Source organism: Streptomyces sp. NPDC097640, from assembly GCF_040302705.1.
Classification (GTDB): domain Bacteria; phylum Actinomycetota; class Actinomycetes; order Streptomycetales; family Streptomycetaceae; genus Streptomyces.
Genome location: NZ_JBEOSB010000016.1, coordinates 182,784 through 239,179, shown reverse-complemented (window position 1 = coordinate 239,179; position 56,396 = coordinate 182,784). Strand labels below are relative to the sequence as shown.

Genomic DNA, 56,396 nt, shown 5'->3' with positions numbered 1-56,396 from the left:
GGCTGCCCGGCTTCCAGCCGGGCGTGGTGACGATCAGGTCCGTGCCCTGGGGCAACGTGTCCCCGTCGCCGAGCCGGACCGTGACGCCCAGCGCCTCCAGTTCGGCGGCCTCGGCGCGCTGCCGCTCGCCGTCGACGCCGTTGACCACGGTCACCGTGGCCCCGAGGCCCCGCAGCGCACGCGCTGCGGGGACCCCGGAGACGCCGAGTCCGGCGACGGTGACATGCCGCCCGGCGAGGTCGGAGACGTCCAGTGTCACTGGGCTCGCCATCCCCCGTAGAAGAGGCCGAGTCCGACGATCACGCACATGCCCTGGATGATCCAGAACCGGACCACCACAAGGACCTCGCTCCACCCCTTGAGTTCGAAGTGGTGCTGTAGTGGCGCCATCCTGAACACGCGCCGGCCGGTGAGCCGGAACGAGCCGACCTGGATGACCACGGACATGGTGATCAGGACGAACAGGCCGCCGAGGATGGCGATCAGCAACTCGGTGCGGGAGCAGATGGCCAGACCCGCGAGCGCGCCGCCGAGCGCGAGGGAGCCGGTGTCACCCATGAAGATCTTCGCGGGCGAGGTGTTCCACCACAGGAAGCCGAAGCAGGCACCCATCAGCGCGGAGGCGACGACCGCGAGGTCGAGCGGGTCGCGGACCTCGAAACAGGACGCGGGGTTGGTGAGGGTCTGCGCGTTGGCGCAGGACTCCTGGTACTGCCAGACGCCGATGAAGGTGTAGGCGCCGAAGACCATCACGGAGGCGCCGGTGGCCAGGCCGTCGAGGCCATCGGTGAGGTTCACGCCGTTCGACATCGCCAGGATCATGAACAGCGCCCAGATCGCGAAGATCACCGGGCCGAAGGACCAGCCGAAGTCCTGGACGAAGGAGAGCCGGTCGGAGGCGGGGGTCTGCTGCCGGGAGTCGGCGAAGTTCAGCGAGAGGATCGCGAAGGCGACACCGACGATCAGCTGACCGAGCATCTTGGCCTTGGCGCGCAGCCCCAGGCTCCGCTGCTTGACGATCTTGATGTAGTCGTCCAGGAAGCCGACCAGGCCCATGCCCGCGAACAGGAACAGCACCAGCACACCGGAGAAGGTGGGCTCGCTGCCGGTGATCACCTTCGTCAGGGCGTAGGCGATCAGCGTGGCCAGGATGAAGGAGATACCGCCCATGGTGGGCGTGCCCTTCTTGCTGCCGTGGCTGCGCGGGCCGTCGTCCCGGATGAACTGGCCGTAGCCCTTGCGCGCCAACAGCTTGATCAGCAGCGGGGTGCCGATCAGGGTCAGAAAGAGCCCGATGGCTCCCGAGAAGAGGATCTGCCTCATGCCACCCATCAGCGGACGCCCTCACCCTCGCCCTCGAGCAGAGCCTGCGCGACCCGCTCCAGCCCCACCGACCTGGATGCCTTCACCAGCACGACGTCCCCCGGTCGCAGCTCGCTGCGCAACAGATCGACCGCCGCCCGCACGTCGGACACGTGCACCGACTCCTCACCCCACGAACCCTCGTTCTTGGCGCCCATGTCGAGCCAGGCGGCCTCCTGGCCACCGACCGCCACGAGCTTGCTGACGTTGAGCCTGACGGCCAGCCGCCCGACAGCGTCATGCTCGGCCAGTGACTCCTCGCCGAGCTCGGCCATCGGACCCAGCACCGCCCACGTGCGCCGCCCTTCCGCCTCCCCGGCCTTGCCCATCGCGACCAGCGCGCGCAGCGCGGCTCGCATGGACTCGGGGTTCGCGTTGTAGGCGTCGTTGACGACCGTCACGCCGTCCGGGCGCTCGGTGACCTCCATCCGCCAGCGGGAGAGCTGCCCCGCCTCGGAGAGCGCTGTGGCGATCTCGTCGACGGACATGCCCAACTCATGGGCGACGGCGGCCGCGGCAAGCGCGTTCGGCACGTGGTGCTCACCGTACAGGCGCATGGTCACTTCGCTGCACCCGGTGGGGGTGTGAAGGGTGAAGGCGGGCCGACCGCCGCCCGCGAGCCGGACATTCTCGGCACGGACGTCGGCGTCGGCGGCCTCCCCGAACAGCACCGTACGGGCCTTGGTGCGCGTCGCCATGGCGCGGACCAGGGGGTCGTCGGCGTTGAGCACCGCGACCCCGCCCTCCGCGGCGGCGGGCAGCGCCTCGACCAGCTCGCCCTTGGCCTCGGCGATCGCCTCGCGGCCGCCGAACTCGCCGATGTGAGCCGTGCCGACGTTGAGGACCAGGCCGACCCGGGGTGGGGTGAGGTCGGTCAGATACCGGATGTGGCCCTTGCCGCGGGCGCCCATCTCCAGCACCAGATGGCGGGTCGTCTCGTCGGCGGTCATCGCGGTCAGCGGCAGGCCGAGCTCGTTGTTGAGCGAGCCCGGTGTCCACACGGTGGGGCCGTGCCGCCGCAGCAGCTGCGCGATCAGGTCCTTGGTGCTGGTCTTGCCCGCCGAGCCGGTGAGCGCGACCACGGTGGCGTCCAGCCGCTGCACGACGGCACGGGCCAGCGTCCCCAGGGCGGCCTGGACGTCGGGTACGACGATCGCCGGTACGGGCGCGTCCGCGTCGCCGACCGGGCGGGCGGCCAGCACCGCCACCGCGCCCGCCTCGACGGCGCCGCGCGCGAAGTCGTGCCCGTCCACGCGCTCACCGGGGAGCGCCACGAAGAGGCTGCCGGGGCGCACCTCGCGGGAGTCGATCACGACGGGGCCGGTGACCTTCCGGTCCGTGTCCGGTATGTCGTGCGGCTGTCCGCCGACGATGCCGATGATCTCGGCGAGGGACAGAGCGATCACTGATCACCTCCGGCCGTGCGGGGAAGCTGCCGGGAGGGGGCTGGTGCGCGCATGGCGATCTGTCATCCCTGGTTGTCTTGGCGTTTGATGGCGAGCTCGATGGCTTCGCGCAGTACCTGGCGGTCGTCGAAGGGGCGGACCACCCCGGCGATGTCCTGGCCCAGCTCATGGCCCTTGCCCGCGACCAGAACGGTGTCGCCGGGCTCGGCGCGGGCCACGGCGGCGGCGATGGCGCGCGCCCGGTCGGCGTCGACCAGCACGTCGCCGCGTTCGTGGGCGGGCACCTCGGCGGCGCCCGCGAGCATGGTGGCCAGGATCGCCAGCGGGTCCTCGGAGCGGGGGTTGTCGGAGGTCAGTACGGCGGTGTCGGCGTAGCGGGCGACGGCGGCGCCCATAGGGCCGCGCTTTTGCTGGTCGCGGTCGCCGCCGCAGCCGAGGACGGCGTGGAGCCTGCCCTGGGTGACCTTGCGCAGCGCGCGCAGCACCGACTCGACGGCGTCGGTCTTGTGGGCGTAGTCGACGACCGCGAGATAGGGCTGCCCGGCGTCCACGCGCTCGAGCCGGCCGGGCACCCCGGGGACGGCCGCGACGCCGTCGGCGGCGGTCTGCGGGTCGATCCCGGCGACGGCGAGCGTCACGACGGCGGCGAGCGCGTTGGCGACGTTGAAGGGGCCCGGGAGGGGCGCGGCGGCGGCCACGGACTCGCCGTTCGGGCCGAGGACGGTGAACTCGGAGCCGAGCGGGCCCACGGTCACGTCGGCCGCGCGCCAGTGGGCGTCGGGGTGGCCCTCGGCGGAGAAGGTGGTGACCGGGACCTCGGACAGGTCCGCCAGGCGTTTGCCGTACTCGTCGTCGTAGTTGATCACCGCGGCGCGGCTGCGCGCCCTGGTGAACAGCTGGGCCTTGGCCTGGAAGTAGTCCTCCATGTCGGAGTGGAACTCCATGTGCTCCGGGCTGAGGTTGTTGAAGACGGCGACGTCGAAGACGCAGCCGTCGACCCGGCCGAGCACCAGGGCGTGGCTGGAGACCTCCATGGCCAGCGAGCGGACGCCGCGTTCGCGCATCACCGCGAAGAGGGCCTGGAGATCGGTGGCCTCGGGGGTGGTGCGCTCGGACTTGATCCGCTCGTCGCCGATCCGCGTCTCGACGGTGCCGATGAGGCCGGTGAGCGAGCCGTCGCCCTTGGCCGCGGCCGCCTTCAGCCCGCCCTCGATGAGATACGCGGTCGTGGTCTTGCCCGAGGTGCCGGTGATGCCGATCTGGAGCAGGTCCCGGCCCGGCTCGCCGTAGATCGTGGCGGCCAGCGCGCCCATCCGGCCGCGCGGGTTCTCGACGGCCAGCACGGGCAGCCCGGTGGCCGCGGCGCGGTCGGCGCCGGCCGGGTCGGTGAGCACCGCGACCGCGCCGAGGTCGGCGGCCTGGGCGGCGAAGTCGGCGCCGTGGAGACGGGCGCCGGGCAGGGCCGCGTAGACGTCGCCGGGGCGCACGGCCCGCGAGTCATGAGTGATGCCCGTGACGACGGCCTCCTCCGGGACCTTCGGGGCGTCGATGCCCAGCTGACCGACCAGCTCCCCGAGCGGGGTGGGATCGACCTTGAGAGGCCGGGGCGCTCCCGGGTAGGTCGAAGGAGCACCCTTCTGAGAGAGCTGCGAGGGCTGAGAGGTTTGAGACTGATCAGCGTGGGGCACGGCGTGAGCGTACCCGCCGCACCCGCTCCCCCGCTAAATGAGGGGGGTCCGTGCGCGGATGCGGAGTGATCGGTGTCACGGCTTGACGATCACGGGCTGGGGTCGTAGCTGACCGGCAGCCGCGCCGCCCGCTTCCCGGACGGGGCCACCTGGAGCGTCTTCAGCGAAAACTCCATGACCTGCTTGAAGACCGGCCCGCAGACCTGGCCGCCGAAATAGCTGCCCTTGGTCGGATTCTGAACGGCGCAGTACACGGTCACGCGCGGCTGGTCGGCGGGCGCGAAGCCCGCGAAGGAGGCGGTGTAGCCGCGGTAGCGGCCGGTCTTGGGGTCCACCCGGTTGGACGTGCCGGTCTTGCCCGCGACGCGGTAGCCGGGGATCTTCGCCCTCGTCCCGGTGCCCTGCTGGTTGTCGACGACCGATTCGAGCATGGCGGCGAGCGTCTTCGCGGTCTTCTCGCTGACCACCCGGGTCCGCTTGGGGTCCGGCGTGGCCGTGAAGCGCCCTCCGGAGTCCTTGGTGCCGCGCACCAGGGAGGGCTGGACGCGCTCGCCGCCGTTGGCGATGGTGGAGTACACGGAGGCCGCCTGGACGGCGTTGAGCGACAGCCCCTGGCCGAAGGGGATCGTGTACTGCTGCGAGGCGCTCCACTTCTCCGGCCGGGCGAGGATGCCCCGGGTCTCGCCGGGGAAGCCGAGCCCGGTGTAGCTGCCGAGCCCGAACTTCCGCAGATAGGAGTAGAGGATCCGGTCGGCTTCCTTCTGGTTCTTCCCCAGCTGCTCGGTGGCGAGGATGGTGCCGATGTTGCTGGACTTGGCGAGCACCCCGTTGAGGGTGAGATACCAGGTGGGGTGGTCGATGTCGTCCGCGAAGGCGCGGTCGGCGCGCGGCAGCCGGTTGGGGACCACCACATGGGTGTCCCAGGTGGCGGCGCCCTCCTCCAGGACGGCGGCCATCGACATCAGCTTGCTGACGCTGCCCGGCTCGTACGCGTCCGAGAGCGCGGCGTTGCCCAGGACGTCCGCGCTGGCCTCCGAGATGTCGTTCGGGTCGAACCCCGGGGCGTTGGCCAGGGCCAGGATCTCACCGGTGCGGGTGTCCTGGACGATCACATAGCCGCGGTCCGCCCTGGACTTCTTCACCTGCTCGCTGATGGCGCTCTGGGCGGCCCACTGGATGTCGCGGTCTATGGTCAGCTCGACGTCGCTGCCGGGCACCGCGGGCTGCTCCTTGACGTCGCCGGTGGGCACCTGGCGGCCGCCGGACTGGGCGTAGACCCGCTTTCCGTCCTTGCCCGCGAGCCGCTTGTTCAGCTCCCGCTCGACGCCGGCGGCGCCATGGCCCTCGGCGTCCACGAAGCCGAGCACCCCGGCGGCGAGGTCCCCGTTCGGGTAGACGCGCTTGCTGTGCGCCTCACGGTTGACCCCGGCCAGGACGTTGACGCCCTTGCCCTTGGCCGCCGCGTCGCTCAGGGCGCTCTTGAGGTCCTTGATCTGATTCCACACCTGCGGGGTCTGCTGGCGGGCCAGGACCACGTACTGCGACTTCGGGTTGGCCGTGAGCTTGCGCTCCAGGGCCGCCTGGTCCTCGCCGAGGATCGGCGCGAGCAGCGCGGCGGCCTGGCGCGGGGCGTCGTCGACCTTGGCCGTCTTGGGGGTGAGCAGGTCGGGGGCGGCGGTGATGTCGTACGCGTCCACGGTGGTGGCCAGGTCGACGCCGTCGCGGTCGGTGATCGAGCCGCGCTCGGCGGCCAGGGTGACCGGGATGTAGCGGTTCACATTGGCCTTGGCCGCGTAGGCGTCGGCGTCGACGGCCTGCACCTGGAGCAGCCGTACGACGAAGATCAGCATGACCAGGGTGAGGCCGAGGCTGATCAGCCGCAGCCGGGGGCGCGGGCTGCCCAGCCGCAGCGGCTGGGCGGCGTTGCCCGGGCGGCGGGGCTGCCCCGGGCGGGCGGCCGCGGACCGGCGCGGGGCGGGGCGCGCGTCGCCCGGGCGGCGCGGGGCGCCCTGGCGCGGGCGGCCGTCGCCCCGCGGGCCCGCGGGGCCGGGCAGCCGGCGGGGGTCGCGGTCGCGCGGGGCGGTCACGCGGCCGTCCCCAGTGGACCGGGGACGGGCTGGGTGCGGGCAGAGGGTCGCGTCACCGTGTCACCTACCGGGGGGCGGGGTGGAGTTCGCGGAAGCGGAGGGAGCGGCGCCGGGCGCGGCGGCGGACGGCGCCGCCGAGGCGGAGGCCCTCGGGCCGGGCGCGGGCGACGACGGCGGCGTGGCCGTGGGGGCGGGGGTCGCGGCGGGCAGCGACCGCAGGGGCGGCGCGGGGGCCCGGGCCACCGAGGGCGCGCCGGACTCGGAGCCGGGCACGCCGCTGACGCTGCCGTCCGGGTTCAGGAAGGCGGGGCTGCCGCCGGGCACCATGCCCAGCCTCCGGGCCTGCCGCTCCAGCGCGTCCGGGGCCGAGAGCCGGTCGACCTCCTGCTGGAGGGCCTGGCGCTCGTCGGAGAGCTCGGTGGTCTGCTTCTCGAGCCTGCTGAGCTCGAACGATCCCTGGTTGAGGGAGGAGTTGAGCAGCAGCAGCGCGATCAGGCCGGAGCCCAGCAGCACGACGACCAGCAGCACGAACGGCGTCCGCCGTGCCGCCCGCGGCCCGGCGGCCATCATGGGGCGACCTCCTCGCGGATGCGCTCCGCGCCCCGCAGCCGCGCGGGGGCGGCACGGCGGTTCTCGGCGATCTCCTCTTCCGTGGGGAGCTCGGCGCCGCGGGTCAGAAGCTTCAGGCGGGGCTGGTAGCGCTCGGGGACGACCGGCAGGCCGGGCGGCGCGGTGGTCTCGGCGCCGGCCGCGAGCACGTGCTTGACCAGGCGGTCCTCGAGCGAGTGGTAGGAGAGGACGGCGATCCGGCCGCCGACCGCGAGGGCCGCCACGGCCGCCGGGATCGCGCGCTCCAGGACCGCGAGCTCGCCGTTGACCTCGATCCGCAGCGCCTGGAAGGTGCGCTTGGCGGGGTTGCCGCCGGTGCGCTTGGCCGCCTGCGGCAGGGCCTCGCGGATCAGCTCCACCAGCCGGGCGCTGTTGCGGAACGGCTCCTTCGCGCGCTCGCGCACCACCGCGTCCACGATCTTCCGGGCGAACTTCTCCTCGCCGTACGTCCGCAGGATCCGCACCAGGTCGCCCGGCGGATAGGTGTTGAGCACCTCGGCCGCGCTGATCCCGGTGGTCTGGTCCATCCGCATGTCCAGCGGCGCGTCCTGCGCGTACGCGAAGCCGCGCTCGGCCTCGTCCAGCTGCATGGAGGACACGCCGAGGTCGAAGAGGATCCCCTGGACGCGGGGGACGCCGAGCCGGGCGAGGACCTCGGGGAGCTCGTCGTAGACGGCGTGCACGAGCGTCGCCCGATCGCCGTAAGGGGCCAGCCGTTCGCCGGAGAGCTTGAGCGCCGCCGGGTCGCGGTCCAGCGCGACCAGCCTGGCCTCGGGGAAGGTGCGCAGCAAGGCCTCGCTGTGCCCGCCGAGGCCGAGGGTGCAGTCGACCACGACCGCTCCGGGCCGCGCGAGGGCGGGGGCGAGCATGTCCAGGCAGCGCTGGAGCATGACGGGGACGTGGAGAGCGTTGCTGCTCATGCGCTGCTCGTGCGCCCTTCTGAGGGTCGGGCGAGGAGGGCACGCACCGCCGGGTCCCCGCCCGCTCTGAAGGGGAAGTGGCCTACTGGCGCCGGGGAAGTGACGTCAGGCGGCCGGAGCGGGAGGAGGCCGAGTGGTACGTACGCACCGCGCTCACGCGAAAATCCGGGATCCTAGGGGAGCGTCGGGCCTCCCACTTCGCGTCACTTTAGTCCACTCGTCCCTTCGGTCAATCAACCGGCCAACATGCCCTGCGCGGGTGTCGAACACCCCGAACGGGCGCAAGGTAGAGGAAGCGTCACCCGTGTGGACTCCCTCACACCGAGTGTCGCGCGCCTGCCGATGCCCCTCTATGCCCTATCTAAAGAAAAGACAAAATCCGCTGGTGGAAGGTAGTGTCCTAGCCATGTCGATAGCCGCGCCGCAGCCGCTGCCCCCGTCCGCCGACAGCGCCGCCCGCACGGGAGGTACGGTCACCGATCGCCTCGTGGAGGCCAACCGCAGTTACGCCGCCGAGTTCCAGGACCCCGGCATGGACGCCCGCCCCGTGCTGCGCGTCGCCGTGGTCGCGTGCATGGACGCGCGTCTGGACCTGCACAAGGCGCTCGGCCTCGAGCTCGGCGACTGCCACACCATCCGGAACGCGGGCGGTGTGGTCACCGACGACGTCATCCGCTCCCTGACGATCAGCCAGCGCGCGCTGGGCACCCGCAGCGTCGTGCTCATCCACCACACCGGCTGCGGCCTGCTGAACGTGACCGAGGACTTCCGGCACGAGCTGGAGGACGAGGTCGGCCAGCGGCCGTCGTGGGCGGTCGAGGCGTTCAAGGACCTCGACGCCGACGTACGCCAGTCGATGCAGCGGGTGCGCACCTCTCCGTTCCTGCTCCACACGGATGATGTGCGTGGCTTCGTCTTCGACGTGACGACGGGTCTGCTCCGCGAGGTCACGCCCCGCGGGTGAGCCCGTTTTAAGTCCCCAAAGCCCTCCACTCCCGACAAATCACTCCGGGTTATCCACAGCCGAGTGACGAGATGAGGCAGGGACCGCAAGAATGCGTATGTGACATCGCCTCCCGCGGCTTGCGGGGGGCGGATGTCAGCGTGTTGCGGTGGGCCGGTCCGTTCCGAGGGCAGCGGCCCGAGATCGGGCCGAGGAGGGCCGGGTGACGACCTATGACGAGCGAGCGAGCCTCAGCGATCTGACCACCACAGCGGAGCGTGTCCGCAGGTCGGTGGAGGGTGTGATCGAGGGCAAGCCCGAGGTCGTGCGGCTTTCGCTGACCGTGCTGCTCGCTGAGGGACATCTGTTGCTGGAGGATGTCCCGGGCGTGGGGAAGACCATGCTCGCCAAGGCGCTGGCGAAGTCCATCGACTGCTCCGTGCGCCGTATCCAGTTCACTCCCGACCTGCTGCCGTCGGACATCACCGGTGTGAGCGTCTACGACCAGCAGCAGAAGGACTTCGAGTTCAAGCCGGGCGCGATCTTTTCCCAGATCGTGATCGGTGACGAGATCAACCGGGCCTCGCCCAAGACCCAGTCGGCGCTGCTGGAGTCGATGGAGGAGCGGCAGGTCACCATCGACGGGCAGACGTACGAGCTGCCGACCCCGTTCATGGTGGTGGCCACGCAGAACCCGATCGAGATGGAGGGCACGTACCCGCTGCCCGAGGCGCAGCGCGACCGCTTCATGGCGCGCGTCTCGATCGGCTATCCGAGCCCGCAGGCCGAGCTCCAGATGCTGGATGTCCACGGCGGTGTCTCCCCGCTGGACGATCTCCAGCCGGTGGCCCACGCCCATGAGATCGCCAAGCTCGTCGAGACGGTCCGCGAGGTCCATGTGGCCGAGGCGGTCCGGCGGTACACGGTCGACCTGGTCGCCGCCACCCGCAACCACCCCGATCTGCGGCTGGGCGCGTCCCCCCGGGCGACGCTGCATCTGCTGCGGGCGGCCAAGGCGTCCGCGGCGCTGGCCGGCCGGGACTTCTGCCTGCCCGACGATGTGCAGTCGCTGGCCGTCGCGGTGCTGGCCCACCGGCTGCTGCCCACCGCGCAGGCCCAGCTGAACCGGCGCACCTCGGAGCAGGTGATCACGGAGATCCTTCAGCGCACCCCGGTGCCCAGCGCGGCGCCCCGCGGCGCGGGCCCGGTGCCGGCGGGCCCGGTGCCGCCCGGCGCGGCCCCGATGCCGCCCCATGGGGCCCCGATGCCACCCGGCGCCGGTCCGATGCCGCCCGTACCGCCCGCGCCCCCGGTTGAGTACGGCCAGCAGCCGCCGGGCGCGCGGAGGCTGTGATGACGGCAGGGGGGGCACCCATGGCCCCCGGCTACGACGACGGATACCGCGAGGGCGATCGTGAGGGCAAAGAGGACCAGCGGGGGGTGCGCTCGGCGCTGGCCGGCCTGACCACCCGCGGCCGCTCGTTCCTGGCCGCCGGTGTGGCGGCCGCGGTGTGCAGCTATGTCCTGGGGCAGGCCGATCTGCTGCGGGTCGGGCTGCTGCTCGCGGTGCTGCCGCTGGTGTGCGTGGCCGTGGTCTACCGCACCCGCTACCGGGTGGCGGGCAGCAGACGGCTCGCGCCCGCGCGGGTCCCGGCGGGCTCCGAGGCCCGGGTGCATCTGCGGATCGACAATGTCTCGCGGCTGCCCACCGGTCTGCTGATGCTCCAGGACCGCGTGCCGTATGTGCTCGGGCCCCGCCCCCGCTTCGTGCTGGACCGGGTGGAGCCGGGCGGCCGGCGCGAGGTGTCCTACCGGGTCCGCTCCGATCTGCGCGGCCGCTATCCGCTCGGTCCGCTACAGCTGCGGCTGAACGACCCGTTCGGGATGTGCGAGCTCACCCGCTCCTTCAGCGCGTACGACACGCTGACGGTGGTGCCGCGGGTCGAGCCGCTGCCGCTGGTGCGCTTCGCGGGTGAGGCCGTGGGGTACGGCGACGGGCGGCATCGCTCGCTTGCGCTCGCCGGCGAGGACGACGTGATTCCGCGCGGCTACCGCCACGGCGACGACCTGCGCCGGATCCACTGGCGGTCCACCGCCCGCTACGGCGAGCTGATGGTCCGCCGGGAGGAGCAGCCGCAGCGCGCCAGTTGCACGGTGCTGCTGGACACCCGGCTGGTGGCCCACCAGGGCTCGGGTCCCGACTCGGCCTTCGAGTGGGCGGTCTCCGGCGCCGCCTCGGCCGCGCTGCACCTGCTGGAGCGGGGCTACGGGGTCCGGCTGCTGACCGACACCGGCACCTCGGTGCCGGGCCCGGACAGCGGCGGCGGCTTCACCGGCACCGGCCATGACTCGGCCGACACGGCAGGGCTGATGCTGGACACCCTCGCGGTGGTGGACCACTCCGAGGAGGAGGGGCTCTCCCGGGCCTATGAGGCGCTGCGCGGGGGCAACGAGGGACTGCTGGTGGCGTTCCTCGGCGATCTGGACGAGGAGCAGGCGACGATGGTCGGGCGGATGCGGCACCGCACGGGGACGGCGGTGGCGTTCGTCCTGGACGGCGCCGCCTGGTCCCGGGGCGCATGGGCCGCGGACCCGCGGGAGCTGGAGGACCGGCTGCGGATGCTGCGCGAGTCGGGGTGGACGGCGCTGCCGGTCGCCCCGGGCGCCACGCTGGCACAGCTGTGGCGGCAGGCCGACGCCCAGGGCGGCATCGGGGCCGACGCCGGCTCGCCCATGGCGGGCGGCGGCATGACAGGGGGCTGGGCATGAGCGGAAGCGTGCGACTGGCGATATGCGCCGCGCTGGCGACGGTGGCGGCGGGCTGCGCGCTGCTGCCACTGGTCGACAAGCCCGGCTGGCTCGTGCAGGCCGGGCTGCTGCTGGTGATCCAGAGCGCGGTGGGCGCGCTGACCCGCCGGGTGCCGCTGGCCCGCCCGCTGACGGTGGCGGCGCAGGCCCTGGCGGGCCTGCTGCTGCTCACGTTCACCTTCGCGCGCCATGAGGCGTTCGCCGGGGTGCTCCCGAGCCCGCAGGCCTTCCAGGAACTCGGCGATCTGCTGCGGCAGGGCACCGTCGACGTGGGGCAGTACGCGATCCCGGCACCGGTCACCGACGGCATCCGGCTGCTGCTGGTGGGCGGGGTGCTGGTGATAGGGCTGGTGGTGGACGCGCTCGCGGTGACCTTCCGCAGCGCGGCGCCCGCTGGGCTGCCGCTGCTCGCGCTGTACTCGGTCGCGGCGGGCCTGTCCGACGGCAGCGACGACTGGCTGTGGTTCCTGCTGGCGGCGGCCGGCTATCTGCTGTTGCTGCTGGCCGAGGGGCGGGACCGGCTGTCCCAGTGGGGCCGGGTGTTCAGCGGCGGCGCCCCGCGCCCGTACGGGATGGCTCCCGGCCTTGCCGGGGCGGGCGGCGGCCAGCCGCTGGCCCCGGTCCGCACCGGCCGCCGGATCGGCGCGCTCGCGCTGGGCATCGCCGTGGCGGTGCCGGCGGTGCTGCCGTCCCTGGACGGCGGGCTGCTGGACCAGCGGAACGGCGGCAGTGGCGGGGGCGGCGGAAACGGCACGATCTCGGCGGTGAATCCGCTGGTGTCGCTCCAGGACAGCCTGAACCAGCCGGAGAACCGGGAGGTGCTGCGGTATCGCACCAGCTCCCAGTCCACCCAGGACATGTACCTGCGGATCGTCGCGCTGGACAAGTTCGACGGGACGACGTGGAAGTCCTCGGAGAGGCATGTCCAGGACGTGCCGGACGATCTGCCGACCCCGACAGGTCTGGGCACCTCCGTCCGCGTCTCCTCGGTCGACACCACGATCGAGGCCGCCGACTGGTACGCGCAGAACTGGCTGCCCCTCCCCTACCCCGCGATGAAGGTCGACATCGACGGCCGCTGGCGCTACGAGCCGGAGGGCCGGACCCTGGTCGGCGACCGCGGGCAGACCACCCGTGGCGCGCGGTACAAGGTCAACAGCCTGGTCGTGGAGCCGACGGCGGCGCAGCTGGCCGCCGCGCCGCCGGCTCCGGCGCAGCTGCTGCGGGAGTACACCGAGGTTCCGGAGTCGCTGCCGGCCGTGGTCGCCCGCACGGCGCGCCAGGTGACCGCGGGCGCCTCGAACGCGTATGAGCAGGCGGTGAAGCTCCAGGACTGGTTCGCGGTGAACGGCGGATTCCGCTACGACACGCGGGTGGAGTCGGGCAGCGGCTCGGCCGCCATCGTCAAGTTCCTGCGGCAGAAGGAGGGCTTCTGCGTCCACTTCTCCTTCTCCATGGCGGCCATGGCCCGGACGCTGGGCATCCCGGCCCGGGTGGCCGTCGGGTTCACCCCCGGCTCGGCGAATGCGGACGGCTCGGTGTCGGTCGGGCTCAAGGACGCCCACGCCTGGCCCGAGCTGTACTTCGAGGGCGTCGGCTGGACCCGCTTCGAGCCCACCCCCAGCCGCGGCAGCCAGCCCGACTACACGATGGAGCAGACGCCTACCGGCGACTCCACCGATGAACCGACGTCGGCGCCCACCACGTCCGACGAGCCGTCGGCGGCGCCCTCGGCGTCGGACAGCTGCGCGCAGGACCGGAGGAAGGCCGGCGACTGCGGAGGGGCCGTGGGCGAGCAGCCCGACAACACCTCCTCGAGCGGCGGCTGGTCGATGAGCACGCAGGTCGGCTGGAGTTCGTTCGCGGCGCTGCTGATCGTGATCCCCCTACTGCCGATGCTCTGGCGGCAGCGCGTCCGGTCCCGCAGACTGAGCGGCTCCGGCGGGCGCACCGAGCAGGACGCGGCCGACCGGGTGCTGGCGGCCTGGCGGGAACTGCTGGACACCGCCTGGGACTTCGGCATCGTGCCCGACGACTCCCAGACCTCGCGCAACGCGGTGGCCCGCATCGTGCGGATGGGCGAGCTCGACCCGGAGGCGGCCGAGGCGGCGCGCCGGGTGGCGGCAGCCGTCGAGCAGGTGCTGTACGCGCCGCAGCCGCGTCCGGTTCCGGGCCTCGGTGACGAGGTGCGGCTGGTGCTGGCCGGATTCCGGGCCAAGGCCGGGCGCTGGGCCCGGCTGCGGGCGCTGCTGGCCCCGCGGTCGGGGGTCCGGGTGGTGTGGGCCGCGTCGGCGCGCTGGTCCGCTCTGGTCGAGCGGTGGGGCGCGCCCCGGTGGGCCCAGTGGGTGTCCGGGCTGCGGCGCCCGAGCCGCCCGCGGGGCTGACGGCAGCCGGGAACAACCGGCACAGGGAAGCGTGAGGGGCGGTCGCCATCCGGCGGCCGCCCCTCACGTCTCACGTATGGCGCGCTGTCGTCCCTTGTGCCGTGAATGCCTTGGTGTCACAGGCGCCTGCTGTCACAGGCGCCCGGTATCAGCGGCGCGTGACGCATCGATATGCGCGTTTGCACGCGCGGCGGGCACAAACCGCCGCGCGTGCTCGCCGATGTCGGCTCAGTGGCCCTGCTCGTCGCGGCGGCGCTGCCACCGCTCCTCGATCCGGCTCATCATGGACCGGCGCGAACGGCTCTGGCCACGGGCTGCGGGCCCGCCCGCCTGAGGCCGCTCGCCGGGCTTGGGCGCCTTGCGCCAGCCGGTCACCGCCAGCCCGGCGCACCCCAGCATGACGAGGAAGCCCACCACGCTGATCCAGATCTGCTGCGGGATGATCACGCCGACCATCAGGAGCGCAACGCCTACCAGAAAGCCCGCGATCGCCTGATAGACCCGTCGCCGGGTGTACGTGCGCAGGCCGCTGCCCTCAAGCGCTGTCGCGAACTTGGGGTCTTCGGCGTACAGCGCTCGCTCCATTTGCTCGAGCATGCGCTGCTCGTGCTCCGAGAGCGGCACGGAGTCCTCCTACTCGTCGGTCGCGGGGGGCGACCGGGGTGCGACCCTTTCAGGATAGGCAGGGAATCGCCCCCGTGAAACCCGCCCCTCTGCGCCAATTCGCCACCAGTACGCGCGCGGCGCTTGTTGACGCTGAGACGTGCATTCCCCTCCCGCCGATCCGCCATGCCGGACGGTGTACCTCGATCATACGGGGCCAGGCGGCCGATCGGGGGGCCTGTGGCCTACTCCACCTGCGCGGACCGCTCAGACGGTCACCCAGGCCGGACGGCCGGTAGCGCTCAGTCGCGCTCGGCGAGAACGTGCAGCTGGGTGGCCACGGCGTGGAAGGCGGGCAGCTCGGCGGCCGCGGCCTCCAGCTGAAGCAGGGCCTCCAGGGCGTCGGGCTCGGTGTCGACCAGCACGCCGGGCACCAGATCGGCGAAGACCCGCACACCGTGCACCGCGCCGACCTCCAGCCCCGCCTCCGTGACCAGCTCGGTCAGCTGCTCGGGGGTGAAGCGGCGGGGCATCGGGTCACCGGCGCCCCAGCGGCCCGCCGGGTCGGCAAGCGCTTGCCGGGCCTCGGTGAAGTGGCCGGCCAGCGCCCGGGCGAGCACGGCGCCGCCGAGGCCCGCGGCGAGCACGCTGAGGGTGCCCGCCGGGCGCAGGGCCGCCACCGCGTTCCGCAGGCCCTCGGCCGGGTCGTCCACGTACTCCAGCACGCCATGGCACAGCACCACGTCATAGCCGCCGCGCTCGGCCACGTCGAACAGGTCGGCGGCGTCGCCCTGGACCCCGCGCACCCGGTCGGCGACCCCGGCCTCGGCGACCCGCCGCTCCAGCGCGAACAGCGCGTTGGGGCTCGGGTCGACCACCGTGACACGGTGGCCGAGGCGGGCGACCGGCACCGCGAAGTTGCCGCTGCCGCCTCCGGTGTCGAGCACCTCGAGCACACCGGGCACGCGCTCGCCGGCGTCGGGGCGCTGGCCCGCCGCCTTGACCCGGCGGTCCAGGGCGTCTTTGAGGACCTCCCACACCACGGCGGTACGGAGGGACGCACGGGGGCGCAGCGGATCTGACACAGCGGGTGGCTCCTCGGCGCGATGCCGCCACCGCCTCCGGCGGTGACGACGAGTTACTGACGTCGACGCTCCCAGCCTATTGCCTCCGCCGCCCCGCGCCGCGCGCCGGTCCGGGGGCCGCGCCCCCGGACCGGCTCCCGCGCCCCCGGAACCTGCCTCCCGGGCGCCGGGAGCGGGGCCTACGCGCCTTCCTTCCCGCCGGGCACGGCCGACTGTGGCTGCTGGGGCAGGACGGGCTGGAGGGACAGCATCCGCTCGACCAGGCGCAGGAACATCGCGACGGCGCGCAGCAGATCGTCTGCCTCCCGGCAGGTCGCCGCGCCCGGTATGCCCGCCTCGGCGCGGGCCCTGCGATCGGCGCCCGCGGCGAACAGTGCGCTCCACTCGCTCAGTTCGGGGGCGACTTCGGGCAGCACTTCCCAGGCGCTGCGGATCCGCGCGCGGCGGCGCGCGGTGGGCTCGGGGCGGCCGCGCACGGCGAGCACGGCTGCCGCCGTGCGCAGGGCGGCCAGATGGGCGGTGGCGAAGCGCTCGTTGGCGGTCTCCAGGCCTCCGGCCTCCTCCAGGCCCTGGTGTGCCTGGGACAGCAGGTCGAGCGCGGCGGGCGGCGCGGACGCGCGGCGCAGCACGGGGTGGACATCGCTCGCGGGACCGGTCAACGAAGGGGCAGGGGCGGCGGCGGCACGGTGCCGGCGCGCTGCGGCGGTACTGGCCATGACGAACCTCCTGTCGTCGCGTGGCGGCCGGCTGTGTGGTATAGCGACCGCCGTATGGACCCATCGTGGGGCACACCACTGACAATCCCCTCTGACCTGCGCGAACGCCTCGCAGCACCACGGCGGCCCGCGCCCGCCGCCCGGTCCGCGCGGCGGGGGCGGACCGGGGGCGCGCCGGGTCGGTGAAGCGGCCCGCCCGGAACCGGACATGTGATCGTCTTGGGTAACGGACCTGTGAGCGGGGCCACTTCGGCAGCGTGCACAATCAGCGCCATGGACAGCAGCAGCACGCGACGCCAGGCCACCCGGCAGAAGCTTTTCGAGGCAGCGGTCACCCTCATCGCGGAGCAGGGGTTCTCCTCCACCACGGTGGACGAGATCGCCGAGCGGGCCGGAGTGGCCAAGGGCACGGTCTACTACAACTTCGCGAGCAAGACCGTGCTCTTCGAGGAGCTGCTGCGGCACGGCATCGGGCTGTTGACCGCCTCGCTTCAGAGCGCCGCCGACGAGACGGCCGAGCGCGGCGGCAGCCATGCCGACGCGCTGGACGCCATGGTCCGCGCGGGCCTGCACTTCATCGCGCGCCACCCGGCGCTGACCCAGCTGTACGTGGCCGAGCTGTGGCGCACCAACCGCGCCTGGCAGTCGACGCTGATGGTGGTGCGGCGGCAGGCCACGGCGGTGATCGAGTCGGTGCTGCGGGAGGGCGTGGCCGCGCGGGAGCTGGGCGAGGACGTCGACATCCCGCTGACGGCCTCGGCGCTGTTCGGGATGGTGCTGGTGGCGGCGCTGGACTGGCAGTCGTACCAGCCGGAGCGGCCGCTGGACGATGTGCACGCCGCGCTGTCGCGGCTGCTCCAGGGCCGAGTGGGCGGAGCCCCGGTCAAGGGTGTCGGAGCCCCGGCCGAGAGCGTCGGAGCCCTGGCCAAGGGTGTCGGAGCCCCGGTCAAGAGTGTCGGGGCCCCGGCCGAGGGCGCCCGGACCTCGGGGTGAGCCCGGGCCGACGGGCCGGACAGGGCCCCGGCCACCACCGGGCCCCCTGTTCTGGCGCGGTTCGAACCCCGATCGAACCGCGCCGGAAGAGGGGCACTCCCGGCAGAGCCGGGGGAGCCTCGCCCCCCCGTAATCCCCCACGGTTCCCGTGGGGGACCCCGTCCGGGTCGCCGCGCCGTTCCGCCGCCCCGTGTCGGCGGTCCGGCGCCGCGCCCCTTCCGCGCTCACCACTCTCCCGTCCATGCAGGTCATACCCCATCCGCGCGGCTACTCATCTGACCGCCTAGGTACACGTACTCAAGCCCTGGGCACTCGTCCCCAGGCCGCGGTGCCCGGTTGTCGGTGGCGGCGGATAAAGTCGCGGTCATGGCACGGATTGCGGTGATCGGCGCTGGGATGGGCGCCATGGCGGCCGCCGCCCGGCTGGCCGTCGCGGGCCACCAGGTGGCGGTGTACGAGCGCGGGCGGACCTATGGCGGCGGGGTCGGGCGCTTCGAGCGGGACGGCTTCGCCTTCGACACCGGCCCCGGCCTGCTCCATCTGCCCGCGGTCTATCGCGATCTGTTCGTGAAGACCGGCAAGGAGACCCTGGAGCAGTCTGTCGAGCTGACCCAGGTCGACCCCGCGAGCAGACATGTCTTCGCCGACGGCACCAAGGTCACGCTGCCCAACGCCTCGCGGGCGGGGGTCGTCCGGGCGCTGGACGACGCCTTCGGCGCGGGCGCGGGCGAGCGCTGGAGCGACCTGGTCAACCGGGCGCGCGAGGCGTGGGACGCCACCCGCAGACCGCTGCTGGAGGAGCCGCTGCGCGCGGACTGGCGGACCCTGGGCCGCGACCCGTATCCGGCGCCGGTCCGCCGCGGGATCTCCGGGTGGCTGCGGCGGGACGGCGGGCAGCCGGCCACCCTCGCCGACGTGGCGCGCCGCGAGCTGAAGGACCCCAGGGCCGTCGCCCTGTTGGAGAGCCACGCCGTCGCGCACAGCCTGGACCCGCGCACCGCTCCGGCCGCCGCCGCGGTGCTGCCCTATCTGGAGCAGACCTTCGGCAGCTGGTACGTGCGCGGCGGGATGCGGGCGCTGGCCGACGCGCTGTACGAGCGCTGCCGGGCGCGGAGGGTGCGGTTCAGCTTCGATGCCGAGGTCGTCGGCATCCTCGAGAAGGACGGCCGCGCGGCGGGCGTGGAGCTGGCGGACGGCTCGGTGGCGGAGGCGGACGCGGTGGTGGCCGCCGTCGACCCGGCGCTGCTGCCCGCGCTGCTGGGCGGGGCCGAGCCGTGGCGCGAGGGCGATGTACGGCCCGGCGGCGGGCCGGGCAGCGAACCGGGCGGGGCGGCGGGGCGGCTCACCGTCCTCGTCGCGCTGCGCGGCGCCCGCCCCCAGGGCACGGCACACCGCACCGTGGTCCACGCCCCGGATCGCGCCGCGGAGCTGGCCGCCGTCTTCGGCGCGGCGGGTGACGACCAGGACGGGCTGCGCGAGCCCTGCCCCCACCCCACGGTGACCGTGCTGCGCCCGGACGACCCCACGACCCGCCCCGACGAGGACCACGAGGCCGTCACGCTCACCGCCACCGTCGCCCCGCACGGCCCGGTGGACTGGATGGACGGCACGGCGGCCGAGGAGGACGCGGAGCGGCTCGTGGCGGCCGCGGAGGCGGCCATACCGGGGCTGCGCGACCGGCTGCTGTGGCGCGAGGTGCGCACCCCCGCCGACACCGCCGCGGACACCGGCGCCACGGGCGGCGCGGTGCCCGGGCCCGCCCTGGCCGGCGCGGAGGGCCGCTTTCTGCGGCCCGCGAATCTGACCCGGATGCCGGGCCTGTATCTGGCGGGCGGCTGGGCGCATCCGGGCGGCGGGCTGGCCCATGCGGGGATGTCCGGCGCGATGGTGGCCGGGCTGATCGTCGACGGCGCGGAGTGGCGCGGCTCGCAGTGACGGGGTGACGCGACGGGGCAGTGACGCGACGGGGGCGGCGCGGGAAGCCCCGCACCGCCCCGTCAAGAGCCGTCAGCCGTCAGCCGTCAGTAGCGGTACCGCTCGTCGTAGCCGCCGTTGTTGTAGTCCTGCTGCTGGTACGGGTACGGCGGCTGGTCCTGCGGGAGTCCCGTGTCGCCATCGCGCTGCTGGGGGACCCACCCCCCGCCGGGCTGCATCCCCGCGTCGGGGGCGTACTGCTGCTGCCCGCCGTACGAGGGCTCCGCTGCGTAGTGGTCGCCGTGGCCCCCGCCGCCGTACTGGTCCTGCCCGTAGGCGGTGTACTGCCCGGCGTACTGCTGGTGCTGGTCGGCGTACTGCTGACCGCCCTGCTGCTGCTCGTACCCCTGCTGCTGGGAGCCGGCGTACGGGTCGGTGTAGCCCGCGTACGCCCCGGCGTCGTACCCGTACTGCCCGGCGTCCGCGTAGACGTCCTGGCCGTTGCTGTGGCCCTGGGCCGCGGCGTAGTCCTGGCCGTCCTGGGTGCCGTAGCCGCCGTAGCTCTCATAACCGCCGTAGCCGCCACCGGCCCCGGCGGCGCCCGGCGCCGCCTGCGCGGCGGCCTGCGTGGCGGAGCCGCCGTAGACGCCGTACTCGCCCGTGTCGTCGGGCAGCGGCTCCGGCCGGTACGCGGGCGGCTCCTGCTCGGCCACCGGGACCGCCTCCAGGTCGGAGACCTGGAGCGTCGGCTCGGCATCCATCGCGGGCGGGACATCCCTGTCGTCGTCGTCATCGCCGCGGCTCAGGCCCGGCACCCCGCGCAGCGCCCACCCGGCGGCGAAGCCGCGCCGGAAGGACAGCGTGACGTACGTCTGGCCGATCGCGAAGGTGATCGCGCCCGCGCCGATCACCAGCACGGACGGGATGAGTACGCCGACCACCACCCCGAGGAAGCCGGTGAAGGCGAGGAGCCGCCAGCGCAGCCGCGCCTTGTATTGCAGCAGCACCTCTCCCAGCAGCCACAGCGCGACGACGCCAAACGCGATGTAGAGGACCGTCCAGCCCATGCCCGCCCCTCTCGTGCGGCCGCCCGTCGGCTGCCGTCTTCAGGACCGCTGATGCAGTCCCAGATTCTCGTAGATCTCCAGTGTCGCCGGGGAGTGGTTCAGCGTAATGAAGTGAAGTCCGGGAATCTCCTCGGCCATCAACCGCGCGCACAACTCCGTGGCGTAGTCGATTCCGATCGAGCGTACAGCCGCCGCGTCGTCCTTCACCGCCAGGATCCGCTCCGCGAGGTCCGGCGGGAAGGCGGCGTTGCTCAGCTGCGCGAACCGTTCGATCTGCCGCACGTTCGTGACGGGCATGATCTCAGGGATGATCGGCGTCGTACAGCCCGCTGCGGCGACCCGGTCACGCAGCCGCAGATAGTCCTCCGCGTAGAAGAACATCTGGGTGATCGCGAAGTCGGCGCCCGCGCGGCACTTGTCCACGAAGTGGCGGATGTCGGTGTCCCAGTCCGTGGAGCGGGGGTGCATCTCGGGGAAGGCCGCGACGCCGACACAGAAGTCCCCCGATTCCTTGATCAGCTGGACCAGTTCGGCGGCGTAGGTGACACCGTCGGTGTTGCGGACCCACTCGCCCATCGGGTCGCCGGGCGGATCGCCGCGCAGCGCCAGCATGTTGCGGATCCCGGCGTCCGCGTACTGTCCGATGACGTTGCGGAGCTCGGCGCGGGAGTGGTTGACGGCGGTGAGGTGGGCGACCGGGGTGAGCGTGGTGTCGGTCGCGATGCGCTCGGTGACGCGCACGGTCCCCTCACGGGAGGAGCCGCCCGCGCCGTAGGTCACGGAGACGAAGGTCGGAGAGACGGCTTCGAGCCGACGGATGGCGTTCCACAGTGTCTGCTCGCCCTTCTCCGTCTTCGGGGCGAAGAACTCGAAGGAGTACGACTGCTCGCCTGACGCGAGCAGATCACGCACCGTCCGTGCGCGATCCGTCCTGGTGGAAGCTGTACCAAGGGCCATACGGGAAGGTTAGCCAGCGCAGGGGCGCACGCCCAGTGGACCGTGACGTTATGCCCTTTTCGCCGGGTCCTGGTCCGCACTGCGGACACCCTGCCGCCGACGGGCGGGCCGAGGCACCCCGCAGCGGCACCCCGCAGCGGCGGCGCTCACAGGCCGTGGGCGCGCACCCGCTTGGCCAGCTCGGCGGCGGCCGCGCCGGGGTCGTCGGCCTCGGTGATCGCCCGCACCACGACGACCCGCCGGGCCCCCGCCTCCAGCACCTCGTCCAGATTCGAGGCGTCGATGCCGCCGATGGCGAACCAGGGCCGCGCGGGCTTCAGGGCGGCGGTGTGGCGCACCAGCGACAGCCCGGGGGCGGACCGCCCCGGCTTGGTGGGGGTGGGCCAGCAGGGCCCGGTGCAGAAGTAGTCGACGCCGGGCTCGGCGGCCGCGGCCTCCGCCTCGGCCGGCGCGTGAGTGGACCGCCCGATCAGCACATCCTCGCCGAGGATCGCGCGCGCCGCCGGGACCGGCAGATCGCCCTGGCCCAGATGCAGCACATCGGAGCCGATGGCATGGGCGACGTCCGCCCGGTCGTTGACCGCCAGCAGCCTGCCGTGGCGGCGGCAGGCGTCGGCGAACACCGCGAGGTGGTCCAGCTCCTCGCGGGCCTCCATGCCCTTGTCGCGCAGTTGGACGATGTCCACCCCCGATCCCAGCACGGCGTCCAGGAACTCCGGCAGATCGCCCTGGCGCCGGCGCGCGTCGGTGCACAGATAGAGCCGGGCGTCGGCGAGCTGCCGACGGGCGGTGGTGGCGGCGGTGGCCATCGGGACGGCTTTCCCCCAGGGTCGGCGGCGTACGGGCCGGAGCGGCCGGCCCGTACGCCGCGGGTGGTGATTCGGCGGGTGGTGATTCAGACGGTGCGGGTGGTGATTCAGACGGTAGGGACGGTACGGATGGTGCGAACGGTGCGGATGGGTGCGGCGGGTCGGCCGTGGCTTCGGCTCATACGGCGAGCGCCTGGGCGCGGCGCTTCACCTCGGTGCCGCGGTTCTCGCGCAGGGCCTGGGCCGGGGTGCCGGGGAGGCTCGGGTCCGGGGTGAAGAGCCACTCCAGCATCTCCTCGTCGCTGAAGCCGTCGTCCTTCAGCAGTGTCAGGGTGCCCACCAGGCCCTTGACGACCTTTTCGTCACCGATGAACTCGGCGGGCACTTGAAGCACCCGGTTCTCGCCACGGCGCACCGCGATCAGCTGACCCTCCTTGACCAGCTGCCGCACGCGCGTCACCTCGACGCCCAGCCGTTCGGCGACGTCGGGGAGGGTGAGCCAGGCGGGGACGAGAGCATCGATCTTTGCGTCAATCTCGGTCACGGGACAAGCCTGCCATCTGGGACTGACAGTGGGTAGTCGGGCACCCGGTACAGCCTCGGCCCGGCCGCCGTCCGCCGGCCCGCGGCCGGGGGCGCCGCCGGGGCGCGGCGAGGGTCACAGGACCGCCGACTTCAGCGGCACCGACGGGTCCACGGCGCGGGCGCGGTCCAGCCGGGAGCCCTGTTCGATCAGCTTGCGGCCCTGGGCCAGATCGCGCGGACGGCCGACCGCCAGCAGGGCGACCAGCGCCCCCTCGCGCAGCCAGCACACCGACCAGGCCGCGCCCGCCGGGTCGCCGCGCCAGACGAGTTCGTCGGCGGCGGCGTGGTGGCCCGCGTACTGCACGAAGCGGCCGAACTGCTCGGACCAGAAGTACGGCACCGGGTCGTAGACCGAACCGGTGAAGTGCGCGGTCCCGCTGCCGACCACATTGGTGGCGACGGTGCGCGGCCCCTGGAGGGCGTTGTCCCAGTGGTGCACCAGCAGCCGCTCGCCGTAGCGGGCGGAGGGGAACGACGCGCAGTCCCCGACGGCGTAGACGTCCGGCACGGTGGTGCGCAGCTGTTCGTCGGCGACGACGGACCGGTCCGCGGCCAGCTCGACGCCCGAGCCGGCCAGCCAGCCCGTGGCGGGCCGCGCCCCGATGCCGACGACCACCGCGTCGGCCGGCAGCCGGGTGCCGTCGCCGAGCAGCAGCCCCCGCTCGTCCACGGCGGCCACCGCCGCGCCGGTGATCAGCTCGACGCCGTAGTCGGCGTACCAGCCGGCCATGGGGGCGGCGACCTCGGCGGGGAGGGCGCTCGCCAGCGGGCGGTCGGCGGCCTCCACCACGGTCACGGCGCAGCCCGCCTCGCGCGCCGCCGTGGCGAACTCCGCGCCGATCCAGCCCGCCCCGACCACCACGATCTCGCGCTGCCCGGCGAGCACCGGGCGCAGCCGCTCCGCGTCGTCGAGCGTGCGCAGCAGATGCACCCCCGGCACGCCCTCGGAGCCGGGCAGGGTGATCGGCTCGGCGCCGGTGGCGATCACCAGGACGTCGTACGGCACCGGCCCCGACTCGGTCTCCAGCCGCCGCGCGCCGGTGTCCAGGCCCGTGACGGACACGCCGAGCCGCAACTCGACGCCGAGCGCCTCGAAGTCCACGTCGAAGGCGGAGCCCTCGGCCTTGCCGAGCAGCACGGCCTTGGACAGCGGCGGCCGGTCGTACGGCTGGTGCGCCTCGGCGCCGAGCAGCAGGATGGAGCCGGTCCAGCCCTGGTCGCGCAGCGCGACGGCGGTCTGGACTCCGGCCATTCCCGCGCCGACGATCACCACCTGCCGGCCGTTGCCCTCCGGGGATGCCGACTTCGTCGTCGTCTCATCGCTCACACGATCACTCTAAGACGGTGTGCGGTGCCGACCGGAGAACCGACGGACGAGATCTCCGGCACAGCGGGCACTGGCACACCCCGTGGCCGGGGACTCGCCCTTCCGGGCGGTTCCGGCCTCGTACTAGGGTGGCGGGACGAAGCTCTCGCGGGAGCCCGGACGCACCGGGCTGAGAGGGAGGCTGAAGCGGCCTCCGACCGTACGAACCTGATCCGGGTCATGCCGGCGAAGGGAGGGGCGTCACGCCCATGCACGCATCATCACGTACGCCGTCACGCACATCCTCGGGTACGCGGCCATCCTCAGGCACGCGGCCATCCTCAGGTACGCGGCCGGACGGGTCGTACGACGCGCTGGTCATCGGAGGCGGCGTCATCGGCCTGGTCACCGCGTGGCGGGCGGCCCTGCGGGGCCTGCGCACCGCCGTCGCCGACCCGGCGCCCGGCGGCGGCGCGGCGCAGGTCGCGGCGGGGATGCTCGCGGCCGTCACCGAGCTCCACTACGGCGAGCAGACGCTGCTCGCGCTCAACCTGGCCTCCGCGCGCCGCTATCCGGACTTCGTGGCCGAGCTGGAGGAGGCGAGCGGCCAGGACGTCGGCTATCGCGCCTGCGGCACGCTCGCCGTGGCCTTCGACCCCGACGACCGCGCCCAGCTCCGCGAACTCCATGACTTCCAGCGGCGGCTCGGGCTGGAGTCGCAGTGGCTGACGGGGCGCGAATGCCGCCGCCTGGAGCCGATGCTCGCGCCGGGCGTGCGCGGGGGCCTGCGGGTGGACGGCGACCACCAGGTCGACCCGCGGCGCCTGGCGGCGGCGCTGCTGACGGCGTGCGAGCGCGCCGGGGTGGCCTTCCACCGGTCCCGCGCGGAGCGGCTGACGCTCGCGGCGGACCGCGCGACCGGCGCCGAACTCGCCGACGGCACACGGCTGGCGGCCGAGCGGACCGTGCTGGCCGCGGGCAGCCTCAGCGGGCGGCTCGCGGGCGTCCCCGAGGACGTGCTGCCCCCCGTGCGCCCGGTCAAGGGCCAGGTGCTGCGGCTGCGCGTGCCGCCCGCGTACGCGCCGTTCCTGTCCAGGACCGTACGGGCCGAGGTGCGCGGCGGGCATGTCTATCTGGTGCCGCGCGAGAACGGCGAGCTGGTCGTCGGCGCCACCTCGGAAGAGCTCGGCTGGGACACCACGGTCACCGCGGGCGGCGTCTACGAACTGCTGCGCGACGCCCATGAGCTGGTGCCCGGCCTCACCGAGCTGCCGCTCGTCGAGACCTGCGCCGGGCTGCGCCCCGGCTCCCCCGACAACGCGCCGCTGCTGGGCCCGAGCGCGCTGCCCGGGCTGTCCGTGGCCACCGGCCACTACCGCAACGGCGTTCTCCTCACCCCCGTCACGGGCGATGTCATGGCCGAGGTGCTGACGCGCGGTGAGCTCCCGGACGAGGCCCGGCCGTTCTCCCCGCGGCGCTTCCCCGCCGCCCACCCCACCCCACCCGTACCGCAGGAGCAGCCCGCATGAGCGCCTCCATGACCGTCTCCGTGAACGGCGAGCCCCGCGAGCTCCCCGGCGGCACGACCCTCGACCTGCTGGTCGCGGAGCTGACCCGGGCGCGCTCGGGGGTCGCCGCGGCCGTCAACGAACAGGTCGTCCCGCGCGGCCAGTGGCCCGCCACCCCGCTCGGCGACGGGGACCGGGTCGAGGTCCTCACCGCGGTCCAAGGAGGCTGAACCCCGGATGGCCGAAACCATGCACGAGACCATGGACGACACCACGTACGCCGCCGCCCACCCCGCCCCGGCGCCGGACCCGCTCACCATCGCGGGGACCGCCTTCTCCTCCCGTCTGATCATGGGCACCGGCGGGGCGCCCAGCCTGGAGATCCTGGAGCGCTCGCTGCTGGCCTCCGGCACGCAGCTCACCACCGTCGCCATGCGCCGTCTGGACCCCACCGTGCAGGGCTCGGTCCTGTCGGTGCTCGACCGGCACGGCATCCGCGTGCTGCCCAACACCGCCGGGTGTTTCACGGCCGGGGAGGCGGTGCTGACCGCCCGGCTCGCGCGGGAAGCCCTCGGCACCGACTGGGTGAAGCTGGAGGTGGTGGCCGATGAGCGCACCCTGCTCCCCGACCCGGTCGAGCTGCTGGACGCCGCCGAGACGCTGGTGGACGACGGCTTCACCGTCCTGCCGTACACCAACGACGACCCGGTGCTGGCCCGCAGGCTGGAGGAGGTGGGCTGTGCCGCGATCATGCCGCTGGGCTCCCCCATCGGCTCCGGTCTCGGCATCCGCAACCCGCACAACTTCCAGCTGATCGTCGAGCGCGCCACGGTCCCGGTGATCCTGGACGCGGGCGCGGGCACCGCCTCGGACGCGGCGCTCGCCATGGAGCTGGGCTGCGCGGCGGTGATGCTGGCGTCCGCCGTCACCCGGGCGCAGGAACCCGTCCTGATGGCCGAGGCCATGCGGCACGCGGTCCGGGCCGGACGGCTGGCCCACCGGGCCGGCCGCATCCCGCGCCGCCACTTCGCCCACGCGTCCTCACCCGCCGAGGGGCTCGCCGCGTTCGACCCGGAGCGCCCGGCCTTCGGGTAGGCCGGTGAGCGGCTAGCGTGGGTGACATGGTGGCCGACCGGATCGAGCGCGAGGTGTACATCCCCGCGCCCGTCGACCGCGTATGGCGGGTGCTGACGACCCCGGAGCACATCCGCGCCTGGTACGCGTTCGGGGGCTGCGAGATCGACCCGCGCTCCGGCGGGACGCTCCGCTTCCGCTGGGACGAGCAGGGCGAGTTCCACGGCCGGGTGGAGCGGGCGGTGCCGGACGCGCTGTTCCGCTTCCGGCTGGCGAGCGAGCCGGACCAGCCCCTGGGCGCGGCACCGGGCGACTCGACCCTGGTGGAGTTCGCCCTCTCCCCCGAGGGCCCCGGCACCCGGCTCCGCCTGGCCGAGAGCGGCATCCGGGCACTCGCGGTCCCGGACGCCGCGAAGGCCAAGCACGCGGAGTACGCGGCGGCGACCTGGACCACCGCGCTGGAGGAACTGGCCGCGCTGGCCGCGGCGTCGCACAACTAGGCCCTGTCCGGCGACCGCGCGCCGTCGTGGGCTGCGGCGGCACAGCTCCCCCACCCGCCCCTTCCCACAACTGGGGCTCCCGCCCCAGCCCCCGGGCCTCAGGTGTGGCCCCACGGGCCGGGGTGGGGCCGTGGTGCGGAGCCGAGCCGTGCCGCCGCGGCCTACGGCGCCGCCCGCGGGGCGCGCCTCACAGCACAAGAGCCGGGCCGCCCCGGGCCCGCCGCCGGGGTCCAGGAGCCCGTGGAGCGGAACAGGCGGCGCATAAAGCTCCGCCGCGATCCGCTCACGCGACCGGGGCCCCCGCCGAGGTCCAGGAGCCCCTGGGGCGGAACGGGCGGCGCGTGGCTCCGCCGCGACCGACTCGCTCGCCACCGGGGCCCGCCGGCGGGGTCCGAGGGCCGGGCCGGCGGGAGATCCGCCGGAACACGCCTTCGTGGCAAGGCCAGACGCGGCGAAAGCCGCACCCCCGCGGCGCCCGGTGTCACCGTTCGGCACCAGTCCCGCGGCCGGGCCGCGCTGGTGTCCTGGCGTGTCGGATCGGGCTCGTAGACTCCTCTCTCGTGGATACGACCCTGCATGACCCCCTGGTCGGACAGCTGCTCGACGGCCGCTACCGCGTCGACGCGCGCATCGCGGTGGGCGGCATGGCGACGGTCTACCGGGCCGTCGACACCCGGCTCGACCGGGTGCTGGCCCTGAAGGTGATGCATCAGTCGCTCGCCACCGACGACGCCTTCGTCGAGCGCTTCATCCGCGAGGCGAAGTCCGTGGCCAGGCTCGCCCACCCCAATGTGGTCGGCGTCTTCGACCAGGGCACCGACGGCTCCCACGTCTATCTCGCGATGGAGTACGTCGCCGGGTGCACGCTGCGCGATGTGCTGCGCGAGCGCGGGGCGCTTCAGCCGCGGGCCGCGCTGGACATCCTGGAGCCGGTGCTGGCCGCGCTCGGGGCGGCGCACCGCGCGGGGTTCGTCCACCGCGACATGAAGCCGGAGAACGTGCTGATCGGCGACGACGGCCGGGTGAAGGTCGCCGACTTCGGGCTGGTCCGGGCCGTGGATTCCAACACCAGCGCCTCCACCGGCACCGTGCTGGGCACCGTGTCCTATCTCGCGCCCGAGCAGATCGAGCACGGCACGGCCGACACCCGCAGCGATGTCTACGCCTGCGGCGTGGTGCTCTACGAGATGCTGACCGGCGCCAAGCCGCACACCGGCACCACCCCGGCGCAGGTCCTCTTCCAGCACCTCAACGAGGACGTGCCCGCGCCGTCGGCGACCGCGCCCGGGGTCGCGCCCGAGCTGGACGGCCTGGTCGCCAAGGCCACCGCGCGCGAGGTCGCCCAGCGCCCCGCCGACGCGGTCGAGCTGCTCGGCCTCGCGCGGGCCGCGCGGGCCGCGCTGACCGAGGAGCAGCTCGACGCCGTACCCCCGCAGGCCAGGGCGGACGCGCACGACGGCTCCGAGGACCGTACGAGCGTGATCCCGCGCCCCGTCGGCGGCATCGGGGGGCCGGTGCCCGCCGATGATCAGCAGCTCAATCTCACCAGCAGGCTGGAGCTCCCGCCGGAGCCACCGCAGACCGGTCGTCCCCGGCAGTCCGCCGGCCGCGGCCGGCTGCCGCGCCGCGGGATCGTGACGATCGTCGTCGGTGTGCTGCTCGCGCTCGGCATCGGGGTGGGCGTCTGGTACATCAATTCCGGCCAGTTCACCAAGGTGCCCTATGTGCTGGGCAAGTCCGAGGCGGACGCCCGGAAGAAGCTGAAGGACGCCGGGCTCGAGGTGAAGGTCACCCGGGAGTTCAGCGATGTCGTGGACAAGGGCAAGGTCATCAAGACCGACCCGGGCGGCGGCAAGCAGATTCGCAACACCGGCACGGTGACGATCCACATCTCCGACGGGCCGCCGCGCACCCAGGTCCCCAATGTCGTGGGCATGCCGCTCACGGAGGCGAAGCAGCAGATCTCGGACGCGAATCTGTCCATCGGCGAGGTGACCAAGACCTTCAGCTCCGAGACGCCGCAGGGCTCGGTGCTCAGCACCGACCCGAAGGCCGGCACCACTCGCCGGCCGAACACCACCGTGGGGATCGTGGTCAGCAGGGGCCCCGAGATCGAGATCCCCGATGTGGTCGGCGAGGACGAGGACGACGCCCGGTCCGACCTCGAGGACGCGGGCTTCAAGGTGAAGATCGCGGAGGAGCGGGTGTTCTCGGACGAGGACGCGGGCTCGGTCGCGGAGCAGTCCTCCTCGGACGGGGACACCAAGGGTGCCAAGGGCGACACCATCACCCTGACCCTGTCCAAGGGCCAGGAGATGATCGAGGTGCCGGACGTCACGGGCGAGTCCGTGGACGACGCCACGGCGGCCCTGGAGGCGGCGGGCTTCGAGGTCGACGTGGACAAGCCGCTGCTGTTCCCCGGCGACACGGTCACCGACCAGTCGGTGGACGGCGGGGACGAGGCGCCCAAGGGCAGCACGATCACGATCAAGGTCAAGGGAGTCCTCTAGGGGGTGTCCGGCGGATCTTTCCCCACCCCGCCCCTTCCCTCAGTGTCGAGCCCCTGCCGATGTGCGGCTCCGCCGCGCGGGGCTCCGCCGCGCGGCAAGGGCCTCGCCCCTGGACCTCAGGGTCTGGGGCAGAGCCTCGGTTGAGGGAAGGGGCGGGGTGGGGGCGCCGCGTCGATTTGCTGCTCCGCAGCGTGGCCGCCGCAGGCGTCAAGATCCGCCGGACAGGGCTGGGCGCCGGCCCCTCCGGGTCGGCGGCCCGGGCCCGGCGCACGGGGGCCGGGCCGGGGCTGGCACTCTGGGCTCGTGAGTACGTCCAAGAAGCGCGCCCGCGACCGCAATCCGGTCGGCGGCCATATCCGGGTGGCTGGCGGCCTGGCCACCATCGGCCTGCCGTACACCCGCGACATCGGCGCCGAGGTCGTCCAGGTCTTCGTCGCCAATCCGCGCGGCTGGGCGACCCCGCGCGGGGTGGCGGCGCAGGACGAGAAGTTCCGTGCGGCGTGTGCCGACCAGTCCATCCAGGCGTATGTGCACGCCCCCTACCTGATCAACTTCGGCTCGCACACGGCCGAGACGGCCGAGCGGTCGGTCGATTCGCTGCGCCACTCGCTGCGGCGGGGCCGCGCCATCGGCGCGCCGGGCGTCGTGGTGCACACGGGCTCGGCCACCGGCGGCCGGGCGCGGCCCAAGGCGCTCGCCCAGGTACGGGAACGGATGCTGCCCCTGCTCGACGAGCTCCACGACGACGACCCCTGGCTGCTGCTCGAGCCGACCGCCGGACAGGGCTCCTCGCTGTGTTCGCTGGTCGAGGATCTCGGACCGTACTTCGACGCGCTGGACCGCCATCCGAAGCTGGGGGTCTGCCTGGACACCTGCCATGTCTTCGCCGCCGGTCATGATCTGGCAGCCCCGGGCGGGATGAAGAAGACGCTGGACGAGCTGGTCTCGGTCACGGGCAAGGAGCGGCTGAAACTGATCCACGCCAATGACTCCAAGGACGTCGCCGGGGCCCACAAGGACCGGCACGAGAACATCGGCGCGGGCCATATCGGCGCCGATCCGTTCCGGGAGCTGTTCCGGCATCCGGCGACCAAGGGGGTGCCGCTGGTGATCGAGACCCCGGGCGGCAAGGAGGGGCACGCGGCGGACGTGGCGCGGCTCAAGAGGCTCCGCGACGGCTGACAGGACCCGGGAATACCCCAGGGGGGTATGGTGTTTCCGCCAGGCGACGGACACGCCACTACCCTCCGGGGGGATCCGATGGAGCACCACGGCCACGCCACCCATGACGGCCACGCCGACCACAGCGAACACGCCGGCGACGCAGATCACGGCGGCCACGCAGGTCACGGCGGCCACAGCGGTCACGCCCCGGCGAGCTGGGCCATGGCCATGCAGGCCACGCTGCACTGCCTCACCGGCTGCGCCATCGGCGAGGTCCTGGGCATGGCCATCGGCACCGCGCTCGGCTGGCACAACGTCCCGACCATGGTCCTGGCGATCGTGCTCGCCTTCGTCTTCGGCTACTCGCTCACCATCCGCGGCGTCCTGCGCGCCGGGCTGGACCTGCGGGCCGCCCTTCGGGTCGCGCTCGCCGCGGACACCGTCTCGATCGCCGTGATGGAGCTCGCCGACAACGCGACCATCCTGGTCTTCCCGGGGGCGATGGACGCAACGCTGGCCGACGCACTGTTCTGGCTCAGCCTGGCGCTGTCCTTCGTGGTCGCCTTCGCCGTGACCACCCCCGTCAACCGGTGGATGATCGGCCGCGGCAAGGGCCACGCCGTGGTGCACCAGTACCACTGACGCCGCCGGCACCGCCGACCGCCGACGCCTGGAGCTCCGGGCCGACCCCTAGAGCTCCGGGCCGTCCCCCGGCTGCTCCTGGTAGGAGTAGCGCTGCTCGCTCCACGGGTCGCCGATGTTGTGGTAGCCGCGCTCCTCCCAGAAGCCGCGGCGGTCGGCGGTCATGTACTCCACACCCCGGACCCATTTGGGCCCCTTCCAGGCGTAGAGATGGGGAACGACCAGCCGGACCGGAAAACCGTGCTCGGCGGTGAGCAGTTCGCCGTCCTTGTGCGTGGCGAAGATGGTCTTCTCCGCGGTGAAATCCGAGAGCCGCAGATTCGAGCTGAAGCCGTACTCCGCCCACACCATCACATGCGTGACCCCGGGAGCGGGCGGCGCGAGTTCCGCGATCCGGCGCGCCGTCACGCCGCCCCATTCCGCGCCCAGCATGCTGAATTTCGTCACGCAGTGCAGATCGGCCATGACGGTGGAGTACGGAAGCGCCGAGAACTCGTCATGCGTCCAGGCGTGCTTTTCCCCGTCGGCCGTGGCGCCGAAGACCCGGAACTCCCAGCGGTCCGGCTTGAACTTGGGCACCGGCCCATAGTGCGTAACCGGCCAACCGCGTTGCAGCCGCTGCCCCGGAGGCAGCGATCCGAGCTCCCCCTCGCGGCTTTCCGACTGACCCATGGGCTCCATGGTGTCAGACCTTCGGGGGTGGTCGTGACCAGGGCGGTAGCTATCCGGGCAACTCGTACTAAGCGTGCACTTACTGGACGCTCCGGATGGGCGGTGCGACGATGCGCACAACCGGCCGTCCCCGTTCGGATTGGAAGGAGCCCCTTCGATGCAGGGCGACCCCGAGGTCCTCGAGTTTCTCAACGAGCAGCTGACCGGCGAGCTGACCGCGATCAATCAGTACTTCCTGCATTCGAAGATGCAGGAGAACTTCGGCTGGACGAAGCTCGCGACGTATACCCGGGCGGAATCGTTCGACGAGATGAAGCACGCCGAGGTGATCACCGACCGGATCCTTCTCCTGGACGGGCTGCCCAATTACCAGCGGCTGTTCCATGTGCGCGTGGGCCAGTCGGTCACCGAGATGTTCCAGGCGGACCGCCAGGTGGAAATCGAGGCCATCGACCGCCTCAAGCGCGGGATCGAGGTCATGCGGACCAAGGGCGACATCACCTCGGCCAATATCTTCGAGGACATCCTCGCCGACGAGGAGCAGCACATCGACTATCTCGAAACCCAGCTCGCGCTGATCGAGAAGCTCGGCGAGGGGCTGTACATCGCCCAGCAGATCGAACAGCCGGACACCTGAGCGGAGACCTGACCGCAGACCCGACCGCAGACCAGATCGGGGCGTTACGCGGCTTCCGCGACCTGGGGCCCGGACGCCGACGCGACGGCGGGCATACCGGCCGGGCCGAGCGTGTCCAGCGACTCGCGCCGGGGGCACGCCCCGCGGCCGAGCAGCGCCTGGATGCGCCGCACACAGGAGCCGCAGTCCGTGCCGGCCTTGCAGGCGCCGGCGATCTGGCGCGGGGTGCAGGCGCCGGACTCGGCGTGCTCGCGCACCTGCTTCTCGGTGATGCCGAAGCATGAGCAGACGTACACGCGGCTCTCCAGATCGATCAGTGAGGTAACCCTTACCTTACCGTCCCCTCGGGAGGGCGGACAACGCCGATGGGGCACGGATCGTTGTGATCCGCGCCCCATCGCACCGTTCAGTCCCGGTATGTCACCGGCCTCGGCATGTCACTGGTCGCGGTACATCTCCGCGACCAGGAACGCCAGGTCCAGCGACTGGCTGCGGTTGAGCCGCGGGTCGCAGGCCGTCTCGTAGCGCTGGTGCAGATCGTCGACGAAGATCTCGTCGCCGCCGCCCACGCACTCGGTCACATCGTCGCCGGTCAGCTCCATGTGGATGCCGCCCGGGTGGGTGCCGAGACCCTTGTGGACCTCGAAGAAGCCCTTGACCTCGTCCAGCACATCGTCGAAGCGCCGCGTCTTGTGCCCGGACGCCGCCTCGAAGGTGTTGCCGTGCATCGGGTCGCAGACCCAGACCACCTGGGCGCCGGAGGCCGTGACCTTCTCCACCAGGTCGGGCAGCTTGTCGCGGACCTTGTCCGCGCCCATCCGGGTGATGAAGGTGAGCCGGCCGGGCTCGCGGTTCGGGTCGATCCGCTCGATCAGCGCCAGCGCGTCTTCCGGCGTCGTCGACGGGCCGAGCTTCACCCCGACGGGGTTGCGGATCCGCGATGCGAACTCGATATGCGCCCCGTCCAGCTGGCGGGTGCGCTCGCCGATCCACACCATGTGGCCGGACACGTCGTACAGCTCGCCCGTACGGGAGTCCGTGCGGGTCAGCGCCGACTCGTAGTCCAGGATCAGCGCCTCGTGCGAGGCGAAGAACTCGACGGTCCTGAACTCCTCCGGGTCCACCCCGCAGGCGTTCATGAAGTTCATCGCCCGGTCGATCTCGCGCGCCAGCGCCTCGTAGCGCTGCCCCGCGGGGGACGACTTCACGAAGTCCTGGTTCCAGGCGTGCACCTGGCGCAGGTCCGCGTAGCCGCCGGTGGTGAAGGCGCGCACGAGGTTCAGCGTCGAGGCGGAGGCCTGGTACATCCGCTTGAGCCGCTGCGGGTCCGGGATCCGGGCCTTCTCGGTGAACTCGAAGCCGTTGACCGAGTCGCCGCGGTAGGTCGGCAGGGTCACCCCGTCACGGGTCTCGGTCGGCTTGGAGCGCGGCTTGCTGTACTGGCCGGCGATCCGCCCGACCTTCACCACCGGGATCTGCCCGGCGTAGGTCAGCACGGCGCCCATCTGCAACAGCGTCTTCAGCTTGTTGCGGATCTGGTCCGCGCCCACGGCGTCGAACGCCTCGGCGCAGTCGCCGCCCTGGAGCAGAAACGCCTCACCCCGGGCCACGGCTCCCAGACGCTCCCGCAGCTGGTCGCACTCGCCCGCGAAAACGAGCGGCGGATAGGACTCGAGCTCGGCGATCACCTCGCGCAGAGCCGCTTGGTCCGGCCAGTCGGGCTGCTGCGCCGCGGGAAGAGACTTCCAGGTGTGGCCACCGGTGTGGGTTTCAGCGTTCACGGTCACGCCAGCAAGGTTACGGGGTCCCCCCGCGCGTCCAGCCCCCTGCCCACAGGTTGAGACACCTTCCGCCGCCCCGGCCGCGGGCCGCACGGCTCCCGTCCGGCGAGCGAGGTTTCCGCGGGGCTCCTCGGCGCTACAAAGAACTCATGGGGGATGACATCAGAAACGAGTTCTCGGGGACGGCTCACACGGTCGTCCAGGCGGGCTTGATCGAACGGCTCACGATGGCCGGGCCGCCCGCCCCACCGCCGGAGGCGCTCGCCGGGCTGCCACCCGCCCCGGGCGCGTTCGCCGGGCGGCGGGAACCGCTCCAGGAGCTGCTCGCCGAGCTGAAGCCGAGGGTCGGCCCGCGCGGCAGGCCCGGCCACAGGCCGAGAAGGTCCGTGGTGTGGGCCTGGGCCGGCCGGCAGAACGTCGTCGCCGTCTCCGGACCCGCGGGCGTCGGCAAGACCGCGCTCGTGCTGCACGCCGGGCACACCGCCAGGGCCCGCCGCTGGTACGGCGCCGAGCTGTACCTGGACCTGCGCGGTTATGAGCGCGAGCCCGACGACCGGGTCTCGGCGTACGACGCGCTCGGCTCGTTCCTGCGGGCGCTGCGCGTGGCCCAGCGCGATATCGAGGGCCGGAGCCTGGAGGAGCGCCATCGCCTGTATCGCAGCGAGATGAGCGCCCTGGCCGAGCGGGGGCGCCCGGTGCTCGTCGTGCTCGACAACGCCGCCTCCGTAGAGCAGGTGGCACTGTTGCTGCCGCCGCACCCCAGGAACTGCTGCGTGATCGTCGGACGGCACATCCTGGCCGGTGGTGCGCTGAGCGGTGCGCGCCAGCACCACGTGGACGTCCTGCCCGAGGACGAGGCGGTCGCGTTCCTCGCCGCCGCGCTGAAGGCCGCCTCCGTGGCGGACCGGCGGGTGAGCGGGCATGGGCGGGACGCGCGCCGGCTCGCCGAGCTGTGCGACCGGCTGCCGCTCGCCCTGGACCTGGTCGCGGCCAGGCTCGTCACCACGCCGGGCCTGCCGGTGGGCGAGCTCGCCGACCGGCTGCGCGACGAGGCCCGCCGCCTCGACGCCCTGCGCGCCCCCGACGCGGGTCCCGACACCGGTCCGGCTTCAGCGGCGGTGCGCTCGGCGTTCACCCTCTCGTACGAGCGGCTGCCTGCCGCCGAGGCACGGCTGTTCCGGCTGCTCTCACTCCACCCGGGCCCGCACCTCTTCGCCGACACCGCCGCGGCCCTGGTGGGCGAGCCCGTTCCCGAGGTCGAACCACGGCTGGAGGAGCTGCGCCGCGCGCACATGATCACGGGAAGGTACCGCGGCCCCTACCGCCTCCACAGCCTGGTGCGGCTGTACGCGGCTGAGCGCGCCGCGGCACAGGAGCCGGCGGTGGCCCGGCACGACGCGGTCGGACGGCTGGTCACCCACTACGCCGACCGGGCGGGCGAGGCCGACGCCTGGCTGCGGCCGTCCTCGGAGCGCGGACGGCGACTGCACAGCCGTGCCGAGCGGGGCCTGCTCACCAACCGTCCGATGGCCCTGTACTGGCTGGCCACCGAGCGCCTGTGTCTGATCGCGGCCGTGCGGCTGGCCCACGCGAGCGGGCACGACGCCGCGGCCATCGCTCTGGCGCTGCGCCTGACCGCGTTCTTCGACCTGTACAAGTTCTGGGACGACTGGCTGGACACCCATCGGCTGGCGGCGGAGGCCGCGCACCGCTCGGGGGACCGGGCGGCCGAGGCGGAGGCGCTGTGGCGGATCGGCACCGCGCACCGCCAGCAGGCCCGTCGCGAGCCGGCGCTGGAGGCTTACGCGCATGCGCGGCGGCTGTGGACGGAGCTCGGCGACGAGCGGCGCGTCGCCGAGGTGTGGGGGGAGGCGCTGCGCGTCCTCCAGCAGTGCGAGGACGAGCTGGCCTCCCGGGGCCGTCCCGTCGCCCGGGCGGCCGTCGAAGCGTACGAAAGGACGGTCGACAGCTTCGCGGGCGAAACGGATGAGGCGGGGGGCTTCGACGGCGCCGCCCGCGCCGCCGTGCTGAGCAACCTCGGCGACCTCTACGCGGGCGACGGCGTGGCCGACTACAGTGCCGCGCTCCGCTGCCACCAGCGGGCCCTCGCACTGCGCGAGCGCTGCGGGGACCTCCGCGGCCAGGCCCAGTCCCTGACCAATCTGGGCCATGCCCATTACCAGCGCGGCGAGCGGCGGGACGGTGAGGACGACCTGGCGGCGGCCACCCGCAGCTACGAGCGGGCGCTCGGCCTCTTCCGGGAGGCCGACGACGCCCACGGCGAGGCTTGGACCGCGTACAACCTGGGCCTGGTGGCCCTCAGGGCCCGGTCCGCGCGCCGGGGCGACCTGCGCGCGGTGGGGCGGGCCAGGCGCCACTGGCGCGCAGCGGTCCGGCTGCTGGAGAGCCGTGGCCTGCGGGCGGAGGCGGACCGGATCCAGGACGCCCTCGGCGGCCTCCGGCCCGGCCGGGGCCGCGGATCGCGGATCGCCTCGCTCGCCCGGAGCGCGGGCCACACGTTCGGCGTCGCCCTGTCGGCCGTGGTGGTGGGCGGGGAGCTGCTCCCGGACGCGGCGGACCACTCCGCCGTCGAGCACCACCCGACGGACTTCCTGACCGGCCTGGGCCTCCCCGCCGACTCCGGCGTCGGAGGCGGCGATGCCGCCGGTGACGTCGCCGGGCTCGTCGCGGACGTGATCGAGGACTTCGGGGACCCGGTCCCCGATTTCGGAGTGGGCTACGTGAACGACGACGACGCGTCGCCCGACCACTCGGGCGACGGCGGTGGTGGCGGAGGAGGCGGGGGAGGCGACCACCACAGCGGCGGAGGCGGAGGCGGCGACCACCACGACAGTGGCGGAGGCGGAGGCGGCGGTCACCACAGCGGAGGCGGAGGCGGCGGAGGCGGAGGCGGAGGCGGAGGCGGCGGGCGCGACCACGACGACCACGACCACCGCTGGGACTGAGGCCGACACATGCGGTAGGGTCCGGCCCATGTTCGCGCGACTGACCATGACCTGGTGGTGGACCGCTCATCCGGCGGCCCACTGATCGCGCGTGCGCACCGACACCGCGAAGGCCGCCCGAGGGGCGGCCTTCGGCGTTTCCGCGGGCCGTTCCTCCCTCCCGGAAGGAACCACCGCAATGCACAGTGATCCGCACCACGACCCCCGCGCGATCATCCGGCGGCTGCTCTCCGCCGACTGCCCGCCCTTCGCCCTGCTGCACCGCCGCACGCCCGGCCACGCGCCCGACACCGTCGAGGTGCTGCTGGGCCCCGTCACCGAGGTGGAGCGGCTGACCGACATCCCGCTGCCGACCGGGGCACCGGGCGCCGGTGCGGGTGCGGGTGCGGGTGCGCACGACGCGCTGGCCCTGGTGCCGTTCCGGCAGATCCGCGAGCGCGGGTTCGACGTGCGCGACGACGGGACGCCGCTGGCCGTGCTGCGCCCCGAGGAGACGTACGAACTGCCGCTGGGCGAGGTGCTGGACGCGCTGCCCGCGCACGAGGTACGGGTCGAGGGCGGGGCCTTCGACGTGGCCGACGACGCGTACGCGGAGATCGTACGGCGGGTCGTCGAGGACGAGATCGGCACCGGCGAGGGCGCGAACTTCGTGATCCGCAGGACCTTCCGGGGCGAGATCCCCGGCTTCGGCCGCGCCGACGCCCTCGCGCTGTTCCGGCGGCTGCTGGCCGGGGAGCGCGGCGCGTACTGGACGTATGTCGTCCGCCTGGCCGACGGCCGGACGCTGGTGGGCGCCAGCCCCGAGGTGCATGTGCGGATGTCGGGCGGGACGGTCGTGATGAACCCCATCAGCGGGACCTACCGCTATCCCAGCGACGGGGCCCGGCTCGACGGGCTGCTGGAGTTTCTGCACGACCGCAAGGAGGTGGAGGAGCTGTCCATGGTCGTGGACGAGGAGCTGAAGATGATGTGCACCGTCGGCGACATGGGCGGCGTCGTGGTCGGCCCCCGGCTCAAGGAGATGGCTCACCTCGCGCACACCGAGTACGAACTGCGCGGCCGCTCCTCGCTCGATGTGCGGGAGGTGCTGCGGGAGACGATGTTCGCGGCGACGGTGACCGGCTCGCCGGTGCAGAACGCCTGCCGGGTGATCGAGCGGTACGAGCCCGCCGGGCCGGACGGCGCGGGGCGCGGCTACTACGCGGGGGCGCTCGCGCTCATCGGGCGGGACGCCGGCGGCGCGCAGACCCTGGACTCGCCGATCCTCATCCGCACCGCGGATATTGACTCCGACGGCTCCCTGCGGGTGCCGGTCGGGGCCACGCTGGTACGCCACTCCGACCCGCACGGCGAGGTCGCCGAGACCCACGCCAAGGCGGCCGGGGTCCTCACCGCCCTCGGGGTGCGCCCTTCCCTCGCGGGGCGGGCCGACGGGCCCGCACTCCCCCGGCTCGCCGACGACCCGCGGGTGCGGGCGGCCCTGGACGCCCGCCGGGCCGACCTCGCCCCGTTCTGGCTGCGCATGCACACGCCCGAGGACGCCCCGCGGGCCGGTGCGCGGCCAACCGGGCACGCCCTGGTGGTCGACGGCGAGGACACCTTCACCGCGATGCTGGCGCACCTCCTGCGGACCACCGGGCTCACGGTGACCGTGCGGCGGTTCGACGAGCCGGGCGTGCGGGAGGCCGCGCTGGCGCACGAGGGCCCCGTGATCCTCGGCCCGGGCCCGGGCGACCCGTCCGACACGGCCGACCCGAAGATGCGGTTCCTGCGCGGGCTGACGGCGGACCTGGTGCGCGGGCACCGGCACGGGCTGCTGGGGGTGTGCCTGGGGCACGAGCTGCTGGCGGCCGAGCTGGGGCTGGAGATCGTACGGAAGGACGTGCCGTTCCAGGGTGCGCAGGAGCGGATCCGGCTCTTCGGGCGCGAGGAGACCGTCGGCTTCTACAACACGTTCACCGCGCGGTGCGACGGGGCGGCGGCGGGTGAGCTGGCGATGCACCGGGTGGAGGTCAGCCGCGACCCGGTGAGCGGCGACGTACACGCGCTGCGCGGGCCGAACTTCGCGGGTGTGCAGTTCCATCCCGAGTCCGTGCTGACGCTCAATGGCGCGACGATTGTCGCTGAGCTCCTGGCGGCCGTCCTGGTGTGACGCCCGCCCCCGGCCGCCTGCGGCGCCTGTCCCCTACCCGCCCCTTCCCGCAACTGGGGGCAAGCCCCCAGCCCCCCGGTGGATCTGCGGCTCCGCCGCATGGGGAGGGGCGGAGCCCCACCGGAGGCCAGGCCGCAGCCCCCGGCCGAAGTCCGGCGGGGCCAGGGCGTAGTCCCGGCCGCACCCCGTCGGGGACAGGGGCGCGGCCCCCGCGGCAGCCCTCTCGGGCCGGGCGGGGGTCAGGGGGCGGAGGCCCATGGAGCGGGGAGGGGTGGGGAGGGGCGGCGGCGCAGGCTGCCGGCCCTCCCCGGGCGGGCGGGGTGGGTCAGCCGAAGAAGACCTCGGCTTCGGCGTACAGCGAGAGGTCCACCGTCTTGAGCCGCGCGGTGGCCTCCGTGAGCGGGACGCGGACGATGTCGGTGCCGCGCAGGGCGACCATCTTGCCGTAGTCCTCGTCCCGGACGGCGTCGATGGCGTGCAGCCCGAAGCGGGTGGCGAGCCAGCGGTCGAACGCGCTGGGGGTGCCGCCGCGCTGGACGTGGCCGAGCACCGTCGTGCGGGCCTCCTTGCCGGTGCGCCTCTCGATCTCCTTGGCCAGCCACTCCCCGATCCCGGAGAGCCGGACATGGCCGAAGGAGTCGAGCGACCCGTCCTTGAGGACCGCGTCACCGCCCTTGGGCATCGCTCCCTCCGCGACGACGACGATCGGGGCGTAGCGGATCTTGAAGCGGGACTCGACCCAGGCGCAGATCTGGTCGACGTCGAAGCGCTGTTCGGGGATGAGGATGACGTTGGCGCCGCCGGCCAGGCCCGAGTGGAGGGCGATCCAGCCCGCGTGACGGCCCATCACCTCGACGACGAGGACGCGCATATGCGATTCGGCCGTGGTGTGGAGGCGGTCGATGGCCTCGGTGGCGATGTTGACGGCGGTGTCGAAGCCGAAGGTGTAGTCGGTGGCGGACAGGTCGTTGTCGATGGTCTTGGGGACGCCGACGCAGCGGATCCCGTACTCGCTGGAGAGCCGCGCGGCCACCCCGAGCGTGTCCTCGCCGCCGATCGCGATGAGCGCGTCGACCTCCTGCTTGGCGAGGTTGTCCTTGACCCGGCGGATGCCGTCCTGGCTCTTGAGGGGGTTGGTGCGGGACGACCCGAGGATGGTGCCGCCGCGCGGCAGGATGCCGCGCACCGCGTGGATGTCGAGGGGTACCGTGTCGCCTTCGAGCGGACCCCGCCAGCCGTCCCGGAAGCCGACGAAGTCGTAGCCGTATTCCTGTACGCCCTTGCGGACGACGGCGCGGATGACCGCGTTGAGCCCGGGGCAGTCACCGCCACCGGTCAGCACTCCGACCCGCATCGTTTTTCCCTTCTCCCATGTTTTCCCGTGAATGCCCGATACGAGAATCCACGCTAACGGTGATCCAGGTCACACGGGATAGGGCGGGAAGTGAATCCCCTGACTACAGGGGCAGTTGGGTTCAGGGTTCACCCGATCGTGCGGCGGCGGCCGCTGACCGGTCTCAGACGCCGGTGTCCAGGCCGCGCTCGATCGCGTACCGCACCAGCTCGACGCGGTTGTGCAACTGAAGCTTGCCGAGGGTGTTCTGGACATGGTTCTGCACGGTGCGGTGCGAGATGACCAGCCGCTCGGCGATCTGCTTGTACGACAGCCCCTTGGCCACCAGCCGCAGCACCTCCGTCTCCCGCTCGGTGAGCCGGGGGGCGACGGGGCGGTCGGGCGCGGCGGGGGCGGGGTCGCTCGCCAGCCGGCGGTACTCGCCGAGCACCAGGCCCGCGAGGCCCGGGGTGAACACCGGCTCCCCGGCGGCCGTCCGGCGCACCGCGTCCTGAAGCTCCTGGGTGCTGGCCGACTTCAGCAGATAGCCGGTCGCGCCGGACTTCACCGCCTCCAGCACATCCGCGTGCTCCCCGCTCGCGGAGAGCACCAGCACGCGCGGGCCGGGCGGGCCGGGTTCGGCGCCCACGAGCTGCTTGCAGACCTCGACCCCGGGCAGCCCGGGGAGGTTGAGGTCGAGGACCAGGACGTCGGGGTTCGCGGCCTTGGCGCGGCGCACCGCCTGCGGGCCGTCCCCCGCCGTGGCCACCACGTCGAACCCGGCCTCGGACAGATCGCGGGCGACGGCGTCGCGCCACATCGGGTGGTCGTCGACCACCATCACCGTGACCACCGTGACCGGCCGCCCCTCCCGCCCGCCGTCGCCCCGCACACCGCTGTCCTGCCGCTCGGTCATCGTCCGGTCTTCCCCTGTCGCGGAACCTTCAACTCCACCTCGGTGCCCTGGCCGGGGGCCGAGATCCACTCGGCGCTGCCGCCCAGGTCGCGCAGGCGCCCCCGGATGGACAGCGCCACGCCGAGGCGCCCCTCGCGCTCGGCGTCGGCCAGCCGCCCCTCGGGGATGCCGGGGCCGTCGTCGCGTACGGTCACCGTCACCTCGTCCGGCTCGTCCTCGACCAGGATCCAGGCGTTCGCGCCGTCCCCGGCGTGTACCCGCACATTGTCCAGGGCGGCACCGACAGCGGCCGCGAGTTCGGTGGCGGCCTCGTCGGGGAGCGGTACGGGGGTGCCCGGGCCGGAGAGGGTGACGCGGGATCCGGCGTGCGGGGCCAACAGAGCCAGCAGATCGCGCCGTTCGGGTCCGCCGTCGGCGGCGGGCGCCTCGGCCTCGGCCTCGGCCGTGAGGAGCGCGACCCCGGCCGGGGCCACCGGCTCCGGCCGGTCCGCCCGGTCCGCCTCGTGCGCCGCGTCCCGCGGGCCCGTGGAGATCAGCGTGCGCAGCGCGATCTCCTGCTCCCCCGCCATCCGCCCCAGTTCGGTCGCCTCCCCGCCGATGGCCGCGCCCCGGCGCTGCACCATGGCGAGGACCTGGAGCACGCTGTCGTGGATGTCCCGGGCCAGCCGCTCCCGTTCGCGCGTGGCCGCCTCGATCCGCAGCGCGCGGGCCAGGGTGCGCTCGCTGGCGCGGGCCACCTCGACGACGTAGCCGATGGCCACGCTCGCCACCCACACCAGCATCAGCATGTGGACGGTGTCCTGGGCGAATCCGCCGCGCTCGATGATGTTGGCCGCGCAGACGACCGTGGAGGCCCAGGCGGCCCACCGCCAGCCGCCCTTGATCGCGAAGCCGAGCACCGCCCCCGCGGTCCATATCGACGGCAGGGTGGGGGTGCCCTCGGCGATGCGGTCATGGGTGTCGACGAGCGGGGTGAGCAGGATGCCCACCACCGCGACGGTCAGATCACCGACCAGAAAGCGCAGGGTGCACTGCTCGGCCGAGGAGACCATGCGGACGGTGAGCGCGGTCCACACGGTCAGCACGGCCATGTAGGCGCCCGCGCCCAGCGGGTGGTCGTAGTCGTCGTAGCCGTAGGCGTAGAGGGTGAGCGCGTACAGCAGGGTGAGCACCCGGTAGGCGGTCAGCGCCCGCCACAGGGGCTGCTCCACCGACATGCGCACGACAGTCTTGCCCGTACGGCCTGGCCGCAGCGCCACTTCCCCACCCCCGTGCCGGACGCGGTTACGCCCCGGCCTTGTCCCCGCTGTCGTCCCCGCCCGTGTCCGCGGCCTTCTCCTCGCGCTTGCGGGCCGCCTCGGCATCCGCGATCTGCCGCTTGGCGACGGTCGCGTAGATGTCGACGTACTCCTGGCCGGAGAGCTTCATGATCTCGTACATGACCTCGTCGGTCACCGAGCGCAGGATGAAGCGGTCGTTGTCCATGCCGTGGTAGCGGCTGAAGTCCAGCGGCTTGCCGATCCGGATGCCCGGCCGCATCAGCTTGGGCATCACCTTGCCCGGCGGCTGGATCTTCTCGGTGTCGATCATCGCGACCGGGATCACCGGGGCGCCCGTGGCCAGCGCCACCCGCGCCAGACCGCCCGGCTTGCCGCGGTACAGCCGCCCGTCCGGCGAGCGGGTGCCCTCCGGGTAGATGCCGAACAACTCGCCGCGCTCCAGCACCTCGATGCCGCTCTTGATCGCGGCCTCGCTCGCGCCGCGCCCGCCCGAGCGGTCCACCGGCAGCTGCCCGACGCCCTTGAAGAAGGCGGCGGTCAGCTTGCCCTTCACGCCCGGGGTGGTGAAGTACTCCTGCTTGGCGATGAACGTGACCTTGCGGTCGAGCATCGCGGGAAGGAAGAAGGAGTCGGAGAACGACAGGTGGTTGCTGGCGAGGATGGCCGGCCCCTCCGCGGGGACGTTCTCCAGCCCCTCCACCCAGGGCCGGAAGGCCAGCTTCAACGCTCCGCCGACCGACAGCTTCATGGCGCCGTAGAACAACCGAGGACCTCCTGTATCCGACGAGGAGACCTTAACGTGCCTACCCCCTCTGCGGCGCGCCGCGTACGCTGAGGTCCCGGGCCGCCCGGCCCCGTTCCACCAGTGCCCTATACACCGAACGACCGCCATATTCACCGAACGGAGATCCTCGGTGCCGCTCCTTCCCGGGGCCCAGCCGTTCCGCCATGACGGCGGAGAGATCGGCGTCCTCGTCTGTCATGGCTTCACCGGCACACCCCAGTCGGTCCGTCCGTGGGCCGAGCACCTCGCGCGGCAGGGGCTGACGGTCTCGCTCCCGCTGCTGCCCGGCCACGGCACCCGCTGGCAGGAGCTCGCGGTCACCAGCCGGGACGACTGGTACGCCGAGGTGGACCGGGAGCTGCGCGGGCTCGCCGAGCGATGCCGGCAGGTGTTCGTGTGCGGGCTGTCCATGGGCGGCGCGCTCGCCCTGCGGCTCGCCGCCCGTCACGGGGCGCGGGTCAGCGGGCTGGCCCTGGTCAACCCGGCCCACCGCATGCACGGCCGGGCCGCCCCGGCGCTGCCGGTGCTGCGCCGTCTGATCCCGTCCGTCAAGGGCATCGTGAGCGACATCGCCAAGCCGGGCACGCCGGAGTCGGGCTACCAGCGGGTGCCGCTGAACGGCGCGGACCAGCTGCGCCGGCTGCTGCGGGAGGTCGACGCCGAACTGCCGCGGGTGACCCAGCCGCTGCTGCTGATGCACAGTGCGGCGGATCATGTGGTGCCCCCGGTCGACTCGGCGCGCATCCTGAGCCGGGTCTCCTCCCGGGACGTCACCGAGCTGGTGCTGGAGCGCAGCTACCACGTGGCGACGCTGGACCACGACGCGGAGCTCGTCCTCGCCGAGACCCACGCGTTCATCAGCAGGCTGACGCGGGGTATCGATGAGAACAGTGGGACGGATACGCGACTCGGGAAGGAGGGGGCGGCGGCCAGTGGCGGAGCGTGACCCGAACGAGAACGAGGCAGGCGCTCGCGACGACGACGCCGCGTTCGCCGAGATCGTCGCGGCGTACGGCAAGGAGTCCCGGGACCCGGAGGCCCCGGCGCCCTGGCCCGAGGCCGAGGACCTGCCCGACGGCGACTCCCAGGACCGGAGCGGCCGGGACGCACGGGACGACGACGATGAGGACGACGACCCGGAGGGCCGGCGCGACCCGTCGGCGCCGGGCGCGGGGGCGGGGGCGGGCCCGGTCGATGTGGCCAAGCCCGACAAGCCCCTCGGCAGCTTCATCGTCTACGCGCCGGGCGTCGGCCCCCGCGACTGGGAGCCCGCCGAGCCGTCCGACGACGACTTCGACGAGACAGACGAGGGCCACTTCGTCCCGCCCGAGCCGCCCCCGCTCCCCGAGACCGACACCACCTCGCGCTTCGCGTGGCTGGGCGTGCTGGGCGGCCCGCTGCTGCTGCTCGGCGTGGTGCTGTTCCAGGTGGAGCTCACCTGGTGGATCACCACGCTCGCGGTGGGCGGCTTCCTGGGCGGCTTCACCACGCTGGTGCTGCGGATGGGGGACGACGACGAAGAGGACGACGACCCGGGCCGCGGCGCGGTCGTCTGAAGCCGGCTGAAACAGACTGAGGCCGACTGAGGCCGGGCAGCGGCCTCAGGCGGAGCGGCCCGTGCCCGCCGGCCCGGCGGGCGCGGCGACGGAAACGCGCGGGAGCCGGAGCGCGGCCAGGACCGGGAGATGGTCCGACGCCGCCCTCAGGTCCGCCTCCGTGACCCCGGGCAGCCCGGCCGGCACCCCGCAGCCGAGGACCTCCACGCCCTCGGTCGTGAACAGCGCGTCGATCCGGCGCCGGGGCCGGTCCTGCGGGTAGGTGAGCTCGCTCCCCCAGGGCTCGGCCGCCCAGGCGTCGCGCAGCGATCCGGCCAGCCGGCGGAAGGCGCGGCCCTCGGGCCGGTCGTTGATGTCACCGGCCAGCACCGTGTACGGGGCGCCCAGCGCGGCGAGGTGGTCGAGCACCATCCCCGCCTGGTCGTGGCGCTCGGCCTCGGCCAGGCTCAGATGGCAGCTGACCACGCCGAGCCTGATGGCGTCCGCGCCCCGGTGCCCGCCCCCGAACCGCAGCACGGCGGTGGCCAGGCCGCGCTGGTGCAGGCCGGGGATGCGGGGCAGCAGGATGTCCTCGCTGCGCTCCACGTGGGTGCGCAGCGAGGTCAGCAGCATCGGGCCGGCGGTGGTGGCGCCGCCGGTGGTGTGGACGAGGCCGGTCTCGCGGGCCAGCCAGGAGGCGGCCTTGCGCCAGCGGAAGTGGCGCGGCGCCTCCTGCACGCACAGGACGTCGGGGGCGCAGGCCCGGACCACCCGGACCAGCGCCTCACGGTCGTCGCGCAGCGAGCGGATGTTGTAGCTCAGTACCCGCACCACGGCGGCGTCCCGGTCGCCGGCCGAGGCCGGCAGGTCCGCGAGTACCACGTCCCGTCCCCCCGTTCCGGTCAGCCCTGGCGGGCCAGGTCGGCGGCGCCGACGAGCCCGGCCTTGCCGCCGAGCTGGGCGGCGAGCACCTGGGCGTGCGGGCGCCACTGGTTGCCCACCAGCCAGCGGCGGAAGGACTTGCGGATCGGCTCCAGGACCAGGTCGCCCTCGTCGGACACGCCGCCGCCGACGATGAACGCCGAGGGGTCGAAGAGCGAGGCGAGGTCGGCGAGGCCGGCGCCGGCCCAGCGGGCCAGCTCGCGGAAGGAGTCGATGGCGACCGCGTCGCCCTGGCGGGCCGCGTCGCTGATGTGCTTGCCCTGGATGCCCTCGGGGGTGCCGTCGCCGAGGCCGAGCAGCACCGCCGCGTTCTCCGGGGTGGCGTTGGCGCGCTGCTTGGCGTAGCGGACCAGGGCGCGGCCGGAGGCGTACTGCTCCCAGCAGCCCTGGCTGCCGCAGCCGCACAGCAGCCCGTCCGGGACCACGCGGACGTGGCCGAACTCGGCCGCGACGCCGAAGCGGCCGCGGTGCAGCTTGCCGCCGATGATGATGCCGCCGCCGAGGCCGGTGCCGAGCGTGATGCACACGACGTCGTCATGGCCCTGGCCGGCGCCGAAGCGGTACTCGCCCCACGCGGCCGCGTTCGCGTCGTTCTCGACGACGACGGGCAGGCCCACGCGCTGCTCGACCTTGTCCTTGAGCGCCTCATGGCGCCAGTTGATGTTGGGCGCGAAGATCACCGTGGCGCGCTTGTCGTCCACGTAACCGGCCGCGCCGATGCCGACGGCCTCGATGTCGTGGCCGGCGCTGACCGTGCGCACCGCGTCCGCGATGGCGTCGACGACCCCTTCCGGGGTCGGCGGGGTCGATACCTTGCTCGTCTCGAGAATCGAGCCCTCTTCGTCGACCACGCCAGCTGCGATCTTCGTGCCGCCGATGTCGACGCCGATGGTGAGTCCCATGTGTCCCTCAGTTATTAGGTCGAACCCCGCCGGGCACAACGGTACCGGAGGTGGGGGCTCAGTCGAGGTCGATGTGTTCACTACTCGAAGACTCATCGCCCTTGTCGGCGCCATCGGCCTTGCCGTCGCGGTCGTCTCCGCCCCTCGTCCAGCGCTGCTCCTGGCCCTGGACCGCGGCCCGGTAAGCGGCGAGAAGCTCGGTGCCGGCGGTGGCGAGGTGATCGAAGACCTCAGGGTTGCGTTCGACGACCGGTTCGACGGCGGCCTTCGCCTGTGCGATCAAGTGTTGTACGGCGCCCTGCACGGCCGTTCCGGCCAGCGGGGCCTGGGCCCCGGCGAGCTTGTCGGCGATGGCCTCGGCCAGTTTGCGCAGCTCCTCGGCGGCGCTGCCCGGCTCATGGCCGCCCTCGTGGGCCCGGCGGCGGGCCCGCTCCGCGGCGAGGTCTTCGGCACAGGCCCGCTCCCAGGCGTCGGGGTCGATGTCGGTGACCGGGACATCGGTGTCCGGGGCATCGCCCGTGAGGGGAGTTTCGGCGGGGCGCTCGGTGGCGTCGCTCATGGCGGGCTCCTGCGGCGGAGGGACTGACGGCCCGGGGGTGTTCATCCGGGCTTGCTCCCGACGTTACCGGAATGAGGAGAGGACGTAAGGGGCAAGGGGCGCCTCCGTCACAGCCGTCACACGCTCTTCGGCCAGAGTTCGGGGTCCGGGGTGAAGCGGACGTGCAAGTGACCGTCGCGCAGCCCGGCGCCGGACACGGTGCAGCGGCGCAGGGCGGAGGGCAGCGGCAGCACGCGGTGGAACGGGCCGACGGTGACGATCAGTTCATCGCCGCGGCGCACCAGGCCGAGGGAGTCGCGGTCGGCGCCGGGCAGCGGCAGCCGCCACACCAGCACCCCTTCGTCGGCGAGGCGGTCCTCGACGGTCCACGGCTCGGCGGCCGGGCGGTCGGGGCGCGGCTCGGGGGCCCCGGCCGGTCCGGCGAGGGCGGCGAGTGCGGCGGCGGGGCCGCCCGCCCGGGGCGCTCCGGCCGGGCCGTCGGCCTCCCCCGGGGCGCCGCCCAGGTGCGGCAGTTCACGGACGGGGACGTCGGGCGCCCACTGCCCGTGCAGCTCCTTGAGCGCGGCCTGTTGCCGGCCGGACAGCGCCGCGAGCCAGGGGTCCGAGGTGCCGGTGGGCAGCAGCCGGTTGGCGACCACGGCCTCCACGCGGCAGCCGTACAGCGCGAGCCCGGCGCGGGCGGTGCGCAGCGCCCGGTCGGCGAGCGGCCCCGGGTCCACCACCAGCCGTACGGTGGTGGCTTCGGACTCGATCAGGTCCTGCACGCCGGCCAGCTCGCGCTCCCAGCGCTCGGCCGTCTCGTACAGCTTCTGGGCGGGCATCGGCACCCCGGCGAGCTGCGCCAGCATCGGCCGCAGGGCGCGCGCCGCCTGCCGCTCGGCGGGCAGCAGCCGCCGCAGATAGCGGCGCAGCTGCTCGGGCAGGGCGAGCACCGCGATGGTGTCGGGGGCGGGCGGCATGTCGACGACCAGGACGTCCCATCCGGCGGCGGCTCCGGCGGTGTCCGGGTCCGCGTCATGGGCGGCGCGCAGCGCGCGCAGCACCGCGATGGCCTCCATGCCGGGCAGCCCGGTCAGCTCCTCGGGGTCCAGCGGGCTGGCGCCGAGCATGTCCAGCGCGCCGCGCCCCCGTTCCTGGAGGGTGGCCAGCTCGCCGCGGAACCAGTCGTCGGCGGCGATACGCGCGGCCCACAGCCCGGGGGCGATCTCGACCGGCGGGTTCCACGGGGGCCGCCGGTCGGCCGGGGCGGTGGCGGGCCGGGGCGTGGGGAGGCCGAGCAGCGCCTCGGGGGTGGCGTCGCGGTCGGCCGTGAGCAGCAGGGTGCGCCGGCCCTCTTGGGCGGCGGCGAGCGCGGTCGCGGCGGCGACGGTGGTGCGGCCCGCGCCGCCGGTACCGGTGACGAGGACCGTACGCATGGAAAGGAGCCTCCGGGCAGGGTGGTGCGGTGTCTTCCCGACGGGGGCCGGGCGGGGGCCGGTCGGGGCCGGGCGGGGTCCGGTCGGGGGGCGCGCTCAGGCGGCGCTTTCCACCCGCTTCTTCAGGCCCGCCAGCGCGCGGTCGATGATGACCTTCTCGGCCTTGCGCTTGATCATGCCGAGCATCGGGATCTTGACGTCGACGGTCAGCTGGTAGGTGACCTCGGTGCGCTTGCCGCTGTCGAGGGGGGCCAGCTTGTACGAGCCGTCCAGGGAGCGCAGCATCTGGGACTTGACCAGGGACCAGCTGACCTGGTTGTCACCGGTCCAGGTGTACTCCAGGGTGTAGTCGTCCTTGATCGCCCCGGCGTCGAGCAGCATCCGCACCTTCTCGGCGCGCCCGCGGTCGTCCTTGGTGAGGACGTCGGCCTCCTTCACCTCTCCGGACCACTCCGGGTAACGGTCGAAGTCGGCGATCACCTCCATCACGTCGGCCGGTGCCGCCTCGATCGTGATGCTCGAGCTGGTGTGTTCCGCCATCGCCGTCGTTCCTTCGGTATCGGTCCGCTTGATCCGCCGCCTGGGTGCCTGCCGCTGAAGGCTACCGCGCGCAGGTCACCACTCCAGGGTCCAGGGGGTGCCGGTCGAGGCGAAGTGGCCGACGTTGACGCACTCGGTGGCGCCGATCCGCATCCGGCGCGCGAGCGGCTGGTGGACATGGCCGAAGAAGGCGTAGCGGGGACGCACGGCGCGGATCGCGTCGAGGAGGGCGGCGCTGCCCCGCTCGAAGCGGCGGGCGACGGTGTCGTAGCAGAGTTCGGGGACGTCGGGCGGGATGTGGGTGCACAACACGTCGACCTCGCCGAGCGCCGCGATCTTCGCGGCGTACTCCTCGTCGTCGACCTCGTACGGGGTGCGCATCGGGGTGCGCAGGCCGCCGCCGACGAAGCCGAAGACCCGGCCGCCGATCTCGATCCGCTGGCCGTCCAGCACGGTGGTACCGGGCTGGGCGTACTCGGGCCACAGCCTCGGTATATCGACATTGCCGTAGGTGGCGTAGGTAGGGGTGGGGAAGGCCGCGAAGAGGTCGGCGTATTGCCGTCGGACCGCGGACTCGATGGCGGTCTGGCGGTCCACCTCGAGCCCGCCCCACAGCCGGTTGCCGAAGTCACGGGCCTCGGCGAACCGGCGGGCGGTGCGCAGTTCCACGATGTGGTCGGCGTTCTCGACGCCGAACAGGTCGGGGAAGATCCCCCGGGAGTGATCGGCGTAGTCGAGGAACAGCACCAGGTCGCCGAGGCAGATCAGGGCGTCGGCGCCGTCGCCCGCCTTCTTGAGGTCGCGACTGTTGCCGTGCACGTCGCTGACCACGTGAACTCGCATGCGGGCCAGCCTAAGTCCTGCCGCGCCCCGCCGTCAGACGCCCGCCCGCACCCCTCCGCGGCCACCTGCCGTTACTTCCGGGTCCCGGGCCGGGTCGACTAGTCTGCGGCCAGTACGAGAGCGGGGTGTGACGCATCAAACATCTGGGAGGACCCCCTATCCCAGATGCCATACCCATCGGTAACGTCCGGGCAGTCCATCACCCCCCATTGCCCGTGTAGCGGCGCCGGCGCCCGACGAGGAGCAGCAGTCTTGCGCGAGTTCAGCCTTCCGGCCCTGTACGAGGTTCCGGCCGACGGGAATCTGACGGACCTCATCCGGCGCAACGCCGCGCATCACCCCGAGGTCGTGGTGGTCGGCCGGAAGGTCGACGGCGTGTGGCAGGACGTCACCGCGGCCGAGTTCCTCGCGGAGGTGCGGGCCGTCGCCAAGGGCCTGATCGCCGCCGGGGTGGAGCCGGGCGACCGGGTCGGCCTGATGTCCCGCACCCGCTACGAGTGGACGCTGCTGGACTTCGCCATCTGGAGCGCGGGCGCGGTCACGGTGCCGGTCTACGAGACGAGTTCGGCCGAGCAGACCCAGTGGATCCTCGGCGACTCGGGCGCGGTGGCCTGTGTGGTCGAGTCCGCCGCGCACGAGGCGTCCGTGGAGTCCGTGCGGGACACCCTGCCCGCGCTGAAGGGCCTGTGGCGGATCGACGGCGGCGGGGCGATCGAGACCCTGCGGAAGCTGGGCGCGGACATCGCGGACGCGGTGGTCGACGAGCGCAGCGCCATCGCGAACGCCGACTCCCCGGCCACGATCGTCTACACCTCGGGCACCACCGGCCGCCCCAAGGGGTGTGTGCTCTCCCACCGCAGCTTCTTCGTCGAGTGCGGCAATGTCGTGGCCCGCCTCAAGCCGATCTTCGTGACCGGCGAGTCGTCGGTGCTGCTCTTCCTCCCCGAGGCGCATGTGCTCGGGCGTCTGGTGGAGATCGCGGCGGTGCTGGCGCCCATCAAGCTCGGACACGTCCCGGACGTCAAGACCCTCACCGATGAACTCGCCTCCTTCCGGCCGACGTTGGTGCTGGGCGTGCCGCGCGTCTTCGAGAAGGTCTACAACGGGGCGCGGGCGAAGGCGCAGGCCGACGGCAAGGGCAAGATCTTCGACAAGGCGGCCGCGACCGCCATCGCCTACAGCAAGGCGCTGGACACCTCCGCCGGGCCGTCCTTCGGCCTCAAGGTCAAGCACAAGATCTTCGACCGCCTGGTCTACAGCAAGCTGCGGGCCGTCCTGGGCGGCCGGGCCACCCACGCGATCTCCGGCGGCGCGCCGCTGGGCGCCCGGCTCGGCCACTTCTACCGGGGCATCGGCTTCACGGTGCTGGAGGGCTACGGCCTGACCGAGTCCTGCGCGGCGACCACCTTCAACCCGTGGGACCGGCAGAAGCTGGGCACGGTCGGCCAGCCGATGCCGGGCACGGTGGTCCGGATCGCGGACGACGGGGAGGTGCTGCTGCACGGCGAGCACCTGTTCAGTGGCTACTGGAACAACGAGGCGGCCACGGCCGAGGCGCTGTCGGACGGCTGGTTCCACACCGGCGACCTGGGCTCCCTCGACGCGGACGGCTATCTCACCATCACCGGCCGCAAGAAGGAGATCATCATCACCGCGGGCGGCAAGAACGTGGCCCCGGCGGTGATCGAGGACCGGATCAGGGCGCACGCCCTGATCGCCGAGTGCATGGTCGTCGGCGACGGACGCCCCTTCGTCGGCGCGCTGATCACCGTCGACGAGGAGTTCCTGCCGCGCTGGCTGGCCGAGCACGGCAGGCCGGCCGGCTCCACGGTGGCCGAGCTGCGGGAGGACCCGGCGCTGCTGGCCGAGATCCAGCGGGCGGTGGACGACGGGAACGCGGCGGTCTCGAGGGCGGAGTCGGTGCGCAAGTTCCGCATCGTGACCACCCAGTTCACCGAGGACTCCGGGCATGTCACGCCGTCGCTGAAGCTCAAGCGGAACGTGGTGGCCAAGGACTTCGCGCCGGAGATCGAGGCGCTGTACCAGGGCTGAGTCCCTGCGCGGGAGCGCGGCCTCGGCTCAGAGCAGGCCCTCCAGCCGCTCGGCGAGCAGGTCCCAGCGCCAGCGCTCCTCCACCCACGCGCGCCCCCGCTCCCCCATCCGCCGCCGCAGCTCGGCGTCCTCGAGCAGCGCCACGATCCGCTCGGCCGCCTGCTCGGCGGAGCCGCCCCGCACCACCCAGCCCGTCTCGCCGTCGAGCACGGCGTCCGGCGCGCCGCCGGAGTCCCCGGCGACGACGGGCAGGCCGGTCGCGGAGGCCTCGAGGTAGACGATGCCCAGGCCCTCGACGTCCAGGCCGCCGCGGCGGGTGCGACAGGGCATGGCGAACACGTCGCCCGCTCCGTAGTAGGCGGGCAGCTCCTCCCAGGGGACCGCGCCGGTGAACCGTACGGAGCCGGCGACGCCGGTGGTCTCGGCCAGCCGGTGCAGCTCCTTGGCGTACGGGCCGCCGCCGACGATCAGCAGGACGGCGTCCGGGACCCGGTCCAGGATCCGCGGCATGGCCTCGATGAGGGTGTCCTGCCCCTTGCGCGGCACCAGCCGGGAGACGCACACCACGACCGGGCGGTCGGCGAGCCCGAGCCGGGCCCGGACCTCGGCGCCGCCCGAGTCGGGGTGGAAGGTCTTCTCGTCCACGCCGGGCGTCAGTCGGACCATGCGCGCCGCGGCCTCGGGGCCGACCGCCGCCGCGATCCGCGCGCGGGTGTACTCGCCGAGGTAGGTGAGGGTGTCGGTGCCCTCGCCGATCCGGCGCAGCAGCCCGCGGGAGGCGGGGAGCTGGGCCCAGGCCGCCTCGTGCCCATGGGTGGTCGCCACCAGCCGCCGGGCGCCCGCCGCGCGCAGCGCCGGGGCCATCAGCCCGAGCGGGGCGGCCGCCCCGAACCACACCGCGGTGCAGCCGTGCGCGCGCAGCAGCTCGGTGGCGCGCCGGGTCACCCGCGGGGTGGGCAGCAGCATGGTCGTACGGTCCCGTACGACGGGGAACGGCTGCTCGGCGTCGAACCGGGCGGTGGCCTCGGCGCCCTCCCGCCCGCGCTTCCAGGTGGAGGCGTAGACGACGACCCGCCCGGGGTCCAGGCGCAGCGCCATGTTGTGCAGAAACGCCTGGATGCCGCCGGGCCGGGGCGGGAAGTCGTTGGTGACGATCAGGGTCTTGTCCATCGCCGCCGACAGTACCGGGTACGGGTCCCGGAGGCGGGCCGCGGTCAAGCCGCCCCCGCTCGCTCCGCCGCCCCGCGGGCGGGCACCGGTGACGGGGTGAAACGGCGGGACAGGGCGAGCACGGCCAGGCACTGGAGCGCGGCGGCCAGCGCCATGGCCGCGCACACCCCGGGCAGCCCGAAGCCGGACAGGCCGTACGCGAGGGGCAGTTGGACGGCCGTGCCGGCGAGGGTGACGCGCAGCATCAGCGGGCTGCCCCCGGAGCCCTCGAAGACGCCGCCGAGCGCGATGAGGCAGCCCAGCAGGGCCAGATACGGGCCCACGCAGCGCAGAAACGCCGCTCCGGCCCCGGCGACGTCCGGCCGTGCCCCGAACGCCCGCATCACCCACGGCGCGGCGGCCAGCAGCGCGAGGGCGGCGAGCGCGCCGAGCGCGAGGCCCAGCAGCACCGCCTGGCGGGCGATCGCGGCGCGCGCGTCGCGGCCGGCGCCGAGGGTGTGGGCGGTGTGGATGGCGGCGGCCTGGCGCACCGCGTAGAACGACATGGTCGCCACGTACATCGCCTTGGTCGCGATGGCGTACGCGGCGACGGACGTCACCCCGATCCGCGCCACGACGGCGACCAGCAGCAGGGAACCGGCCATCCGGGCCGTGAAGTCGGCGGCCATCGGCAGCCCGGTGGCGGCGGTGGCGCGCAGGGCGGCGAAGCGGCCGCCCGAGGTGCGTCCGGCGGGGCGGGCGGTGGCGGCGGCCCGGCGCAGCAGGCGGTTGCGGCGCAGCGCGACCAGCCCGGCCGCGAGGGCGATGGAGCGCCCGGCGACGGTGGCCCAGGCGGCGCCGGTCACGCCGAGCCGGGGCAGCCCGCACAGGCCGAAGATCAGCAGCGGGTCGAGGACGAGGATCAGGGCGTTGGCGAGGAAGGCGAGGCGCATGGGGGTGCGGGTGTCCCCGGCGCCCTTGAGGACGCCGTCGAGGAGGTTCTGCGCGAAGAAGACGGCGAGCCCGGGCAGGGAGATCGAGAAGTAGTCGGCGGCGAGCCGGAGCGCCGGGCCGTCCGCGCCGCCGAGCACCAGGCGGGCCAGCGGCTCGCGCAGCGCCCAGCCGCCCACCGCGACGGCCGGGGTGAGCAGCCCCCACAGCGCCCAGCCGCCGCGCACGGCGGTGCGCAGGGCCACCGGGTCGCGGGCGCCGCGGGCGCGGGCCACCAGCACGGTGGTGCCGCTGCCGGCCATCAGGATCAGGCCGAGGGCGAGGTTCTCGACGTTCGTCGCGACGGCCACGGCGGCGACGGCCGGTCCGCCGAGGCGGGCCACCCACACCATGTTGACGATCCCGGCCACCACGCCGGCCAGCAGCTCGCCGTAGACCGGGCGGGCCAGGCCCACGAGTCTGCGGCGGTGTTCCTTCGGCGGTGTCTCCTGCGTCATCGCTTCCCTCCCGGCACGCGGCTGTACCTCTAATCGAGGTACAGCGATGAGAGGTATCATGGCGCGGGTCACCGGACAAGCGGGAAAGGGGCGTCACCGAAGGTGCTGGAGCTGTCGATCCTCGGCTTTCTGTACGACCAGCCGCTGCACGGCTACGAGCTCAAGGAGCGCATCAAGGCGCTGAGCGGGCATGTCCGCCCCGTGAGCGACGGCGCGCTCTACCCGGCGATCACCCGGCTGACGAAGGCCGGTCTGCTGGACCAGCGCACCGAGCCGGGCGCGAGCGCCGCCCCGCGCCGGGTGCTGTCCCTCACCGCCGAGGGCCGCGCCGAGCTGCTGTCCCGGCTGCGCGCGCCCAAGGACGTGGAGATCAGCGACGGCCAGCGCTTCTTCACGCTGCTCGCCTTCCTCCGCCACCTCCCGGACCCGGCCGGGCAGGCCGCCGTGCTGCGGCGCCGCCAGGCGTTCCTGGACACCCCGTCGAGCTTCTTCTACGAGGGCGGCGAGCCGGTGCGCGCGGAGGGGGCCGGGGATGTCTTCCGCGAGGGCATGCTGCGGGTCGCTCGCGCGACCGCGGCGGAGGAGAGGCGCTGGCTCGCCGACGCCCTGGCCCGGCTGGAAGCGCGGCCCGGGGACTGACGGTCCCCGAGGGCCCGGGCATCGCCCGGCGGATCTCGCCGCCTGCGGCGGGCTCGTTCCCCACCCCGCCCCTTCCCGACCCCTGCCGATATGCGGCTCCCGCCGCGCGGGAGGCTCCGCCGCGCGGGAGGCTCCGCCGCGCGGGAGGCTCCGCCGCGCGGGAGGCTCCGCCGCGCGGGAGGCTCCGCCGCGCGGGAGGCTCCGCCGCGCG

50 protein-coding genes, 1 pseudogene and 1 riboswitch (1 of these 52 only partly in view) are annotated in these 56,396 nt (G+C 73.5%); of the genes and pseudogenes, 21 read left to right on the top strand and 30 right to left on the bottom strand.

All coding sequences use genetic code 11. The features are described from left to right. The 7 genes from murD to rsmH form a co-directional block, all read right to left on the bottom strand. Positions 1-271, bottom strand: partial view of a UDP-N-acetylmuramoyl-L-alanine--D-glutamate ligase gene (gene murD, locus ABTY62_RS25660; RefSeq protein ID WP_352131767.1) — the beginning only. It extends 1,178 nt beyond the left edge of the window; 271 of the gene's 1,449 nt are visible here — the first part of the coding sequence; the start codon lies at positions 269-271; its stop codon lies beyond the left edge, outside the window. After that, on the bottom strand, positions 256-1,323 hold the full coding sequence (gene mraY / locus ABTY62_RS25655) for a phospho-N-acetylmuramoyl-pentapeptide-transferase (RefSeq protein ID WP_311724739.1): 1,068 nt from the start codon (positions 1,321-1,323) through the stop codon (positions 256-258). Before mraY ends, murD begins: the two co-directional genes overlap by 16 nt. A gap of 8 nt (positions 1,324-1,331) precedes the next feature. Continuing rightward, positions 1,332-2,768, bottom strand: coding sequence for a UDP-N-acetylmuramoyl-tripeptide--D-alanyl-D-alanine ligase (locus ABTY62_RS25650; protein WP_352131766.1), 1,437 nt, complete (start codon positions 2,766-2,768; stop codon positions 1,332-1,334). Between the two features lie 62 nt (positions 2,769-2,830). After that, positions 2,831-4,456 (bottom strand): UDP-N-acetylmuramoyl-L-alanyl-D-glutamate--2,6-diaminopimelate ligase, encoded by a 1,626-nt coding sequence (locus ABTY62_RS25645; RefSeq protein WP_352131765.1) that lies wholly within the window; start codon positions 4,454-4,456, stop codon positions 2,831-2,833. A gap of 89 nt (positions 4,457-4,545) precedes the next feature. Beyond that, a complete protein-coding gene (locus tag ABTY62_RS25640; protein ID WP_352131764.1) occupies positions 4,546-6,543 on the bottom strand; it encodes a peptidoglycan D,D-transpeptidase FtsI family protein in 1,998 nt (665 codons plus the stop codon). 60 nt (positions 6,544-6,603) lie between these two features. After that, positions 6,604-7,110 (bottom strand): cell division protein FtsL, encoded by a 507-nt coding sequence (gene ftsL, locus ABTY62_RS25635; protein WP_352131791.1) that lies wholly within the window; start codon positions 7,108-7,110, stop codon positions 6,604-6,606. Beyond that, positions 7,110-8,072 (bottom strand): 16S rRNA (cytosine(1402)-N(4))-methyltransferase RsmH, encoded by a 963-nt coding sequence (gene rsmH / locus ABTY62_RS25630; protein WP_352131763.1) that lies wholly within the window; start codon positions 8,070-8,072, stop codon positions 7,110-7,112. Before rsmH ends, ftsL begins: the two co-directional genes overlap by 1 nt. Before the next feature lie 406 nt (positions 8,073-8,478). On the opposite strand from rsmH, the gene ABTY62_RS25625 reads away from it, so the two are divergent. From ABTY62_RS25625 to ABTY62_RS25610, 4 genes are all read left to right on the top strand, one after another. After that, the gene (locus ABTY62_RS25625; protein WP_352131762.1) at positions 8,479-9,036 is read left to right on the top strand and encodes a beta-class carbonic anhydrase; all 558 of its coding nucleotides are present in this window, start codon (positions 8,479-8,481) and stop codon (positions 9,034-9,036) included. Positions 9,037-9,238: 202 nt separating this feature from the next. Continuing rightward, positions 9,239-10,369, top strand: a complete 1,131-nt coding sequence (locus ABTY62_RS25620; protein ID WP_352131761.1) for an AAA family ATPase — start codon at positions 9,239-9,241, stop codon at positions 10,367-10,369. Next, a complete protein-coding gene (locus ABTY62_RS25615) occupies positions 10,369-11,784 on the top strand; it encodes a DUF58 domain-containing protein (RefSeq protein ID WP_502997516.1) in 1,416 nt (471 codons plus the stop codon). Before ABTY62_RS25620 ends, ABTY62_RS25615 begins: the two co-directional genes overlap by 1 nt. Beyond that, positions 11,781-14,207 (top strand): transglutaminase TgpA family protein, encoded by a 2,427-nt coding sequence (locus tag ABTY62_RS25610; RefSeq protein ID WP_352131760.1) that lies wholly within the window; start codon positions 11,781-11,783, stop codon positions 14,205-14,207. The genes ABTY62_RS25615 and ABTY62_RS25610 overlap by 4 nt, the downstream gene beginning before the upstream one ends. 228 nt (positions 14,208-14,435) lie before the next feature. On the opposite strand, the gene ABTY62_RS25605 is transcribed toward ABTY62_RS25610, so the two are convergent. From ABTY62_RS25605 to ABTY62_RS25595, 3 genes are all read right to left on the bottom strand, one after another. Further along, on the bottom strand, positions 14,436-14,831 hold the full coding sequence (locus ABTY62_RS25605; protein WP_311724729.1) for an SCO2097 family morphological protein: 396 nt from the start codon (positions 14,829-14,831) through the stop codon (positions 14,436-14,438). Positions 14,832-15,112: 281 nt separating this feature from the next. Next, a complete protein-coding gene (locus ABTY62_RS25600) occupies positions 15,113-15,895 on the bottom strand; it encodes a methyltransferase (RefSeq protein WP_352131759.1) in 783 nt (260 codons plus the stop codon). Between the two features lie 179 nt (positions 15,896-16,074). Next, on the bottom strand, positions 16,075-16,611 hold the full coding sequence (locus tag ABTY62_RS25595) for an SAV_6107 family HEPN domain-containing protein (protein WP_352131758.1): 537 nt from the start codon (positions 16,609-16,611) through the stop codon (positions 16,075-16,077). Between the two features lie 273 nt (positions 16,612-16,884). Between ABTY62_RS25595 and ABTY62_RS25590 the strand changes: the two are divergent. Both ABTY62_RS25590 and ABTY62_RS25585 read left to right on the top strand, forming a co-directional pair. Continuing rightward, positions 16,885-17,493 (top strand): annotated as a pseudogene (locus ABTY62_RS25590) (TetR/AcrR family transcriptional regulator); the annotation flags it as partial. A 477-nt stretch (positions 17,494-17,970) separates the two neighbouring features. Beyond that, entirely contained in the window at positions 17,971-19,539 is a 1,569-nt protein-coding gene (locus ABTY62_RS25585) for a phytoene desaturase family protein (protein ID WP_352131757.1), read from the top strand. Positions 19,540-19,625: 86 nt separating this feature from the next. On the opposite strand, the gene ABTY62_RS25580 is transcribed toward ABTY62_RS25585, so the two are convergent. The 5 genes from ABTY62_RS25580 to ABTY62_RS25560 all read right to left on the bottom strand — a co-directional run bounded on the left by ABTY62_RS25580 (position 19,626) and on the right by ABTY62_RS25560 (position 24,188). Further along, a complete protein-coding gene (locus ABTY62_RS25580; protein WP_352131756.1) occupies positions 19,626-20,585 on the bottom strand; it encodes a hypothetical protein in 960 nt (319 codons plus the stop codon). Positions 20,586-20,624: 39 nt separating this feature from the next. Continuing rightward, a complete protein-coding gene (gene metF, locus ABTY62_RS25575) occupies positions 20,625-21,542 on the bottom strand; it encodes a methylenetetrahydrofolate reductase [NAD(P)H] (protein WP_352131755.1) in 918 nt (305 codons plus the stop codon). A 146-nt stretch (positions 21,543-21,688) separates the two neighbouring features. After that, the gene (gene thiE, locus ABTY62_RS25570) at positions 21,689-22,351 is read right to left on the bottom strand and encodes a thiamine phosphate synthase (protein WP_352131754.1); all 663 of its coding nucleotides are present in this window, start codon (positions 22,349-22,351) and stop codon (positions 21,689-21,691) included. A gap of 178 nt (positions 22,352-22,529) precedes the next feature. Continuing rightward, positions 22,530-22,895, bottom strand: coding sequence for an Rv2175c family DNA-binding protein (locus tag ABTY62_RS25565; protein WP_311724720.1), 366 nt, complete (start codon positions 22,893-22,895; stop codon positions 22,530-22,532). A gap of 114 nt (positions 22,896-23,009) precedes the next feature. Further along, a complete protein-coding gene (locus ABTY62_RS25560) occupies positions 23,010-24,188 on the bottom strand; it encodes an NAD(P)/FAD-dependent oxidoreductase (protein WP_352131789.1) in 1,179 nt (392 codons plus the stop codon). A 212-nt stretch (positions 24,189-24,400) separates the two neighbouring features. Continuing rightward, a riboswitch (TPP riboswitch) is annotated at positions 24,401-24,514 on the top strand. Here ABTY62_RS25560 and thiO point away from each other — a divergent pair. The 7 genes from thiO to ABTY62_RS25525 all read left to right on the top strand — a co-directional run bounded on the left by thiO (position 24,512) and on the right by ABTY62_RS25525 (position 31,640). Beyond that, entirely contained in the window at positions 24,512-25,771 is a 1,260-nt protein-coding gene (gene thiO, locus ABTY62_RS25555; protein WP_352131753.1) for a glycine oxidase ThiO, read from the top strand. Its footprint overlaps the riboswitch before it by 3 nt. A gap of 8 nt (positions 25,772-25,779) precedes the next feature. After that, positions 25,780-25,980 carry a sulfur carrier protein ThiS gene (thiS, locus tag ABTY62_RS25550; RefSeq protein ID WP_385348906.1) on the top strand — a complete coding sequence of 67 codons (201 nt, stop codon included), beginning with the start codon at positions 25,780-25,782 and terminating at the stop codon, positions 25,978-25,980. A gap of 31 nt (positions 25,981-26,011) precedes the next feature. Next, the gene (locus ABTY62_RS25545; RefSeq protein ID WP_352131788.1) at positions 26,012-26,845 is read left to right on the top strand and encodes a thiazole synthase; all 834 of its coding nucleotides are present in this window, start codon (positions 26,012-26,014) and stop codon (positions 26,843-26,845) included. A 26-nt stretch (positions 26,846-26,871) separates the two neighbouring features. Continuing rightward, complete coding sequence (locus ABTY62_RS25540; RefSeq protein ID WP_352131752.1) at positions 26,872-27,324, top strand: SRPBCC domain-containing protein; 453 nt, start codon at positions 26,872-26,874, stop codon at positions 27,322-27,324. Between the two features lie 560 nt (positions 27,325-27,884). Further along, entirely contained in the window at positions 27,885-29,834 is a 1,950-nt protein-coding gene (pknB, locus tag ABTY62_RS25535; protein WP_352131751.1) for a Stk1 family PASTA domain-containing Ser/Thr kinase, read from the top strand. 303 nt (positions 29,835-30,137) lie between these two features. Continuing rightward, positions 30,138-31,016, top strand: a complete 879-nt coding sequence (locus ABTY62_RS25530) for a deoxyribonuclease IV (RefSeq protein WP_352131750.1) — start codon at positions 30,138-30,140, stop codon at positions 31,014-31,016. Positions 31,017-31,094: 78 nt separating this feature from the next. Beyond that, positions 31,095-31,640: a DUF4396 domain-containing protein gene (locus ABTY62_RS25525; RefSeq protein WP_352131749.1), complete on the top strand. Its 546-nt coding sequence runs from the start codon at positions 31,095-31,097 to the stop codon at positions 31,638-31,640. A gap of 48 nt (positions 31,641-31,688) precedes the next feature. Here the strand turns inward: ABTY62_RS25525 and ABTY62_RS25520 are convergent, their stop codons facing one another. Next, positions 31,689-32,312 carry a sulfite oxidase-like oxidoreductase gene (locus ABTY62_RS25520; protein WP_352131748.1) on the bottom strand — a complete coding sequence of 208 codons (624 nt, stop codon included), beginning with the start codon at positions 32,310-32,312 and terminating at the stop codon, positions 31,689-31,691. Between the two features lie 157 nt (positions 32,313-32,469). On the opposite strand from ABTY62_RS25520, the gene bfr reads away from it, so the two are divergent. Beyond that, positions 32,470-32,949, top strand: a complete 480-nt coding sequence (bfr, locus tag ABTY62_RS25515) for a bacterioferritin (protein WP_311724711.1) — start codon at positions 32,470-32,472, stop codon at positions 32,947-32,949. 44 nt (positions 32,950-32,993) lie between these two features. Here bfr and ABTY62_RS25510 read toward each other — a convergent pair whose 3' ends face one another. Together ABTY62_RS25510 and ABTY62_RS25505 are read right to left on the bottom strand one after the other, a co-directional pair. Further along, complete coding sequence (locus ABTY62_RS25510) at positions 32,994-33,245, bottom strand: (2Fe-2S)-binding protein (RefSeq protein WP_352131747.1); 252 nt, start codon at positions 33,243-33,245, stop codon at positions 32,994-32,996. A 141-nt stretch (positions 33,246-33,386) separates the two neighbouring features. Beyond that, on the bottom strand, positions 33,387-34,736 hold the full coding sequence (locus ABTY62_RS25505; RefSeq protein ID WP_502997515.1) for a class II 3-deoxy-7-phosphoheptulonate synthase: 1,350 nt from the start codon (positions 34,734-34,736) through the stop codon (positions 33,387-33,389). A 143-nt stretch (positions 34,737-34,879) separates the two neighbouring features. On the opposite strand from ABTY62_RS25505, the gene ABTY62_RS25500 reads away from it, so the two are divergent. The 3 genes from ABTY62_RS25500 to ABTY62_RS25490 all read left to right on the top strand — a co-directional run bounded on the left by ABTY62_RS25500 (position 34,880) and on the right by ABTY62_RS25490 (position 39,848). Next, a complete protein-coding gene (locus ABTY62_RS25500) occupies positions 34,880-37,696 on the top strand; it encodes a tetratricopeptide repeat protein (protein ID WP_352131746.1) in 2,817 nt (938 codons plus the stop codon). Between the two features lie 28 nt (positions 37,697-37,724). After that, entirely contained in the window at positions 37,725-37,781 is a 57-nt protein-coding gene (locus ABTY62_RS25495) for a trp operon leader peptide (protein WP_106516695.1), read from the top strand. A gap of 93 nt (positions 37,782-37,874) precedes the next feature. After that, complete coding sequence (locus tag ABTY62_RS25490) at positions 37,875-39,848, top strand: anthranilate synthase family protein (protein ID WP_352131745.1); 1,974 nt, start codon at positions 37,875-37,877, stop codon at positions 39,846-39,848. A gap of 325 nt (positions 39,849-40,173) precedes the next feature. Here the strand turns inward: ABTY62_RS25490 and ABTY62_RS25485 are convergent, their stop codons facing one another. From ABTY62_RS25485 to ABTY62_RS25470, 4 genes are all read right to left on the bottom strand, one after another. After that, positions 40,174-41,202 (bottom strand): 6-phosphofructokinase, encoded by a 1,029-nt coding sequence (locus ABTY62_RS25485; RefSeq protein WP_352131744.1) that lies wholly within the window; start codon positions 41,200-41,202, stop codon positions 40,174-40,176. 163 nt (positions 41,203-41,365) lie between these two features. Further along, on the bottom strand, positions 41,366-42,022 hold the full coding sequence (locus ABTY62_RS25480; RefSeq protein ID WP_352131786.1) for a response regulator: 657 nt from the start codon (positions 42,020-42,022) through the stop codon (positions 41,366-41,368). A 71-nt stretch (positions 42,023-42,093) separates the two neighbouring features. Further along, on the bottom strand, positions 42,094-43,314 hold the full coding sequence (gene macS / locus ABTY62_RS25475; protein WP_352131743.1) for a MacS family sensor histidine kinase: 1,221 nt from the start codon (positions 43,312-43,314) through the stop codon (positions 42,094-42,096). 67 nt (positions 43,315-43,381) lie between these two features. Continuing rightward, on the bottom strand, positions 43,382-44,125 hold the full coding sequence (locus ABTY62_RS25470; RefSeq protein WP_352131785.1) for a lysophospholipid acyltransferase family protein: 744 nt from the start codon (positions 44,123-44,125) through the stop codon (positions 43,382-43,384). 166 nt (positions 44,126-44,291) lie between these two features. Between ABTY62_RS25470 and ABTY62_RS25465 the strand changes: the two genes are divergently transcribed. Together ABTY62_RS25465 and ABTY62_RS25460 are read left to right on the top strand one after the other, a co-directional pair. After that, the gene (locus ABTY62_RS25465; protein ID WP_352131742.1) at positions 44,292-45,107 is read left to right on the top strand and encodes an alpha/beta hydrolase; all 816 of its coding nucleotides are present in this window, start codon (positions 44,292-44,294) and stop codon (positions 45,105-45,107) included. Then, positions 45,043-45,717, top strand: a complete 675-nt coding sequence (locus ABTY62_RS25460; protein ID WP_502997514.1) for a hypothetical protein — start codon at positions 45,043-45,045, stop codon at positions 45,715-45,717. Before ABTY62_RS25465 ends, ABTY62_RS25460 begins: the two co-directional genes overlap by 65 nt. A gap of 45 nt (positions 45,718-45,762) precedes the next feature. Here ABTY62_RS25460 and ABTY62_RS25455 read toward each other — a convergent pair whose 3' ends face one another. From ABTY62_RS25455 to ABTY62_RS25430, 6 genes are all read right to left on the bottom strand, one after another. Beyond that, a complete protein-coding gene (locus ABTY62_RS25455) occupies positions 45,763-46,578 on the bottom strand; it encodes an endonuclease/exonuclease/phosphatase family protein (RefSeq protein ID WP_352131740.1) in 816 nt (271 codons plus the stop codon). Positions 46,579-46,598: 20 nt separating this feature from the next. After that, on the bottom strand, positions 46,599-47,540 hold the full coding sequence (locus tag ABTY62_RS25450) for an ROK family glucokinase (RefSeq protein ID WP_352131739.1): 942 nt from the start codon (positions 47,538-47,540) through the stop codon (positions 46,599-46,601). Between the two features lie 58 nt (positions 47,541-47,598). Next, positions 47,599-48,099, bottom strand: coding sequence for a DUF5304 domain-containing protein (locus tag ABTY62_RS25445; RefSeq protein ID WP_352131738.1), 501 nt, complete (start codon positions 48,097-48,099; stop codon positions 47,599-47,601). A gap of 116 nt (positions 48,100-48,215) precedes the next feature. Then, positions 48,216-49,514, bottom strand: a complete 1,299-nt coding sequence (locus ABTY62_RS25440; RefSeq protein ID WP_352131737.1) for an ArsA family ATPase — start codon at positions 49,512-49,514, stop codon at positions 48,216-48,218. A gap of 96 nt (positions 49,515-49,610) precedes the next feature. Then, positions 49,611-50,054, bottom strand: a complete 444-nt coding sequence (locus ABTY62_RS25435; protein WP_352131736.1) for an SRPBCC family protein — start codon at positions 50,052-50,054, stop codon at positions 49,611-49,613. A 75-nt stretch (positions 50,055-50,129) separates the two neighbouring features. After that, a complete protein-coding gene (locus ABTY62_RS25430; RefSeq protein ID WP_352131735.1) occupies positions 50,130-50,897 on the bottom strand; it encodes a metallophosphoesterase family protein in 768 nt (255 codons plus the stop codon). A 252-nt stretch (positions 50,898-51,149) separates the two neighbouring features. Here ABTY62_RS25430 and ABTY62_RS25425 point away from each other — a divergent pair, with 252 nt between their 5' ends. Next, positions 51,150-52,949 carry an AMP-dependent synthetase/ligase gene (locus tag ABTY62_RS25425; RefSeq protein ID WP_352131734.1) on the top strand — a complete coding sequence of 600 codons (1,800 nt, stop codon included), beginning with the start codon at positions 51,150-51,152 and terminating at the stop codon, positions 52,947-52,949. A 27-nt stretch (positions 52,950-52,976) separates the two neighbouring features. Here the strand turns inward: ABTY62_RS25425 and ABTY62_RS25420 are convergent, their stop codons facing one another. Then, positions 52,977-54,119 (bottom strand): glycosyltransferase family 4 protein, encoded by a 1,143-nt coding sequence (locus ABTY62_RS25420; protein WP_352131733.1) that lies wholly within the window; start codon positions 54,117-54,119, stop codon positions 52,977-52,979. Between the two features lie 44 nt (positions 54,120-54,163). Beyond that, entirely contained in the window at positions 54,164-55,546 is a 1,383-nt protein-coding gene (locus ABTY62_RS25415; RefSeq protein ID WP_352131732.1) for an MATE family efflux transporter, read from the bottom strand. Between the two features lie 102 nt (positions 55,547-55,648). Here ABTY62_RS25415 and ABTY62_RS25410 point away from each other — a divergent pair, with 102 nt between their 5' ends. Then, positions 55,649-56,185 carry a PadR family transcriptional regulator gene (locus ABTY62_RS25410; protein WP_352131731.1) on the top strand — a complete coding sequence of 179 codons (537 nt, stop codon included), beginning with the start codon at positions 55,649-55,651 and terminating at the stop codon, positions 56,183-56,185. The last annotated feature ends 211 nt before the right edge of the window (positions 56,186-56,396 follow it).

Excerpts from the sequence above, each read along its gene's own strand:
- mraY (WP_311724739.1), bottom strand. The coding sequence starts at position 1,323 with ATGAGGCAGATCCTCTTCTCGGGAGCCATCGGGCTCTTTCTGACCCTG.
- ftsL (WP_352131791.1), bottom strand. The coding sequence starts at position 7,110 with ATGGCCGCCGGGCCGCGGGCGGCACGGCGGACGCCGTTCGTGCTGCTG.
- rsmH (WP_352131763.1), bottom strand. The coding sequence starts at position 8,072 with ATGAGCAGCAACGCTCTCCACGTCCCCGTCATGCTCCAGCGCTGCCTG.
- ABTY62_RS25625 (WP_352131762.1), top strand. The coding sequence starts at position 8,479 with ATGTCGATAGCCGCGCCGCAGCCGCTGCCCCCGTCCGCCGACAGCGCC.
- ABTY62_RS25615 (WP_502997516.1), top strand. The coding sequence starts at position 10,369 with ATGACGGCAGGGGGGGCACCCATGGCCCCCGGCTACGACGACGGATAC.
- ABTY62_RS25610 (WP_352131760.1), top strand. The coding sequence starts at position 11,781 with ATGAGCGGAAGCGTGCGACTGGCGATATGCGCCGCGCTGGCGACGGTG.
- ABTY62_RS25595 (WP_352131758.1), bottom strand. The coding sequence starts at position 16,611 with ATGGCCAGTACCGCCGCAGCGCGCCGGCACCGTGCCGCCGCCGCCCCT.
- ABTY62_RS25585 (WP_352131757.1), top strand. The coding sequence starts at position 17,971 with ATGGCACGGATTGCGGTGATCGGCGCTGGGATGGGCGCCATGGCGGCC.
- ABTY62_RS25580 (WP_352131756.1), bottom strand. The coding sequence starts at position 20,585 with ATGGGCTGGACGGTCCTCTACATCGCGTTTGGCGTCGTCGCGCTGTGG.
- metF (WP_352131755.1), bottom strand. The coding sequence starts at position 21,542 with ATGGCCCTTGGTACAGCTTCCACCAGGACGGATCGCGCACGGACGGTG.
- thiE (WP_352131754.1), bottom strand. The coding sequence starts at position 22,351 with ATGGCCACCGCCGCCACCACCGCCCGTCGGCAGCTCGCCGACGCCCGG.
- ABTY62_RS25560 (WP_352131789.1), bottom strand. The coding sequence starts at position 24,188 with ATGGCCGGAGTCCAGACCGCCGTCGCGCTGCGCGACCAGGGCTGGACC.
- thiO (WP_352131753.1), top strand. The coding sequence starts at position 24,512 with ATGCACGCATCATCACGTACGCCGTCACGCACATCCTCGGGTACGCGG.
- thiS (WP_385348906.1), top strand. The coding sequence starts at position 25,780 with ATGACCGTCTCCGTGAACGGCGAGCCCCGCGAGCTCCCCGGCGGCACG.
- ABTY62_RS25545 (WP_352131788.1), top strand. The coding sequence starts at position 26,012 with ATGGACGACACCACGTACGCCGCCGCCCACCCCGCCCCGGCGCCGGAC.
- ABTY62_RS25540 (WP_352131752.1), top strand. The coding sequence starts at position 26,872 with ATGGTGGCCGACCGGATCGAGCGCGAGGTGTACATCCCCGCGCCCGTC.
- ABTY62_RS25525 (WP_352131749.1), top strand. The coding sequence starts at position 31,095 with ATGGAGCACCACGGCCACGCCACCCATGACGGCCACGCCGACCACAGC.
- ABTY62_RS25520 (WP_352131748.1), bottom strand. The coding sequence starts at position 32,312 with ATGGGTCAGTCGGAAAGCCGCGAGGGGGAGCTCGGATCGCTGCCTCCG.
- bfr (WP_311724711.1), top strand. The coding sequence starts at position 32,470 with ATGCAGGGCGACCCCGAGGTCCTCGAGTTTCTCAACGAGCAGCTGACC.
- ABTY62_RS25500 (WP_352131746.1), top strand. The coding sequence starts at position 34,880 with ATGGGGGATGACATCAGAAACGAGTTCTCGGGGACGGCTCACACGGTC.
- ABTY62_RS25490 (WP_352131745.1), top strand. The coding sequence starts at position 37,875 with ATGCACAGTGATCCGCACCACGACCCCCGCGCGATCATCCGGCGGCTG.
- ABTY62_RS25485 (WP_352131744.1), bottom strand. The coding sequence starts at position 41,202 with ATGCGGGTCGGAGTGCTGACCGGTGGCGGTGACTGCCCCGGGCTCAAC.
- ABTY62_RS25480 (WP_352131786.1), bottom strand. The coding sequence starts at position 42,022 with ATGGTGGTCGACGACCACCCGATGTGGCGCGACGCCGTCGCCCGCGAT.
- macS (WP_352131743.1), bottom strand. The coding sequence starts at position 43,314 with ATGTCGGTGGAGCAGCCCCTGTGGCGGGCGCTGACCGCCTACCGGGTG.
- ABTY62_RS25470 (WP_352131785.1), bottom strand. The coding sequence starts at position 44,125 with ATGAAGCTGTCGGTCGGCGGAGCGTTGAAGCTGGCCTTCCGGCCCTGG.
- ABTY62_RS25460 (WP_502997514.1), top strand. The coding sequence starts at position 45,043 with ATGAGAACAGTGGGACGGATACGCGACTCGGGAAGGAGGGGGCGGCGG.
- ABTY62_RS25450 (WP_352131739.1), bottom strand. The coding sequence starts at position 47,540 with ATGGGACTCACCATCGGCGTCGACATCGGCGGCACGAAGATCGCAGCT.
- ABTY62_RS25445 (WP_352131738.1), bottom strand. The coding sequence starts at position 48,099 with ATGAGCGACGCCACCGAGCGCCCCGCCGAAACTCCCCTCACGGGCGAT.
- ABTY62_RS25440 (WP_352131737.1), bottom strand. The coding sequence starts at position 49,514 with ATGCGTACGGTCCTCGTCACCGGTACCGGCGGCGCGGGCCGCACCACC.
- ABTY62_RS25435 (WP_352131736.1), bottom strand. The coding sequence starts at position 50,054 with ATGGCGGAACACACCAGCTCGAGCATCACGATCGAGGCGGCACCGGCC.
- ABTY62_RS25430 (WP_352131735.1), bottom strand. The coding sequence starts at position 50,897 with ATGCGAGTTCACGTGGTCAGCGACGTGCACGGCAACAGTCGCGACCTC.
- ABTY62_RS25420 (WP_352131733.1), bottom strand. The coding sequence starts at position 54,119 with ATGGACAAGACCCTGATCGTCACCAACGACTTCCCGCCCCGGCCCGGC.
- ABTY62_RS25415 (WP_352131732.1), bottom strand. The coding sequence starts at position 55,546 with ATGACGCAGGAGACACCGCCGAAGGAACACCGCCGCAGACTCGTGGGC.